The organism is Planococcus wigleyi, assembly GCF_014836985.1.
Classification (GTDB): Bacteria; Bacillota; Bacilli; order Bacillales_A; family Planococcaceae; genus Planococcus; species Planococcus notacanthi.
Genome location: NZ_JACSPU010000001.1, coordinates 1,010,156 through 1,065,867 on the forward strand (window position 1 = coordinate 1,010,156; position 55,712 = coordinate 1,065,867).

At 45.1% G+C, this 55,712-nt stretch carries 66 protein-coding genes (2 of these 66 running past the window's edge); 49 read left to right on the top strand and 17 right to left on the bottom strand.

Translation table 11 applies throughout. The annotated features are described in order from the left end of the window. Window positions 1-196, top strand: partial view of a hypothetical protein gene (locus H9630_RS04790; RefSeq protein ID WP_191714319.1) — the 3' end only. Its footprint begins 308 nt before the window's first position; only the last 196 of its 504 coding nucleotides appear in the window; the start codon falls outside the window, past its left edge; its stop codon occupies window positions 194-196. 208 nt (window positions 197-404) lie between these two features. Here the strand turns inward: H9630_RS04790 and H9630_RS04795 are convergent, their stop codons facing one another. Continuing rightward, window positions 405-1,049, bottom strand: a complete 645-nt coding sequence (locus H9630_RS04795) for an SDR family oxidoreductase (protein ID WP_191714320.1) — start codon at window positions 1,047-1,049, stop codon at window positions 405-407. A 195-nt stretch (window positions 1,050-1,244) separates the two neighbouring features. Here H9630_RS04795 and H9630_RS04800 point away from each other — a divergent pair, with 195 nt between their 5' ends. The 3 genes from H9630_RS04800 to H9630_RS04810 are packed head-to-tail and all read left to right on the top strand — an operon-like array spanning window position 1,245 to window position 2,996. Then, entirely contained in the window at window positions 1,245-1,451 is a 207-nt protein-coding gene (locus tag H9630_RS04800) for a hypothetical protein (RefSeq protein ID WP_191714321.1), read from the top strand. Between the two features lie 21 nt (window positions 1,452-1,472). Then, window positions 1,473-2,483, top strand: coding sequence for a S66 family peptidase (locus H9630_RS04805; protein WP_191714322.1), 1,011 nt, complete (start codon window positions 1,473-1,475; stop codon window positions 2,481-2,483). 15 nt (window positions 2,484-2,498) lie between these two features. Beyond that, window positions 2,499-2,996: a GNAT family N-acetyltransferase gene (locus H9630_RS04810; protein ID WP_191714323.1), complete on the top strand. Its 498-nt coding sequence runs from the start codon at window positions 2,499-2,501 to the stop codon at window positions 2,994-2,996. A 161-nt stretch (window positions 2,997-3,157) separates the two neighbouring features. On the opposite strand, the gene H9630_RS04815 is transcribed toward H9630_RS04810, so the two are convergent. After that, a complete protein-coding gene (locus H9630_RS04815; protein ID WP_191714324.1) occupies window positions 3,158-4,168 on the bottom strand; it encodes a PQQ-dependent sugar dehydrogenase in 1,011 nt (336 codons plus the stop codon). A gap of 75 nt (window positions 4,169-4,243) precedes the next feature. Here H9630_RS04815 and H9630_RS18865 point away from each other — a divergent pair, with 75 nt between their 5' ends. Beyond that, complete coding sequence (locus H9630_RS18865) at window positions 4,244-4,366, top strand: hypothetical protein (protein WP_263615926.1); 123 nt, start codon at window positions 4,244-4,246, stop codon at window positions 4,364-4,366. 91 nt (window positions 4,367-4,457) lie between these two features. Here H9630_RS18865 and H9630_RS04820 read toward each other — a convergent pair whose 3' ends face one another. The 4 genes from H9630_RS04820 to H9630_RS04835 form a co-directional block, all read right to left on the bottom strand. Further along, window positions 4,458-4,775 (bottom strand): hypothetical protein, encoded by a 318-nt coding sequence (locus H9630_RS04820; RefSeq protein WP_225218339.1) that lies wholly within the window; start codon window positions 4,773-4,775, stop codon window positions 4,458-4,460. Between the two features lie 17 nt (window positions 4,776-4,792). Further along, window positions 4,793-5,002, bottom strand: coding sequence for a hypothetical protein (locus H9630_RS04825; RefSeq protein WP_191714325.1), 210 nt, complete (start codon window positions 5,000-5,002; stop codon window positions 4,793-4,795). Between the two features lie 117 nt (window positions 5,003-5,119). Further along, window positions 5,120-5,509, bottom strand: a complete 390-nt coding sequence (locus H9630_RS04830; RefSeq protein ID WP_191714326.1) for a ribonuclease HI family protein — start codon at window positions 5,507-5,509, stop codon at window positions 5,120-5,122. An 8-nt stretch (window positions 5,510-5,517) separates the two neighbouring features. After that, window positions 5,518-6,201, bottom strand: a complete 684-nt coding sequence (locus tag H9630_RS04835) for a queuosine precursor transporter (RefSeq protein ID WP_191714327.1) — start codon at window positions 6,199-6,201, stop codon at window positions 5,518-5,520. A gap of 148 nt (window positions 6,202-6,349) precedes the next feature. On the opposite strand from H9630_RS04835, the gene H9630_RS04840 reads away from it, so the two are divergent. Further along, complete coding sequence (locus H9630_RS04840) at window positions 6,350-6,547, top strand: zinc-finger domain-containing protein (protein WP_006829962.1); 198 nt, start codon at window positions 6,350-6,352, stop codon at window positions 6,545-6,547. A 74-nt stretch (window positions 6,548-6,621) separates the two neighbouring features. Here H9630_RS04840 and H9630_RS04845 read toward each other — a convergent pair whose 3' ends face one another. Further along, a complete protein-coding gene (locus H9630_RS04845) occupies window positions 6,622-6,831 on the bottom strand; it encodes a cold-shock protein (RefSeq protein ID WP_191714328.1) in 210 nt (69 codons plus the stop codon). Window positions 6,832-6,996: 165 nt separating this feature from the next. On the opposite strand from H9630_RS04845, the gene H9630_RS04850 reads away from it, so the two are divergent. From H9630_RS04850 to nadR, 9 genes are all read left to right on the top strand, one after another. Beyond that, window positions 6,997-7,632 carry an HD domain-containing protein gene (locus H9630_RS04850; RefSeq protein ID WP_191714329.1) on the top strand — a complete coding sequence of 212 codons (636 nt, stop codon included), beginning with the start codon at window positions 6,997-6,999 and terminating at the stop codon, window positions 7,630-7,632. Beyond that, window positions 7,629-9,515: an ABC-F family ATP-binding cassette domain-containing protein gene (locus H9630_RS04855; protein WP_191714330.1), complete on the top strand. Its 1,887-nt coding sequence runs from the start codon at window positions 7,629-7,631 to the stop codon at window positions 9,513-9,515. The genes H9630_RS04850 and H9630_RS04855 overlap by 4 nt, the downstream gene beginning before the upstream one ends. 26 nt (window positions 9,516-9,541) lie before the next feature. After that, on the top strand, window positions 9,542-10,672 hold the full coding sequence (locus H9630_RS04860; RefSeq protein WP_191714331.1) for a conserved virulence factor C family protein: 1,131 nt from the start codon (window positions 9,542-9,544) through the stop codon (window positions 10,670-10,672). Window positions 10,673-10,821: 149 nt separating this feature from the next. Beyond that, the gene (locus H9630_RS04865; RefSeq protein ID WP_191714332.1) at window positions 10,822-11,136 is read left to right on the top strand and encodes a hypothetical protein; all 315 of its coding nucleotides are present in this window, start codon (window positions 10,822-10,824) and stop codon (window positions 11,134-11,136) included. A 272-nt stretch (window positions 11,137-11,408) separates the two neighbouring features. Then, on the top strand, window positions 11,409-11,663 hold the full coding sequence (locus H9630_RS04870) for a hypothetical protein (RefSeq protein WP_191714333.1): 255 nt from the start codon (window positions 11,409-11,411) through the stop codon (window positions 11,661-11,663). A 233-nt stretch (window positions 11,664-11,896) separates the two neighbouring features. Then, window positions 11,897-12,103 carry a hypothetical protein gene (locus tag H9630_RS04875; protein WP_191714334.1) on the top strand — a complete coding sequence of 69 codons (207 nt, stop codon included), beginning with the start codon at window positions 11,897-11,899 and terminating at the stop codon, window positions 12,101-12,103. Window positions 12,104-12,222: 119 nt separating this feature from the next. Next, window positions 12,223-12,465, top strand: a complete 243-nt coding sequence (locus H9630_RS04880; RefSeq protein WP_191714335.1) for a hypothetical protein — start codon at window positions 12,223-12,225, stop codon at window positions 12,463-12,465. A gap of 152 nt (window positions 12,466-12,617) precedes the next feature. Continuing rightward, window positions 12,618-13,355 (top strand): nicotinamide riboside transporter PnuC, encoded by a 738-nt coding sequence (gene pnuC, locus H9630_RS04885; RefSeq protein ID WP_191714336.1) that lies wholly within the window; start codon window positions 12,618-12,620, stop codon window positions 13,353-13,355. Between the two features lie 3 nt (window positions 13,356-13,358). Then, a complete protein-coding gene (nadR, locus tag H9630_RS04890) occupies window positions 13,359-14,408 on the top strand; it encodes a multifunctional transcriptional regulator/nicotinamide-nucleotide adenylyltransferase/ribosylnicotinamide kinase NadR (RefSeq protein WP_318247978.1) in 1,050 nt (349 codons plus the stop codon). A gap of 396 nt (window positions 14,409-14,804) precedes the next feature. Here the strand turns inward: nadR and H9630_RS04895 are convergent, their stop codons facing one another. After that, window positions 14,805-15,041: a hypothetical protein gene (locus H9630_RS04895; protein WP_191714337.1), complete on the bottom strand. Its 237-nt coding sequence runs from the start codon at window positions 15,039-15,041 to the stop codon at window positions 14,805-14,807. A gap of 1,026 nt (window positions 15,042-16,067) precedes the next feature. On the opposite strand from H9630_RS04895, the gene H9630_RS04900 reads away from it, so the two are divergent. From H9630_RS04900 to H9630_RS04975, 16 genes are all read left to right on the top strand, one after another. Then, complete coding sequence (locus tag H9630_RS04900; protein WP_191714338.1) at window positions 16,068-16,505, top strand: BrxA/BrxB family bacilliredoxin; 438 nt, start codon at window positions 16,068-16,070, stop codon at window positions 16,503-16,505. Continuing rightward, window positions 16,502-17,284, top strand: coding sequence for a class I SAM-dependent methyltransferase (locus tag H9630_RS04905; RefSeq protein WP_191714339.1), 783 nt, complete (start codon window positions 16,502-16,504; stop codon window positions 17,282-17,284). Before H9630_RS04900 ends, H9630_RS04905 begins: the two co-directional genes overlap by 4 nt. A 270-nt stretch (window positions 17,285-17,554) precedes the next feature. Continuing rightward, window positions 17,555-18,148: a YpjP family protein gene (locus H9630_RS04910; RefSeq protein WP_191714340.1), complete on the top strand. Its 594-nt coding sequence runs from the start codon at window positions 17,555-17,557 to the stop codon at window positions 18,146-18,148. Window positions 18,149-18,267: 119 nt separating this feature from the next. Beyond that, the gene (locus tag H9630_RS04915) at window positions 18,268-19,212 is read left to right on the top strand and encodes a thymidylate synthase (protein WP_191714341.1); all 945 of its coding nucleotides are present in this window, start codon (window positions 18,268-18,270) and stop codon (window positions 19,210-19,212) included. A 367-nt stretch (window positions 19,213-19,579) separates the two neighbouring features. Further along, window positions 19,580-20,077: a dihydrofolate reductase gene (locus tag H9630_RS04920; RefSeq protein ID WP_191714342.1), complete on the top strand. Its 498-nt coding sequence runs from the start codon at window positions 19,580-19,582 to the stop codon at window positions 20,075-20,077. Further along, on the top strand, window positions 20,070-20,810 hold the full coding sequence (locus H9630_RS04925; RefSeq protein ID WP_191714343.1) for a lysophospholipid acyltransferase family protein: 741 nt from the start codon (window positions 20,070-20,072) through the stop codon (window positions 20,808-20,810). The genes H9630_RS04920 and H9630_RS04925 overlap by 8 nt, the downstream gene beginning before the upstream one ends. 87 nt (window positions 20,811-20,897) lie before the next feature. Continuing rightward, window positions 20,898-21,737 carry a DegV family protein gene (locus H9630_RS04930; RefSeq protein ID WP_191714344.1) on the top strand — a complete coding sequence of 280 codons (840 nt, stop codon included), beginning with the start codon at window positions 20,898-20,900 and terminating at the stop codon, window positions 21,735-21,737. A 39-nt stretch (window positions 21,738-21,776) separates the two neighbouring features. Beyond that, on the top strand, window positions 21,777-22,577 hold the full coding sequence (locus tag H9630_RS04935; protein WP_191714345.1) for a GDSL-type esterase/lipase family protein: 801 nt from the start codon (window positions 21,777-21,779) through the stop codon (window positions 22,575-22,577). 12 nt (window positions 22,578-22,589) lie between these two features. Beyond that, a complete protein-coding gene (locus tag H9630_RS04940; protein ID WP_191714346.1) occupies window positions 22,590-23,165 on the top strand; it encodes a YpmS family protein in 576 nt (191 codons plus the stop codon). A 16-nt stretch (window positions 23,166-23,181) separates the two neighbouring features. After that, the gene (msrA, locus tag H9630_RS04945; protein WP_191714347.1) at window positions 23,182-23,712 is read left to right on the top strand and encodes a peptide-methionine (S)-S-oxide reductase MsrA; all 531 of its coding nucleotides are present in this window, start codon (window positions 23,182-23,184) and stop codon (window positions 23,710-23,712) included. After that, window positions 23,709-24,134 (top strand): peptide-methionine (R)-S-oxide reductase MsrB, encoded by a 426-nt coding sequence (gene msrB, locus H9630_RS04950; protein ID WP_191714348.1) that lies wholly within the window; start codon window positions 23,709-23,711, stop codon window positions 24,132-24,134. The genes msrA (H9630_RS04945) and msrB overlap by 4 nt, the downstream gene beginning before the upstream one ends. Window positions 24,135-24,192: 58 nt before the next feature. Continuing rightward, on the top strand, window positions 24,193-24,408 hold the full coding sequence (locus H9630_RS04955) for a YozE family protein (protein WP_191714349.1): 216 nt from the start codon (window positions 24,193-24,195) through the stop codon (window positions 24,406-24,408). 70 nt (window positions 24,409-24,478) lie between these two features. Then, window positions 24,479-25,183: a purine-nucleoside phosphorylase gene (gene deoD, locus H9630_RS04960; RefSeq protein ID WP_191714350.1), complete on the top strand. Its 705-nt coding sequence runs from the start codon at window positions 24,479-24,481 to the stop codon at window positions 25,181-25,183. Between the two features lie 421 nt (window positions 25,184-25,604). After that, the gene (locus tag H9630_RS04965; RefSeq protein WP_191714351.1) at window positions 25,605-27,119 is read left to right on the top strand and encodes a lmo1851 family serine protease; all 1,515 of its coding nucleotides are present in this window, start codon (window positions 25,605-25,607) and stop codon (window positions 27,117-27,119) included. 57 nt (window positions 27,120-27,176) lie between these two features. Then, window positions 27,177-28,058 (top strand): CobW family GTP-binding protein, encoded by an 882-nt coding sequence (locus tag H9630_RS04970; RefSeq protein ID WP_191714352.1) that lies wholly within the window; start codon window positions 27,177-27,179, stop codon window positions 28,056-28,058. Continuing rightward, the gene (locus H9630_RS04975) at window positions 28,055-28,300 is read left to right on the top strand and encodes a hypothetical protein (protein ID WP_191714353.1); all 246 of its coding nucleotides are present in this window, start codon (window positions 28,055-28,057) and stop codon (window positions 28,298-28,300) included. The genes H9630_RS04970 and H9630_RS04975 overlap by 4 nt, the downstream gene beginning before the upstream one ends. 87 nt (window positions 28,301-28,387) lie before the next feature. On the opposite strand, the gene H9630_RS04980 is transcribed toward H9630_RS04975, so the two are convergent. Continuing rightward, on the bottom strand, window positions 28,388-29,758 hold the full coding sequence (locus H9630_RS04980) for an MATE family efflux transporter (protein WP_191714354.1): 1,371 nt from the start codon (window positions 29,756-29,758) through the stop codon (window positions 28,388-28,390). A 220-nt stretch (window positions 29,759-29,978) separates the two neighbouring features. On the opposite strand from H9630_RS04980, the gene H9630_RS04985 reads away from it, so the two are divergent. From H9630_RS04985 to H9630_RS05025, 9 genes are all read left to right on the top strand, one after another. Next, window positions 29,979-31,055 (top strand): undecaprenyldiphospho-muramoylpentapeptide beta-N-acetylglucosaminyltransferase, encoded by a 1,077-nt coding sequence (locus H9630_RS04985; protein WP_191714355.1) that lies wholly within the window; start codon window positions 29,979-29,981, stop codon window positions 31,053-31,055. Window positions 31,056-31,083: 28 nt separating this feature from the next. Continuing rightward, entirely contained in the window at window positions 31,084-32,037 is a 954-nt protein-coding gene (gene dapF / locus H9630_RS04990; RefSeq protein ID WP_191714356.1) for a diaminopimelate epimerase, read from the top strand. An 18-nt stretch (window positions 32,038-32,055) separates the two neighbouring features. Then, entirely contained in the window at window positions 32,056-33,702 is a 1,647-nt protein-coding gene (locus H9630_RS04995; RefSeq protein WP_191714357.1) for a sensor domain-containing diguanylate cyclase, read from the top strand. A 243-nt stretch (window positions 33,703-33,945) separates the two neighbouring features. Continuing rightward, window positions 33,946-36,756, top strand: a complete 2,811-nt coding sequence (locus H9630_RS05000) for a 2-oxoglutarate dehydrogenase E1 component (RefSeq protein WP_191714358.1) — start codon at window positions 33,946-33,948, stop codon at window positions 36,754-36,756. A gap of 24 nt (window positions 36,757-36,780) precedes the next feature. Beyond that, window positions 36,781-38,043 (top strand): 2-oxoglutarate dehydrogenase complex dihydrolipoyllysine-residue succinyltransferase, encoded by a 1,263-nt coding sequence (gene odhB, locus H9630_RS05005; RefSeq protein ID WP_191714359.1) that lies wholly within the window; start codon window positions 36,781-36,783, stop codon window positions 38,041-38,043. Window positions 38,044-38,132: 89 nt separating this feature from the next. Then, window positions 38,133-38,723 carry a DedA family protein gene (locus H9630_RS05010; RefSeq protein WP_191714360.1) on the top strand — a complete coding sequence of 197 codons (591 nt, stop codon included), beginning with the start codon at window positions 38,133-38,135 and terminating at the stop codon, window positions 38,721-38,723. 137 nt (window positions 38,724-38,860) lie between these two features. Then, on the top strand, window positions 38,861-39,058 hold the full coding sequence (locus tag H9630_RS05015; protein WP_191714361.1) for a DUF6501 family protein: 198 nt from the start codon (window positions 38,861-38,863) through the stop codon (window positions 39,056-39,058). A 170-nt stretch (window positions 39,059-39,228) separates the two neighbouring features. Beyond that, the gene (locus tag H9630_RS05020) at window positions 39,229-40,086 is read left to right on the top strand and encodes an AAA family ATPase (protein ID WP_191714362.1); all 858 of its coding nucleotides are present in this window, start codon (window positions 39,229-39,231) and stop codon (window positions 40,084-40,086) included. A 9-nt stretch (window positions 40,087-40,095) separates the two neighbouring features. Continuing rightward, complete coding sequence (locus H9630_RS05025; protein WP_191714363.1) at window positions 40,096-41,949, top strand: vWA domain-containing protein; 1,854 nt, start codon at window positions 40,096-40,098, stop codon at window positions 41,947-41,949. Window positions 41,950-42,160: 211 nt separating this feature from the next. Here H9630_RS05025 and H9630_RS05030 read toward each other — a convergent pair whose 3' ends face one another. Beyond that, window positions 42,161-43,339 carry a toxic anion resistance protein gene (locus H9630_RS05030; RefSeq protein WP_191714364.1) on the bottom strand — a complete coding sequence of 393 codons (1,179 nt, stop codon included), beginning with the start codon at window positions 43,337-43,339 and terminating at the stop codon, window positions 42,161-42,163. Next, a complete protein-coding gene (locus H9630_RS05035) occupies window positions 43,311-44,024 on the bottom strand; it encodes a 5-bromo-4-chloroindolyl phosphate hydrolysis family protein (RefSeq protein WP_191714365.1) in 714 nt (237 codons plus the stop codon). Before H9630_RS05035 ends, H9630_RS05030 begins: the two co-directional genes overlap by 29 nt. A 202-nt stretch (window positions 44,025-44,226) precedes the next feature. On the opposite strand from H9630_RS05035, the gene H9630_RS05040 reads away from it, so the two are divergent. From H9630_RS05040 to H9630_RS05055, 4 genes are all read left to right on the top strand, one after another. Beyond that, on the top strand, window positions 44,227-44,523 hold the full coding sequence (locus H9630_RS05040; RefSeq protein ID WP_191714366.1) for a DUF1033 family protein: 297 nt from the start codon (window positions 44,227-44,229) through the stop codon (window positions 44,521-44,523). Window positions 44,524-44,707: 184 nt separating this feature from the next. Next, entirely contained in the window at window positions 44,708-44,908 is a 201-nt protein-coding gene (locus H9630_RS05045; protein ID WP_008428384.1) for a cold-shock protein, read from the top strand. Window positions 44,909-45,129: 221 nt separating this feature from the next. Next, window positions 45,130-45,336 carry a cold-shock protein gene (locus tag H9630_RS05050; RefSeq protein ID WP_191714367.1) on the top strand — a complete coding sequence of 69 codons (207 nt, stop codon included), beginning with the start codon at window positions 45,130-45,132 and terminating at the stop codon, window positions 45,334-45,336. A gap of 55 nt (window positions 45,337-45,391) precedes the next feature. Then, window positions 45,392-45,868 carry a YkvA family protein gene (locus tag H9630_RS05055; RefSeq protein ID WP_191714368.1) on the top strand — a complete coding sequence of 159 codons (477 nt, stop codon included), beginning with the start codon at window positions 45,392-45,394 and terminating at the stop codon, window positions 45,866-45,868. A gap of 114 nt (window positions 45,869-45,982) precedes the next feature. Here H9630_RS05055 and H9630_RS05060 read toward each other — a convergent pair whose 3' ends face one another. Then, entirely contained in the window at window positions 45,983-47,590 is a 1,608-nt protein-coding gene (locus tag H9630_RS05060) for an ABC-F family ATP-binding cassette domain-containing protein (protein WP_191714369.1), read from the bottom strand. Between the two features lie 107 nt (window positions 47,591-47,697). Beyond that, window positions 47,698-47,931: a hypothetical protein gene (locus tag H9630_RS05065; RefSeq protein ID WP_191714370.1), complete on the bottom strand. Its 234-nt coding sequence runs from the start codon at window positions 47,929-47,931 to the stop codon at window positions 47,698-47,700. A gap of 359 nt (window positions 47,932-48,290) precedes the next feature. Between H9630_RS05065 and H9630_RS05070 the strand changes: the two genes are divergently transcribed. Further along, window positions 48,291-49,475: an MFS transporter gene (locus H9630_RS05070; RefSeq protein WP_191714371.1), complete on the top strand. Its 1,185-nt coding sequence runs from the start codon at window positions 48,291-48,293 to the stop codon at window positions 49,473-49,475. Here H9630_RS05070 and H9630_RS05075 read toward each other — a convergent pair. Beyond that, window positions 49,465-49,776 (bottom strand): hypothetical protein, encoded by a 312-nt coding sequence (locus H9630_RS05075; RefSeq protein ID WP_191714372.1) that lies wholly within the window; start codon window positions 49,774-49,776, stop codon window positions 49,465-49,467. The genes H9630_RS05070 and H9630_RS05075 overlap by 11 nt on opposite strands. Before the next feature lie 83 nt (window positions 49,777-49,859). After that, window positions 49,860-50,390, bottom strand: coding sequence for a peptide-methionine (S)-S-oxide reductase MsrA (msrA, locus tag H9630_RS05080; RefSeq protein WP_191714373.1), 531 nt, complete (start codon window positions 50,388-50,390; stop codon window positions 49,860-49,862). 375 nt (window positions 50,391-50,765) lie between these two features. On the opposite strand from msrA (H9630_RS05080), the gene H9630_RS05085 reads away from it, so the two are divergent. The 4 genes from H9630_RS05085 (at window position 50,766) to H9630_RS05100 (ending at window position 54,419) form a co-directional block, all read left to right on the top strand. Continuing rightward, window positions 50,766-51,734, top strand: coding sequence for an LCP family protein (locus H9630_RS05085; protein ID WP_191714374.1), 969 nt, complete (start codon window positions 50,766-50,768; stop codon window positions 51,732-51,734). A gap of 58 nt (window positions 51,735-51,792) precedes the next feature. After that, window positions 51,793-52,980 (top strand): AI-2E family transporter, encoded by a 1,188-nt coding sequence (locus tag H9630_RS05090; RefSeq protein WP_191714375.1) that lies wholly within the window; start codon window positions 51,793-51,795, stop codon window positions 52,978-52,980. Between the two features lie 64 nt (window positions 52,981-53,044). Then, window positions 53,045-53,464: a sporulation protein gene (locus H9630_RS05095; protein WP_191714376.1), complete on the top strand. Its 420-nt coding sequence runs from the start codon at window positions 53,045-53,047 to the stop codon at window positions 53,462-53,464. Between the two features lie 595 nt (window positions 53,465-54,059). Next, window positions 54,060-54,419, top strand: a complete 360-nt coding sequence (locus H9630_RS05100) for a hypothetical protein (RefSeq protein WP_191714377.1) — start codon at window positions 54,060-54,062, stop codon at window positions 54,417-54,419. Between the two features lie 154 nt (window positions 54,420-54,573). On the opposite strand, the gene H9630_RS05105 is transcribed toward H9630_RS05100, so the two are convergent. Together H9630_RS05105 and H9630_RS05110 are read right to left on the bottom strand one after the other, a co-directional pair. Further along, the gene (locus H9630_RS05105) at window positions 54,574-55,038 is read right to left on the bottom strand and encodes a hypothetical protein (RefSeq protein ID WP_191714378.1); all 465 of its coding nucleotides are present in this window, start codon (window positions 55,036-55,038) and stop codon (window positions 54,574-54,576) included. A 219-nt stretch (window positions 55,039-55,257) separates the two neighbouring features. Beyond that, window positions 55,258-55,712, bottom strand: partial view of a DinB family protein gene (locus tag H9630_RS05110; protein WP_191714379.1) — the 3' portion only. 49 nt of this gene lie beyond the right edge of the window; only the last 455 of its 504 coding nucleotides appear in the window; its start codon lies off the right edge, out of view; its stop codon occupies window positions 55,258-55,260.

Below are 55,712 nucleotides of genomic sequence, written 5' to 3' on the forward strand. Positions count from 1 at the left end.
ACATCCACTTTGTTCTCCGACAACAGATCATACCTATATAGCAGAGGAATTTTTTGCTGATAAAGAAACAATCACTTTACAGAATGTCGAGGTTGACGAAAATGGGTCGGAATATGGGATTTTTGTTGCTCTTTTGGCAGTAATAGTTGTGATTGTATTAACACTTCTTTTGATAAAAAAAAGAAAAAAGAAATAATTTATTGAGTTGCTGCTTTAATTGGAAACCAGAATTTTGATTTCTAAATAAGAAAGAGAAATACAGAAAAAGCTAATTTATAAATAGAGATGCACAATCAAAATTTTGATTGTTCATCTCTTTCAGGGTGACACTGCGTTTTTGTAAACCAAAACCAAATGATTATGAATGTGTTATTCAAATGGTTCTTCATTAGAGAAAGGGTAACTCATAACCGGTTTAATGCATCCTCGATGTCCTGCTCTCCAGAAATGATTTCAAATGTTTTATTGTAAGTATGTTCATTCGCCAAAGCATGCAAAAGGACACTGGCGACATCTTCCCGGGGAATTTCACCGGAATCCAAGTTCTCAGTCGCTAGAATTTTGCCGGTTCCCGGATCGTTTGTCAAAAGGCCGGGACGGATGATGGTATAGACCAACCCGCTGGCGCGCAGAATGTTATCCGCGTGGTGTTTGGCTACATAATAATGGGCCATATCTTCTTTCCACATTTCCCGTTTATCAGCATTGATGGCGCTGATCATCAGAAATCGCTCTGTGCCTGTTTGTTCAGCAGCTTCAATTGTTTTTGCAGCGCCGTCCAAATCGATCAGCAAAGTTTTGTCCGCGCCGGTTCCGCCGCCGCTGCCGGCAGTGAATACGACAGCGTCGCAATCTTTCATAGCGTCTGCAATCTCCTCAACACTGCCTTCTAAGCTCGTTAATACGGATTCAACACCGAGACTATTGAAAAAACTGATTTGCTCTTCTTTGCGGATCATTGCTTTGGGCGTGTGTTCTTCACTGTCCGCCAGCATTTTTACAAAATGCCTACCGATTTGTCCGTTTGCCCCGACTACCAACACTTTCATCCTGATCAACCCCTCTGCAATTTTCTTCTCTTTTCCATCATATATACCCTAACAGATCTATTTCAAGCAAATGGGGCTTTTATTAAATCTGAAAAATGCCAATATGAAGAAAAGGGGACTTTCTTCTCAAGTTAAGTTTAGTATAATGGGAGATATCTCAATGATTTTACTGCTACTGATTTTAGGAGGAAGACAATGAACCCGACCACAGAATCAAAGACGATAAAGATGAAGGAGACTGCTCGCAAAAGAGAAACACCACCGGATTTCTCCCAGTTTAAAGGGGAGAGATTGGACAAAGAACCGAGCCGTTTTCTCGAAATAATGGGACATGCGGTATGGTTTTGCGTAGGTGCTGCTGTTTTAATGGCAATGATTTTTTCCTTGTTTTATTTCGTTTAACTTGAAAAGGGGGACTATTGGATGATTCGTTATCCTGCTACTACTTTCAAAACAATCGGCATTACAGCACCATCATCAGGGGTGGGGAAAGAACAGCATCATCTGCTGGAGCAGGCCATTGCCCGCCAACAACAAAATGGCTTCGATATAAAAACCGGGAAGACGGCCTGGACACAAGAGTTTGCCAAATCGGCTCCTGCCAAAAAGCGGGCGGCTGAATTCATGGACATGATGAATGATCCGGGAATCGATTTCATTTTCCCGCCATGGGGCGGTGAATTGCTGATTGAAATGCTGGAGTATGTAGACTTCTCCCAAATCCAGCCGAAATGGGTGCTCGGGTACTCGGATCTCAGTGTCTTGCTGCTGGCCATTACTTTAAAAACGGGAATAGCCACAGCGCACGGAACGAACATCGTGGATCTGCGGGGCGAAAAAAGTGACGAAACGACGCGGCAGTGGCTGACAGTTCTTCAAACCGAGGCGGGGAAATCCGTTTCTCAGCATTCTTCGGCGCTTTATCAGAAGGAATGGAATCATTCGAATCCATCGCCAGTCGTCTATCACCTGACGGAACCGACCGAATGGAAAACGGTTTCCGGCAACGAGGAAAACTTTGCAGGCCGCCTGTTGGGCGGGTGTATCGATGTCGTCCGGCACATCATCGGCACGCCATACGGGGGAGTACCAGCTTTTCGGGAACAGCATATTCCGGGAGAACAGGTTGTCTGGTTCCTGGAGAATTGTGAAATGTCCGTTGCGGACTTGAAACGTTCGCTGACACAAATGAAATATGCCGGCTGGTTCGACAATTGTGCGGGCATTTTATTTGGAAGAAGTGCAGCGAATGAGCCGGTCGAAGGCTATACCGCCGAAAAAATGTACCAGGATCTTGCAGAAGACCTCAATCTGCCGATTGCCTATGATATCGATTTAGGCCATATGCCCCCGCAAATCACTTTTGTTAACGGCGCTTATGCAGAAATCCGAGTCGCCGACGGCAAAGGAACAGTGGAGCAGGAATTCAGGTGAAAAGGATGTCTGTACATGGAGATAAGAAAGCTCAATGCCAATGACGCACAACTTTATTACGATTTACGGATTGAAGCATTAACAAACAGCCCGGATGTTTTCGCTACTAGGCTGGAAGATGCAGTGAAAAGACCGGTAGAACAGACGGCAGAGAGCTTGGCCTTGGAACATGCCGTCACTTTTGGTGCATTTGCAGATGGGGATTTATGCGGTAACGTCACTTTACTGCGCAACACCGCGCCTAAGATGGACCACCGGGCATCGGTCGTGGCGGTCTATGTAACGCCTTCAGCAAGAGGCAAAGGCATAGCGCGGCGATTGATGCAGCAACTCCTTGATTATGCGGCTGGTTGGCAAGGGCTGGAGCGGCTGGACCTGATGGTTGCTAGTGAAAATCTGCAGGCGATCGAATTGTACGAGAAGCTTGGCTTTGAAAAATACGGAACAGAAATCCGTGCCATGAAAATCGGCGAGAAGTACATCGATGAAGACATGATGGTAAAGTTTATCTGATTGATTTTGGAGCTTGCTGTCAAGCCTGTCCATTTTTGTGATAAATCCGGCTGTATTTAAAGCATTCATTCGAAATAGAGCTGCTGGACACCAATCAGCACCGCCAATAAGTGCTGGAGAGATGAAAGAAGGGTATCGGCACAACGCCGATACCCTTCTTGCTATTCATTCAATTTGTAAAGCTTGTCATCGCCGTCTGCCGGAGTGCCGCGCCCATCGGTATTATTGGAAATGAAGTAAAGCGAGTCGCCATCCGAAAAGACATCCCGCACACGCCCGAAGCCTTCAATCGAATCCGTCACTTCGGCACTTTCCGGATCCAGCACGTTAATCGCGGTTCCGCGGAGGGCTGCTACGTAAAGAGAACCGTTGTGGATGTCGATGCCGCTCGGAGCCCATGTCTCATCGGAACCCGTTGTGAAGAACGGCGACACCATGCCTTCTTCAGACGCGTCACCTTCAATGGCCGGCCAACCGTAATTATGGCCTTCTTCGATGATATTGATTTCATCATTCGCTGATTGGCCATGTTCAGAAGCATACATGGTATCTCCGTCCCAAGTGATTCCCTGCGGATTGCGATGGCCGTGCGAATAAATCTCGAATTCATCCAAGTTGTTCAATTTCAATAGTTTGCCGTTGACGGAAGCAAGGTCCTGGGCAAGGTCAGGTGTGGAAGCATCGCCGACCGTTGCGAAAAGAGTGCCATTTTCATCCAGCTCGAGTCTGCCGCCATGATGGACATTGCCTGTCGGAATTCCTTCTAAAAGCACTTCGTTTTCCCGCCACTGTCCATTGTCCAACTGCATGGTGACGATTTTATTGTAGTCATTGCCATCGCGTTCGTAGACATAATAACCATACGCTTCCTGGCTTTCATCAAAATCCTGTTTTAACACAAAGCCCAGAAATCCGGCTTCGGCTGCGCTGGAAAGAGAGTCCGAAAAGCTGACTTTCTGCCGTGTAAGTGCGCCTTCTTCATCTATATAGGCAACAGTGCCTGCACGTTCTGAAATATAAAATTCATCACCGGTTTTATTGATTGCCCAAGGTGCCTCAAGTCCTGTCGCTATTTCATCGAAAGGAGCCGTCGCTTCTTCCGGATTGGGTGCGGCATTGTTGCAGCCTGCCAGCAGCAATAGGATAATTGAGGGAGTCCATATTTTTTTCACAAAGAAAACCTCCTTTTTTCCATGATAAATGAAGAGCCAGCTGATAGGAAATAATTAAGCGAAGAAGGTGAATCCATGCCATTGTTGAAAGACGTCAAAGAACAAGAAGAAATCCGAAAGAAACAAAACCTGATCCGCATCATCACCTGGGTCATCGTCGCCATCGTTTTGGTGCTGGTCTGGTATTTCACGAAATAGTCTTCCGCCATAACAAATCCAGCGTATTTCTAAAGATTTTTTAAACAAAAAAACCTTAAACAGCTCAAGGCTGTTCAAGGTCAGTGCCAGCTTAGGCTGGCTTTTTTTTCGTCTGCAGCAATTCGATGATCACCAATCCGAGTGCAATACCCAATAGGATGTTGATGATTAACGGATCCAAATACTGGTCACGGAAAATCGTTGCCACAGTCAGTATGTAAAAAGCCGCTTGTGTGATTTTGGCAATGGGTGGAATGGCATCTTTCGGATAGCGGATGCGCGCCAGTTGGAACACAAGAAATGCCACCAGCAGCACCAAATAATACGGCCATGACAAGACCTCAACCACGTTGTTGATCACCGCGAAAACCAGCAGCGGAATAAAATAAAACAAAACCGATTTCACCATTCAAGCCTCTTTTCCACTTATTTTTTCGTGTTGTCCTGCTGTTTGCGTGCTACAAGCAAGTACAGGTTGTAGATGGAGAATATCACGGCAACCGTGACGATCAGGACCGAAATCATCGGATAGACAGAGACTCCGTTTTGCATCATTTCAATGATTCGTGTATAGACGATCCACGGACCGATGACCAAAATGAAAATATCGAGTGCAGTGCCAAGTTTAGTTCTCATAAAGTTCCTCCAATAAAAGATGATAGGTTAATCTTATCAGACTTTGCCGGCTGAGTATGCATAGAAACCAAAGCAGCCGCCCTCAAAAATGAGAACGGCCGCCACAAGATGGACAGATTATTTATGAGCGCGAAGTTCCGTACGGGCAAGGGCGTCCGCTGCCCGGTTCTGTGAGTCCGGAATCCATTTGATAAAGCAGAAATCGAAGTAGTCGCCGATTTCCAATGCTTGTGCCAACAATGGCTTGAACTTCGGATTTTTGATCGAGCCTCTTTCAAAAGCATCCACCGTCACCTGTGAATCGGACTTGATGGAGACCATGCCCGAAGTCAGGCCCTTCGCCAGTTCCAATCCTTTTACCAGTGCAGTGAATTCTGCCGTATGATTGTCCATTTCACCCACATATTCGCTCCAGTGGATCAAATGGCCTTCACCTCTAATGAAAACACCAACTGCGCTGACTTGCGGAGAACCTGCAGTCGCCGCATCCACAAAAACTTCCAGCATAGAATCACCTACTTTTCATCAATGGGTTTGATTGCTTTCGCAAGGTAGCCGAACGGCGTTGACATAATAGAGACGACAAATTTAAGGACGTACGTCGAAATGAAAATTTGAAGCCAGACATCGAACGGGAACACGCCCCAGAAAGCAATGGAAGTGAAAATTAAGGTATCCAGCAACTGACTGGTCAAAGTCGATCCATTGTTGCGGATCCAAAATTGGCTGTCTTTCGGGAACATTCTGCGCAGCGCGCTGAAAATGATGACATCCAAATGCTGGCTGGTGAGATAGGCCACCATGCTGCCGATGGCAATTTGCGGAATCAGTCCGAATACGGTTTCCAGTGAACCTTGTGCAAAATCACTTTCAGCCGGTATGAACTTGATGCCGAATTGCATGACGAGCACCATGATAAGCAGGGAAGAAAAACCGAGCCACACTGCTTTTTTGGCTTCTTTCTTGCCGTACTTTTCGTTCAGGATATCGGTTGCCAGGAAAGTCGAGGCATACAGGCTGTTGCCCAATGTAGCCGTCAAACCGATGATTTCAATGGTTTTGGTCACTTGGATATTGGCCAGCACCGTGGAAATAGCCACCCAGGCGAACAATCCTGTCTTTCCGAAAAATTTATACATGATCAATAAAAGTACAAAGTTGAACAAGGCAAAGCCCAGTCCCCAAAATTCATTAAACAAAAAAACTTCCTCCTTAGTTTTGGTAAAGCGGGAATTTGCGAACCGCTTGGTACCGTAAAAAATGTCCTCAGTCAGTATAACTATTGTTGGAATAAAAGACAAATGCGTAGTAGAATGAGGAAATGACGATTTTCTAAGAGGTGACAAAGTGAAAAAAGTTTCGATTATCAATGAAATTGACGAAATGCTGACTACATATTGTGAAGGCTGCTTTGTGAAAACCCAACTTCGCAAAGATGAAGGGAAGACTGCTGCCCACCGTTTTTGCATCAGCAATTGCACGGTCGGAACGCAGCTGCAGTTTCTCGGAAACGAACTCAATAAAGTCGGTACCGGCGATAAATAAAAATAGGGGATTCGATTCTTTCCCAAAAATAAAAAGCAGGGACGGAAAATTCCGTCCCTGCTTTTGTTTATTTTTTATTCTGATTCGATTTGAATAACATTTGCAGCCTGTGGTCCGCGGTTGCCGTCAATAATTTCAAATGACACGGGCTTGCCTTCCGTCAATGTCCGAAACCCATCGCCCTGAATGCCTGTAAAATGGACAAATACATCATCACCATCATTATACTCAATAAAACCGTAACCTTTTTCTGAGTTAAACCATTTCACTGTACCCTGGTGCATGCGAGTTCCCCCTATTATTGAGTATGCCATGGACCCATAGACGCCATGTTATGGATGGCTATACTATACATGAAGCCTATGGAAACGTCAATAATCGTTGGGAATACAGGCATTTTGAGGAGCTTTCAGGTTATAATAGAAGAAACAAGCGATTGGAGCGGAAGCATGGAACTGGAAAAAATAGAGCGATGCCAGAACGAAGTAAAGAAAATCTATGATTTGTTTGATGCGAGCCATGACTGGCAGCATATTGAGCGCGTCATGAAAAATGCCAAAACGATTCTGGAACAGGAGTCAGCAGATGCCTTCATTGTTGAACTGGCAGTGCTGCTGCACGATGTATCGGATCCGAAATACAAAAAACCTGAGGAAGATTTGGAAAGTGATATCCTGGATCGTCTGGAACTTCGGGACGATCAGCGCCATCACATTCAGGAAGTGATCGGTTCAGTGTCCTTTAAAGGCGGCAACGGCAAGCCGGCATCGAGCATTGAAGCGAAAATCGTCCAGGATGCGGACCGTTTGGATGCCATTGGGGCAATCGGCATTGCGCGTGCGTTTGCGTATGGCGGCGCAAAAGGACGGAAGTTGTACGATTGGCACGAAAAAGCACGCACCGAAATGACGGAACAGGAATACCGGAATGCACCAACCAGCAGCGTCACGCATTTCTATGAAAAGCTATTGCTGCTGAAAGATCAAATGACTACGGAAACTGGTAAGCAGATGGCTGAAGAACGCCATGAATTTATGCTATCCTTTTTAAAGCAACTTCAAACAGAAACGGATGGGAATAAATGAGCCACTTAAATATTTCGAAATTAACCAAAACAGTAGGAGCCAAAACATTATTCAAAGACGTCGAATTTTCATTGTATCCAGGAGAACGTGCCGGCTTGATCGGCGTCAACGGAACAGGGAAATCGACTTTGATGTCCATTTTGGCAGGAACGATGGACGCTGATAGCGTTGTTATGGACCATCCGAAAAAATACCGGATTACGTATTTGATGCAGGAACCTGAATTCGACGAGTCATTGACAGTACTCGAAACGGTGTTCTCAGGAGACTCACCGCTATTGGCTTTAAACCGTGCCTATGAGAATGCTTTGAAAAATATGATGATTGATCCAAGTTCCACACAATTGCAGGATGAATTGATGGAGATCCAGGAAAAAATGGAACAGGACAACGCATGGGACATCAATGCTCTGGCAAAAACAGCCTTGTCGAAACTGGGGATCGATATGTACGACCAAGTCGTCAGCGAATTGTCAGGCGGACAGCGGAAACGCGTGGCGCTTGCTAAAGCGTTGATCGAACCGGCTGACTTGATCCTGCTGGACGAGCCGACCAACCATTTGGACGCAGTTTCAACAGAATGGCTGCAGGAAACATTGCTGCGCATGGATTCAGCGATGCTTTTCGTTACGCATGACCGCTACTTCCTGGATGCTGTCTCGACCCATATATTCGAGATTGCTGACCAAACTATGTATACACATAAAGGGAACTACGGCGATTACCTGGAAAACAAAGCCATACGCGACGAAATGAACGCATCGTCCCAGCAAAAACTCGAAAACCGTTTCCGTTCAGAATTGAAATGGATTCGCCGCGGAGCGAAAGCGCGTTCCACCAAGCAAAAGGCGCGTATTCAGCGTTTTGATGAAATCAAAGAAAGCGTCCAAAAAGAAAACGACAATACGTCTCTTGAACTGTCGATGCAAAGCCAACGCCTCGGCAAGAAAATCATTGAAGGCAAGAATATGGGCGTCGCTTATGGCGACAAGCAGATTTTCAGCGGCTTTGATTTCCTTCTGCAGGGTGGAGACCGCATCGGAATCGTCGGGCCAAACGGCGCCGGCAAATCCACTTTGATGAAAATGCTGGCTGGAGAATTGGAACCGACTACTGGCCAGATGGAATACGGCAGCACCGTTAAAATTGCTCACTTTACGCAGCATTTGCCTGAAATGGACGAATCGCAGCGGATGATTGAATACATTCAGGAGACATCAAGTGATTTTGAAGCGGAAAAAGGAGTCCGCCTGTCCGCAACTCAAATGCTTGAACGCTTCTTGTTCCCGTCGAACGGCCATGGCACGCAAATCGGCAAATTGTCCGGGGGCGAGCGCAAACGCTTGTACTTATTGAAGCTATTGATGGAACAACCAAATATCCTGTTCCTCGATGAGCCGACTAACGACCTGGACATCCAGACGCTTTCTGTTCTGGAAGATTTCCTCGAAAACTTCCCGGGTGTCGTCATCACCATTTCGCATGATCGCTTTTTCCTTGACCGCATTGCGCGGAAACTATGGACGACTGGCACTGGCCAAATAGAAGAATACCAAGGTTTGTATTCCGAATTCATTAAAGAAAAAAACAATCCGGTGGCTCTGGCTGAGCAGGAGCTTGTTGAAAAGATTGGAGCTGACCCTGTAGAGCCGGCGAAGCCGAAAAAGAAGATGAGCTACAAAGAACAACAGGAGTACGATGGCATCCTGGACAAGATAGCAGAAGCGGAAGAAAAAATCGAAAAACGCGAAGAAGAAATGGCGGCGGCAGGAGCAGATTACGACAAATTGGCGAAACTGACTCAGGAAGTCAATGAACTGACAGCCGAATACGATACATTGATTGAACGCTGGACCTATCTTCAGGAAATTGCGGAAGCATGATCTACTAATTGCAGGAGGGATTTTTTGTGAAAATCATTACCATTGAACCGACACCAAGCCCGAATACGATGAAAGTGATCATCGATCAGGAATTGCCGTTTGGCAAAAGCCATAATTACCATAAAGACAATTTGGAAGGCGCTCCAAAAGAAGTTCAGGAGCTGCTGAAGATTGACGGGGTAAAAGGTGTTTATCACGTGGCTGACTTTTTGGCAGTCGAACGCATTTCAAAGTTTGACTGGGAATCGATTTTGGCACAAGTCCGCAATGTCTTCGGTGAAGATCGTGAACATTCGAGCGAAGAAATCGAGTTGGATGAGCATTACGGCGAGGTTTATGTGCATGTTCAGGAGTTCAAAGGAATTCCCCTTCAAGTAAAAGTCTTTGATAACAGCTCTGAAGAACGCTTTGGCATGCCTGAACGCTTTATCACTGCGATGAAGCTGGTCATGGACCCGACAGAGGAAAATTACCTGCTTCAGCGCAAATGGGCTGATTACGGTGTCCGTTACGGCGATAAAGGTGAAATCGGGAAGAGCATGGTGGAAGAACTAGAAGCCGCTTATCCACAGGAGCGTTTAGATGCGTTGACTGCAAAAGAAGACACGGAACAGGCCGAATCGGCACCGCGTGGACGGAGAATTACAGTTGACGAATTCAATGCCCCTGACTGGGAGACCCGTTTCCAGCTGCTTGATCAGATGATTGAAGCGGATATCGACGACCTGCAGTTGCTGTCTTTGGCATTGGATGATGAAAAAATGTCCATTCGCCGCCAGGCTGCCATCTTCCTAGGTGATATCGATGATAAAGCTGTAGTGCCTTACGTTGAACGCGCCATGAAAGACAAGAGCTGGGCTGTTCGCAGAACGGCTGGCGACACCATCAGTGATTTAGGTTTTGAAGAATTTGAACCAATCATGATGGAGACGTTAAGAGATAAAAACAAACTGGTTCGCTGGAGAGCTGCCATGTTCCTTTACGAAACAGGCACAGAAGCCGCGTTGCCGGCCCTGAAACAGGCAGAGGACGACCCTGAGTTTGAAGTGAAGCTTCAGATCAAGATGGCCATTGCACGAATCGAACAAGGCGAAGATGCCAAAGGTTCAGTTTGGAAACAAATGACTGAAGCCAGACAGGCAATGAAAGAAGAATAAAGTGAATGGCCGGTGACTGAAAAGTCGCCGGCCTTTTTTTGATTTTCAGCTTGCTGGATAAAATTAATGTTTCCAAGAGTCCATTAAGAGGTAAAGTGCTGTTAACCGACAGAAAAAAGGGAGTCATCATTTACTAGGAGGAATTGAAAATGGAAAACAGCGTCTATTCAATGGAGATTTTATATAGCGGAAAGTATGAATCGTGGGAGTTTGAAGACCGCCATAAACGCGATGAATTTTATCGGAAAGTGGTCAAGCAATTCGATGGCCAGAAAGTGAAAGGACAGGAAGAGGATGTGGAAGATACGCAAATTGTCCAGTTGTCTTCCAACAACGTGGAAATCAAAGAAGATGGAAAATACGATCAGGATACATCCTATGAATGGTTTGAGTACGATATCTTCAGCCAGATGCTTGATTTCATCAATAAGGAATATGACAAGCTAGATAAGTTGAAGAAATAATGCAATATAGTCGATATTCCGCAAAACAGCTGCGCTTGCCGGGGGCTCGCGCTGAACTAACTCGGGCTAAATGCCCGAGTGGATTTCAGCACTTCGCTTGATCCCCAAGGCGTCTTCGCTGTTTTGCTCCATATCTTTAGAGATTTCTCTCCAGGCAGGCGCGGCTCCTGAATGGACGGGAGCTTTGTTCATAGTGCCAGAGATTTTATATGCTATCTCTCTAGTTCGACTTATATAGGATAAATTTTAAAAAAGAGGGAAGGTGGAAGAACATGAGACTGAACAAAGAACAACTGGAAATCATTGCGAAAACATTAAATGACAAAGGTGTCAGCAAGGTTTGTTCTGCTTGCGGAACAAAAGATCCGGTCATCGTCGATGAATTGCTGTTTCTGGGTAAATCAACGTCCGGAAAATTTCCGGTGATCGTCACAGGATGCGGCCATTGCGGCATGACGCAGAACTTCGCAGTCAATAGGTTGGTGCCAGAGCTATTCAACAATATTCTTCCTGAACAGCAAAATTGAACAAGAAACTGAATGCTGCCTGAGAAGGCAGCATTTTTATGTTGAGAACAACTGGTATAGGTGTCTTGACTATTATTTGTTTAATCATTAATGGGTATTTAAAACTACTTTATACGACTAAATAGACAAAAACGGTACTTTAAGAGAAAAATATTAATAAATATTAGGTCCATGTATACGTTTAAAGATGATAAGTTTATGATATCTTTTAAGTATACATAGGAGGGTTTCAGTTGAATCTTACAGTCAATGGCATTGTATTAAATGAAAAAAGAAGCTCGTTGATCATTAAAGAGCTTTTACGGGAAACGAGTGCAGAGCATCCCCAGGATGTGGAAGAATATTTAAAAGAATACACGGTAGAAGAAAACGGGACTACCCTTACTCTTCGCCCACCTACTGCTGAAGGCATCCAAATCTCATTATTCAAGTCATCCTGAGGGATGGCTCTTTAATTTGACTACTATAGAGTAAATGGAAAGTAGGAGAACCGCCGCTTTAAAGGTTCTTTTCAAAGTTTCTTAAATGCTGTATATTGGTTAGAGAAAAGAGTGATGATATGGGCAGTGCAGTATTTCCAGCGAAGAAGAAAAAAATAGAAGCAATGATCAAAAAATATGGCGAAGACATGACGTGGCATGTGTTCAAAACGAATTTTAAAGAAGATTATCCAGAAGATTGGGCACTGATTAATGCCGCTTTTGAAAGCTACCAAAAAAACACCAAACGAGGCAAGAATCATCCGATGCCGCATCCGGATAAATACTTGAAGAATTTATATGCCAGTTTTTCAACTAAATAATTTCCCGAAAGAGCGTCCTTATGGGCGCTCTTTTTCTTTTGAAAACTAGTTGGCGGAGTGAGAAAAAATGGTATAGTTGGGGTAATAAGTAACGGAGTCAGGAGGAGAACTGGTAGGCAAATGAAACGATATAAAATCTGGGAGGATTAGCCATGGCCATCAACGCTGCTGAATCAAAAACACAACGATTTTTGAAAGATTGGAGTTTATTCGAAAAGAGTTGGCTTCTCATTTTCACTGCCATTAATATCTATTTGTTTTTTGCTTGGGACGACACGCTCCTTGGGCTTATCAGTTCTTTAAGCGGTATGTTGTGCGTCTTGCTGGTTGCAAAAGGGAAGATCAGCAATTATTACTTCGGGATCATCCAAACCTCTACATACGCGTACATTTCTTTTACCTACGGGTTATACGGGGAAGCGATGCTCAACGGACTTTTCTATTTCCCGATCCAATTTATCGGGCTCTATTTATGGCATCGCAACACCATCAGGAACAAAGACAGTGTGCAGGGTGAAGACGTCATCGTCAAAACCATGAAAATGAGTTCTTGGCTTTATACCGTAATTGCGATTATTGTAGGAACGGTTTTATATGCGATTTTGCTCCAGGCGATCGGCGGACGGTCTGTCGGACTGGATTCTGCAACGAATGTGTTGTCTGTTACAGCCCAGATTTTGATGCTGAAGCGATTTGCGGAGCAATGGCTGTTCTGGATTTTGGTCAACATTCTTTCTATCGCCTTGTGGGTCATCACTCTCGATTCAACTGGCGGCAACGACTATACATTGGTGGTAATGTGGACCGCATTTTTGTTTAACTCGATGTATGGTTATTACAACTGGAGAAAGATGGCCAAAAAGCAAGGGCTGGAAGAAGGAGCTGTTTAACGAGTGATAGCAAAAGTTGGAATGTATGGCGGCAAGTTTTTGATTATCCATCAAGGGCATGTCAGTGCCATGATCCGTGCCAGTACAATGGTAGAGGAATTGCACATCATCTTGACGCATGACGAGGACTATGAGCGGGAATTTTATTTCAAGGGGACGACCATGAAGCCCATTCCCTTTCATCAGCGGCTTCGCTGGTGGAACGAACTCACAAAAGACCTGCCGCATGTTAAAGTGCATGCTGTTGCAGAAAAACAGACAGGCGAATTCTACGACTGGGAGAAGGGTGCTGTCGGCATCAAAGCAGCAATTGGAAAAGAAATCGATGTGGTCTTCAGTTCTGAACATGCCTATGGCGACCATTTCGAAAAGCTTTATCCAGGTGCGAAGCACGTCGTCCTGGATGCGGAGCGCCGGACCTATCCGATCTCGGCCACGCAGATACGCGAAGAAGGCGCGATGAAACATTGGGCGATTATCCCGCATGTGGTTCAGCCTTATTTTGTCCGGACCGTTGTCATAGTGGGAACCGAAAGCGCCGGCAAGTCGACCTTGGTCAAGAACCTGGCAAACCTGTACAACACCAGCTATGTGGAAGAATACGGGCGCAAATTCTATGACCATATCGGTGCCGAAATCGCCATCGAATCCGATTTCCCGAAAATCGCATTTGAGCATAAATACCACGAAACAGAACAGGCCAAACGCGCCAACAAACTGCTCTTTATCGACACAGAAGCGAACGTCACCCAGTATTTCTCGTGGGCATATCTGGGTTATGAGCAACCGGTCTTAGACCAAGTCGCAGCCCTGCAAAATTATGACCTGTGGCTTTTCCTTGAGCCGGATGTGAAATGGGTGGATGACGGCACCCGGTTGTTCGGCGAACAGACGATTCGGGAGCGCAACAACGATTATTTAAAAGCCATACTGGATCGCCAAAATATCACCTACTATTCCATTAGCGGGAATTATCACGAACGTCTGGAACAGGCGATCGAGCTGGTTGATGAAGTTTTGGAGGAGAAGCTTTATGGGGAAATAAATGAATAAAGTCTATTGGATACAGGTTGAGGGTGAGAGCTCTTGGCTTGTGTCTTTTTTTGTGGAGAGGGATATGGAGACCATACAAAAGATATATAAGAAAAAATGGCCAAAATAGTTCAACGTGTATGAAGTTGAGCTGAAAATCATTCTTTAGGTAAACTTAAATACTGGTGTACATACGATAAATCCATCTTGGTATGGCCATCAAAGTATTCCATATTGCTAGAAATGCAGCTTCAACAATAATTAGAAGGCCAATTTCCTTAACCAAGCCTATAAAGCAATTTTCTTTTCTCTGCTTTTTCATCTCATAATCGACCTCTTATTCTTAAGGATTTTTTAAGTAGAGTTTCCAAACTTTTTTTAAAAAAAGAAAACAAAAAACCTCCCGATTAAGAGAAGTCAATTATCATCAAGCACATGAATTTTTTCATTAATAAATTCAGCTGCTTCGTCAATGGAGGTAAAGTGCTTTGTTATTTCCTGTTCATTGGAAGTGATTTCAAGAATGAATGTTTCTTGAATGCAGATAACTGTTAGCGTCTCATCGCTTCCTTTAACTGCAAAGGTATGAGTGATGTTGGAGTTGTTGAAATTACAAATGATCTGCAACAGTTCTTTGATGTTTTCTAACTTCATGAAAATCAGGCTCTTCCTTTTCAGACGTAGTTTTAGACGGAGGAAATGAATCTCGTTGCCCGGGTCCACTTCTTGGTATGCCCAATACTGAGCAAAAGAAAACCCCTGAAAAAATCAGGAGCTGACTGGAAGTAGGTTAGCACTAAGATAGTTGTCGATAAACAAAGCAGTCTCGTCCATAGATGCATTTTCCCACAATTGATTTGTTGCAGCATCGGTAACAGAAAACATTTGAATTGCTGCTATGAATTGAACTGATAAGCTTCTTGTTTTGTCCTCAGAAGCAAAAGTCTGAGTGATATTAACCGATGAATAGTCGTGCATCGTTTGTAGAAAACTTTTGATGCTATTGAGTCTCAAATAGACCACGCCTTTCCTAATGGAAAGTGACTAAGAAAAGTCTTAAGAATCCATAAAATCATACAAGTAACTATAACACAGGATGGAAACTTACGTCCTTGATGTTCAATGCTGTTGTTGTATTGCTTTGGATTACCATTCCTATTTTATTTCTGAGCAGCTACCGTGTTTTTTGAAAAAGAAACGCGTACAGGCTTCTGGAGTTGTGCGGAAGTTCAATACAATGCAGAAAACAAAATTTGGATAGGCCATATATCTAACAAACGTGCACAATTGACGAGCGCCCCTATAAATTTGAATCCATGCAGGCCGGCAGTGATAGAAAAAGTCCGAAATCGAAAAACTAAATTGCGATGATGACGAAGGTCCAATCTGATCATGGTCGATAGGTCAGTCGCTGAGAGTAATTATCCTGAAAGAAGTCGATCCTCATTTCAAGGATTTTTTGTTCGGCTAAAATCAAAATTTTCAGTTCCTGGTAGGTGGTTGCGGCAACTCGAAAAGAATCCAGATTAAATCTCGAGACTTCACGGCATAAAAGCCTGGTTTTCTTATTAAGAAAACTCAGGCGAGTCTACAAAAAAAACCTCCAAAACCCCACACTATGAAATCCCAAGCCATCTGGGTTACACTAAAGATATAATCCAAATGAAATGAGGCGAAAGCATGAACGCATATGATGAGTACATGAAAGGCATAGTTGTGCCTATGCGCCAGGAATTGACGGGTGCAGGATTTAAAGAGTTACTGACGGCAGAAGAGGTAAACGAACACATGAGCAGTTCTGAAGGAACAAGTCTTGTTGTGATCAACTCGGTTTGTGGTTGTGCAGCAGGCTTGGCGCGTCCAGCGGTTCTGGAAGCATTGAATACGGCAGAAGCGAAACCGGAACACTTGGTGACGGTATTTGCCGGCCAGGATAAAGAAGCGACTGCGCAAATGCGCAATTATTTCGAGGAAGTTCCTCCGTCATCTCCATCGATTGCGGTGCTGAAAGACGGTCAATTGGCATATTTCATTCCGCGTGAACAGATTGAGGGTTATCCAATGGAACAGATCCGCGACCATTTGGCGCAGGTTCTTGCACAGGTGGCTGCTCAGTGAAGACGGTAGTCACAACTGCGTACCGGCCGACTACAGCCACGTTGGAGTGGGCCGAACGCGTTTCAGCAGACCTTTCGCTTTTGCAAGTCCCGCGCAATAAACGTTCCATCGACAGAATGCATGCGGATGAAAAAGCGGATCTTGTGGTCTGTTTGAAGGAGCGGCTCGAGTTTTACCCGAGGGGTAAAAGCGAGCCGTTCTTTTTTCATCCGAATTCGGCAGCGTTCCGGACAAAGCGTCCGCTTGAACAGGATCCGTTGATCGACGTATCCGGCCTTCAGAGTGGTGATTCTTTTTTGGATTGTACTTTGGGCCTGGCGTCTGATTCAATTGTGGCTTCCCAGCGTGTCGGAGAGGAAGGTAAGGTGTATGGCTGCGAAAGCCATCCGATCCTCGCTTACGTCGTTCGGCAAGGGCTCGGGCAATACAATGGTATGCCGCATCTGGATGAGGCGATGAAGCGGATCGAGGTGGTTTCTTCTGATGCTGTATCGTTCTTGCAGACGCTTGACTCTGATTCCATCGATGTGATTTACATGGACCCGATGTTCACAGAGGAAATTACGGAAGCGTCCAACTTCACGCCATTACGTGGACCGGCTGACCAAGGCCAGTTGACGGAACTATGGATCGCAGAAGCAAAACGTGTAGCGCGTAAATCCGTTGTACTGAAAGCGCATTTCCGTTCGGAGGATTTTGAGCGCTTCGGTTTTACCCGCCGCGTACGACCCAATACGAAATTCCATTACGGCGTCATCCTGTGCCAAACACAAAAATAAGCAATAAAAAAACTTCCTGGCTTACAGGAAGTTTTTTTATTGCTTATTAATCCGTAATTGAAAGTGAAGTCAAGTATATAAGCATGAATAGAAGACCTAATCCGATCAATAATGATGCATCCACAAAAATTCCTCCTTTTCAAAAAAACAAGGCATTGTATATAACTTTATTGTACAATGAATCTCAAGAAGATGAAACCTTTACACAGGAAATTCGTATAAATAAGCAAACGCGTTACTAAAATGTTCATATATGAAAAGGTGATGTTGATGAAAAATTGGTGGAAAAAGTCGCTGATGATTACAGTTGCCGTATTGACATTGGGCGCAATCTCCCCGAACCACTTGATCTGGGAGTCCCTTTTGGACGAAAAAGGCCAACCGAAATCACATGCAGCGCAAAGCGATAACAAACAATATGTCTATGATTGGATCGACCCGAGCGAATTTTACGATACCGGCGACTCCTTCATCCACTCAGTGCACCAGTCTGCCGAAGAACAGTCCTACATAAAATTCGGTTCACGCATTGGGCCAGTCATTCAAGGAGAATTCCAAACTTCTGTGCTGCCGAACATCCAACGGGCCATCGATCTTCATTTGGCGAACTTGGACTCAGGCAAACTGAAGAAATTGGCGATTTCCGAAAAACCGTCAGGCGATTACTCCGAAAAGATTTTCCATGTCTACGATACCGAAACCAATAAAGACGAAATCCGTTTCCATGTAAGAACCGAGAAAAAACCGCAAGTCGGTTATTCCTTCAATTTTCATTATCATTTGGCCGAGGATAACTTCCAAAAACATATAACTTTGGGCGACATTTACTGGTCTAAAAATACTCCGCCGAAATGGCTTTCCTAAACCGTTCACTTTGTGACGGTTTTTTGTTTGGATTTTTATAGTTTCATAATTATTTGTATGAAAAGTGTCTTGATACGCAGTTTTTGTTATGATTAGACTTAACAATGGAGGCGATTTACATGAAACAATATTTAGATTTATGCGAACATATTTTACATAACGGAGCACAAAAAGAAGATCGGACCGGAACCGGGACTTTGAGTGTTTTCGGCCATCAAATGAGATTTGATTTAAATGAAGGATTCCCATTAATGACTACGAAGAAAACAGCATTCCGCTTGATAGTCTCAGAGCTTCTTTGGTTCATCAAAGGCGACACCAATGTTCGGGCGTTGCTTGAAGACAATAACCACATTTGGGACGAGTGGGCGTTTGCGCAATGGGTGGCAAGCGATGAATACGCCGGCCCCGATATGACCGACTTCGGCCGCCGTGCCCAAAAAGATCCTGAGTTTGCAGAACTGTATAAGATCGAGATGCAGGGCTTTCAGCGTAAAGTAATCGAAAATCCAGTGTTTGCAGGAAAATACGGCGACTTAGGTCCGGTTTACGGCAAGCAATGGAGATCGTGGGCCACCACAGAAGGAGGCACCATTGACCAATTGAAGAACGTCATCGAATCCATCAAGAAAAACCCGGATTCCCGCCGTCATCTTGTCACTGCCTGGAACCCGGAATTCATCGATGACATGGCTTTGCCGCCATGCCACATCATGTTCCAATTTTACGTAGCCGACGGCAAATTGTCTTGCCAGCTGTATCAGCGAAGTGCAGATGTCTTTTTAGGCGTGCCATTCAATATTGCATCCTATGCCTTACTGACGCATCTCATTGCGCGGGAATGCAATTTAGAAGTCGGTGACTTTGTCCATACAACAGGCGACACGCATCTTTACTCTAACCACTTGGAACAAGTGAAGGAACAGCTGACGCGCGAACCAAAACCGCTGCCGACTTTAAAAATCAATGAAGAAGTCGAATCGATTTTCGACCTGACCTTATCGGACATTACAATAGAAGGCTACGATCCACACCCACGGATCAAAGCGCCGGTTGCTGTATAACGAGTTATGCAAATAAACTAATTTGCGCTAGCTTCGTCGCAAAGACACTGGCTGAACTTACTCGGGCAAGACGCTCGAGTAGATTCCTCTTTCCTTTCTGCTCCCTAAGAAGTCTGCGCTGTTTTGCTTCATATCTTAATGGGCAAGCAGTAATTAGAACTTTCATTTATTAGCAAGGATCTGACTATTAGAAGAAAGAGCGGAAGGGGGCGACTCCTGAGGGAACAGCACGAGGTGGAGCCACTGGACTGAGCAAAGCGAGGGAAGCGGCAGAAGCCGTGCCCGCGGAAAGCGTCCGCCTGGAGCGATTTCTTCAACAACTACTAAAGTTCAACACCCGCCAAGCGCGGTTTAGGAGGAAAAATAAATGATTTCATTGATGGTAGCGCATGATCCGAACCGGGTCATCGGTATAGATAACGAATTGCCTTGGCATATCCCGGCCGATTTGGCTTATTTTAAAGAACACACAATTGGTAAAGGAATCGTCATGGGCCGCAATACGTTCGAATCTATTGGCAGACCGCTTCCGAAACGCCGCAACATTGTCGTGACACGGAGCGACGATTACCAGGCAGAAGGTGTGGATGTGGTCCATAACCTGCAGGATGCCGTGAAATTGGCAAGAGAAACCCATGAAGAAGTGATGATCATCGGAGGCGAGCAGATTTTCAACTCGATTTTGGATGAAGCAGACCGCCTGTATATCACATTGGTCCATCAGGAATTTGAAGGCGATACCTACTTCCCTGAATACGGCCGTGAATGGAAACTCGTTTCCGAGTCGGAACAGCAAATTTCGAATGATGTGCCTTTTTCGTACCAGGTGTACGAACGGCGCAAAAAGAAAAAGAACTATGCTTAATTCCATTCGCACATTCTCATTTCTTTTCGGCTATTTGCCTCTCAGTACAGTGAATTTGAAGAAATTCATCAAACAGAAGCCGCAGTTGAGTGTACAGGAATACGATGAATTGATTCACACAGAACCTCAAAAATGGGCAACGGGCATCATGAAACGGACACAGAGCAACATTACGATCACAGGATTGGAAAAGTTGCCTGAAGGGCCTGTCCTGTTTGTCAGCAATCACGAAGGAAATTTCGACATTCCGGTCCTGCTGTCAAAGATTCCGAAGCCCTTCGGTTTTATTTCCAAAAAAGAAGTCAAGAAACTGCCGATCATCCCTTTGTATATGGAACAGATGAATTGTGTCTTTTTGGATCGCACCGATCGCCGGAGCGCCTTAAAATCAATCACCGATACCGTGGGGAAGCTGAAGGAAGGCCACTCGATTTTGATTTTTCCTGAAGGCACCAGAAGCAAAGGTGAAGGGATGGGCGAATTCAAGTCCGGCTTTATGCGTATCGCGAAAGATGCCGGTGTACCGATTCAGCCGATTGCGATTCTCGGAACTTCCGAGATCATGGAGAAAAACAACAATAAAGTGTTGCCGGCAGATGTAGCAGTACAGCTTCTGGACCCTATTCCAGCTGACGTCATCGAACAGTTGAATGCAAAAGAAGCAATCCATCTGGTTCGATCAAAAATTGAAGAAGCCATTGCCGGGCTGTCTCGTCAAAAAACCAATAAATGACGGCAAATAGAACTGCGCAAGACATCCTATCAGTTGTGTAAGGCCCGGCAATTCCTTAAACTAAGTGAATAAGAAGGAAGTGATTTCATGTCAAAGATTCATATCGTCACGGATTCGACCGCTGATCTAAAACCAGAGGTCATTGAAAAATATAATTTGCATGTGGTCCCGCTGACCATCCAAATCGGGGGCAAAACCTATTTGGACCGCGTTGACCTTGAACCGGAATCTTTCCTCGAATTGATGAAGAATTCCGATGAAATGCCAAAAAGCTCACAGCCGGCTCCGGGTGTATTCAAAGAGCTATATGATAAATTGGGAGAAGATGGCGACCAGATTCTGTCCATCCATATGACTGGGGGGATGAGCGGTACAGTGGAGTCGGCAAAAACAGCGGCACAGCTGACCGACTCGGATGTGACCGTAATCGATTCGCGTTACATTTCTCATGCGTTGACATTCCAGGTATTCGAGGCTGCCGATATGGCAAAAGCCGGCAGGTCAATGGAAGAGATTGTGGAGCGGATAGAAAAAATCCGTCTGAATACAAAATTATTCGTAGTCGTTGATACTCTTGATAATCTCGTCAAAGGGGGACGCATCGGTAAAGGGCGTGCCTTGCTCGGTTCATTGATGAAGATCAAACCGATTGCTTCATTGGACGATGGTTCTTATACACCGGTGGCGAAAGTCAGAAGCCACAAACAGGTGGTCGAGTATCTATTCAACGATTTTAAAGAGCGGACTGCCGGGAAAATCGTAAAAGGTGTCGGGCTTGCCCACGCTGGTGGACTTGCCATGGCTGAACCGTTGCGTGAAAAAATTAAAGAAACGGGTTTTACGGATATTAAATTCGATTTTACAACACCGGTCATCTCGACCCATACAGGAGTCGGAGCCATTGGTTTTATGTACTACACGGATTAAAGAAAGCTGTAAGGCCATTTTCAAAAAGGAGAGACGAATTTGAAGCGCATCCTGTTGATTATCGTCGTTTTGTCTTTAGTTATAGTAGCGGGATGCAGTCCAACTTTTATCTTCAATAACGAAGAAGCGGAACCGCGCAACGAACCGTCTATCGGCCGGTATACGGTACCGCCGAATTTCATCCCCCAGGCATTGGTCATCACTGCACTTGGGGATTCCTTGTCTCAAGGTGTGGGAGATGAAGAAAATCTGGGTGGCTACACGGGAAGAGTAGCCGCTGAAATCCGGACATGGCCGGGCGTTGAAGGAGTCGCAGTTGAAAATACGGCAAAACGTGGACGCCGCAGCGACCAATTGCTGGCGATGTTCCAGCAGGGAGAACTGACCGGCCCGGTAGCCGAAGCGGATTACCTGTCTCTGACCATCGGCGGCAATGATGTGATGCGGATCGTCAAACGCGATTTGTTTTCACTGAATATGCAAGCTTTTGAAGATGAACTCATTTTGTATGAAAACCGGTTTGAAAATATCTTTACCGCTATCCGCAGCATCAACCCGACTGTTCCCATCATTGTCATGGGTATCTATAACCCTTTCTCGCTCATAACGGATGAAGTGGAGGAATTCGATCAAATTATCGCTTCCTATAACGAGGCCATGCAGGAAAGCGCTGAAGCGGATCCACAGGCCTGTTTTGTGCCTGTCAGTGATTTGTTTGAAGGGAATAAAAATCTGGTTTACCATACTGATTTCTTTCATCCGAACAGCAAAGGCTATGATTTGATGAGTGAGCGCATCCTGGAACGGATGGAAGAATGCGGGTTGAGCTACAAAGAGTAAGGGGTAATGAAAATGAAAAAATGGCGTTTTGCGTTTTTTATTTTGCTGGCAGTGAATGTACTGGCGCTGGTGGGCGTTGTTCTCTATATGACGACGCCTCCGAAGGACTATACGTCCTATCAGGCATTGAAAAATGCACCGGCAGCCGGCAATACGGTAGTCGTCAATACGACAAAAGCTGACTTTGAAGGAATTGCCAACACATATATACAGGATGCGATGAAAGACCAGCCGATTCCGTTGGCGTTGTCCGTTAACGACGATGTCAGCTTATCGACGGAGTTGACTATTTTTTCGGTGACATTGCCGATTTTGATGAAATTCGAGCCGCTTGTTCAAGAAGATGGCAATTTATTGCTCGAACAGAAATCTGTGGAAGTCGGTATGCTGGATATTCCGCCTGAATCTGCGTTAAAGTTGCTAAGAGACTCAGTTGAACTTCCGGATTTCATGGAAGTGATGCCTGCTGAAGAGGAAGTGCTGCTGAAGCTGACGGAAATTCCGTTGGATGACGGCATCTCGGTCCGGGCGGCATCGTTCAACCTGCAAGAGGATGATATCCGCTTGTTGGTGACAATTGAACCATAAGGAACGGAGTGAGCACATGAAGACAGAAAAAGCGACATTTGCAGGGGGCTGTTTTTGGTGTATGGTCAAGCCCTTTGATTCTTTGGACGGCATTGAAGAAGTAGTGAGTGGCTATACGGGCGGCGAATTGCCGAATCCGACGTATGAACAAGTATGCTCCAACGCAACCGGACATGTGGAAGCCGTACAAATTACGTTCCAGCCGGACATTTTCCCATATGAAAAGTTATTGGAAGTGTTCTGGACGCAAATTGATCCGACAGATGCAGGCGGCCAATTTTTTGACCGCGGCGAATCCTACCAAACAGCGATTTTCTATCATTCTGAAGAACAGCGGATCGCTGCAGAAAAATCCAAGCAGGAGCTGGACAATTCAGGCAGATTCGAAAAACCTGTAGCCACGCCTATTTTGGAAGCGAAACCGTTTTATTTGGCAGAAGCATACCATCAGGATTATTATAAGAAAAACCCTGCCCATTACAACCGTTATTCGGTTGGTTCGGGTCGGACAGCGTTTATTGAAAAGAACTGGGGTGGACAAGCATGAAAGAAGAACTAAAAGCGAAATTAACACCGATGCAATATCATGTAACCCAGGAAAGCGGCACCGAGCCTCCTTTCCAGGGAGAATACGACCAGCATTTCGAAGACGGCATCTACGTGGATATCGTTTCCGGCAAACCGCTGTTCAGCTCTAAAGACAAGTTTGACGCCCATTGCGGTTGGCCGAGTTTTGCTAAGCCGCTTGAAGACACAGAAGTGAAAGAAAACCTGGATACCAGCCATGGCATGAGAAGAACGGAAGTTCGTTCAGCTACAGCTGATTCACATTTGGGCCACTTGTTCCCGGATGGCCCTTCGTCTCTTGGCGGATTGCGCTACTGCATCAACTCTGCAGCTCTCCGTTTTGTTCCGAAAGAACAATTGGATGCTGAAGGCTTATCCGAATACAAGAAACTGTTTGAATAACGGGTTGCCCGGACAACTGTCCGGGTTTTTTTTGCCCTAAATAAGGAAGGAGAACTTCATGGACCGTTCATTCTATCAATTTGCATTAAAATACCGCGGAAAACTGATGGCTGATGATTTTTCGCGTTTTGCGGAGTCGATGTTCTTGGATCATTCGTTTCCCAAGAATTCCAGAGACTTTGACCACTTGTCAAAGTACATTGAAGAAAAAGCGCATCCGGTCATGAAAGCATCCACCTTCGATGAAATGTGGGAAGAATATACAGCGAGTTAAGGCTCGTCATTGCACTATAAGGAAAAAAACAGTATGATTAAATCGACTATATTAAAGTGAGGTTTTTTAGATGAGTGTTCATATTAACGCAAAAAAAGGCGATATTGCCGATACGATTTTACTGCCGGGTGACCCGCTTCGCGCAAAATACATAGCGGAAACGTTTTTGGAAGATGTAACTTTATACAATGAAGTCCGTAATATGTTCGGCTATACAGGAACATACAAAGGCAAACGCATCTCTGTTCAAGGAACAGGAATGGGTGTACCATCGATTTCAATCTACGTGACTGAATTGATGCAGGAATATGACGTACAGAAATTGATCCGCGTTGGTACATGTGGGTCTATTCATAAAGACGTTAAAGTACGCGACGTTATTTTGGCTCAAAGTGCCTCAACTGACTCAAAAATGAACGAAATCATTTTCAAAGGCGTCAACTATGCACCAACAGCAAATTTCGATCTTTTGCTGAAAGCATATAATGCAGGCCAGGAAAAAGGATTGAACTTACGTGTCGGGAACGTCTTTACTGAAGATGTTTTCTACAACGAATTTGCAGAACATGAAAAATGGGCTCAATACGGTGTACTTGCACTAGAAATGGAATCTTCAGCTCTTTATACATTGGCAGCGAAATTCGGCCGCCAGGCGCTATCGATACTGACAGTGAGCGATCACTTGTTGACAGGTGAAGTGACAACTTCTGAGGAACGCCAAACAACGTTCAACGACATGATCGTTGTCGCGTTGGATGCTGCAATTCAGGAGTAGTATATAAGAAAAGCGCAAGCGCCCATTTGAGGAACGTAAGCTTAAAGGCGCGACTTCCTGTCGCAACGCTTACATGATCCGCATCCTGCGGACCTCTGCCGGGCATAAGACAGACCAGCAGAGTGGCGTTCTTTGCCACGGCAGCTGGGTTGGCTTATGACCCAAAGAGCTGGGCACTGGAGTCTGGACAAAGAAAAGCGCAAGCGCCCGTTTAGCTCTGACAGGTGTAAGGCGATTTGGCGAAGCGGCATGTTTTCAGCCGCACAGCCAGAGCGACTTACATCCCGAAGAGCTGGGCACTGGAGTCTGGACAATCAGAAAAGCGCAAGCGCCTTTATAAAAGGAAAAAGACTGTCTTGACAGTCTTTTTCTTTACATTTCCTCCTGTTCTAAAGGCAATTATGAAAGTGGTGAAATATAGATGGATGACAAACGTCCGGGGGAAGAGCAGGAACAAATTCCGCCAACAGAGGAATCGCCGTCACACGTTATTAAAATGAAGACATTCAGCTTTATTATGCTGGTATTCCTTTTAATCATTGCAACGGCAGGCTTGACCGTTTTTGCGTTGACCTTTGGTGACGATAAAGCCGTGGAAGTCAATTCGCCGGAGCGTCGTGAATTCGACAAGCTCTACACAGCCTATGATGAAATACAGAATAATTATTTCGAAGATGTGGATAGAAATGTCCTGATCAACGGGGCAATCAACGGAATGGTTGATTCGCTTGAAGATCCTTACTCCGATTACATGAATGAAGAAGAAGCTTCACAGTTCCTGGAAGGGATTTCGTCCAGTTTCCAGGGTATTGGTGCAGAAGTACAAGAGCGAGGCGGCTATGTAACAGTCGTATCACCGATTAAAAACTCACCTGCTGAAAAAGCAGGCATTCTGCCGAATGACCAGATTTTAGCGGTTGATGGAGAAAGCATTCAAGGCTTCACTACCACTGAAGCTGTTATGTTGATCCGTGGTGAAAAAGGAACGGAAGTTACATTGACCATTCAACGCGGTGAAAACACAGAGCCGATTGAAATTACAATCGTCCGTGATGAAATACCGATTGAAACCGTTTATGCGGAAATGGTCGGCGATAACGTGGCCCATATCCAAATCACGAGTTTCTCTGAAAACACGTACCAGGAGTTGCTTGATGCCATTGATGAAATGGAAGCTGAAGGAATGGAAGCGGCCGTAATGGACGTTCGCCAGAATCCGGGCGGCTTATTGGATGTAGCGCTTAAAATATCCGATTTGTTTATTGAAGACGGGAAACCGTTGTTCGAAGTCCAGGCAAAAGGTGCTGAACCTGAAGTTTATATGTCTTCACCGGGTACGAAACTCGAAGTGCCTGTCACTTTATTGATTGATGGGGGCAGCGCCTCGGCATCTGAGATTTTGGCCGGAGCGATGAACGAGTCGGCTGATATCAAATTGGTTGGTGAGAAGACATTCGGCAAAGGAACGGTCCAAACAGCCAATGACCTTCAAGATGGCTCGAACTTGAAATTTACGACGGCTAAATGGCTGACACCTGACGGCAACTGGATTCATGAAAAAGGAATCGAACCGGATGTGAAAGTTGCTTATCCGGCATATGCCTCTCTTCCGGTCCTGGATACTTCTCAGGAGCTAAAAGACGGTGTGATTTCAGAACAAGTGAAAACTGCTGAGCAGATGCTCGAAGCACTTGGCTACGAAGTTGGAGATGTGGATGGTGTATTTGAAGAGCAAATGACGGAAGCTGTTGAAACTTTCCAGGAAGAAAACGAACTGGAAGTGAACGGTATTCTTACTGGAGACAGTACATTTGCGGTGATGGATGCGTTGCGCAAGAAAATCGAAAGCGATGATCCGCAATTGCAGGAAGCCAAAAAGATTCTGATGGAAGAAGCGGGAATTGAAGCTTCTGCAGCAGAAGAAACTGAAGAGTAATTCTCGAGGTCCGCTTAGGCGGGCCTTTTCTTAATCAGTAACCGAAAGGATGAGACGATGAAAGACGTATATTTGTTTAGTGGATTTTTGGGAAGCGGAAAGACGACGCTTTTGAAAGGCATGATCACCCAAATGAAAGATAAAGGACTGAAACCTGCAGTCTTCATGAATGAACTCGGCAAAATGAACATGGATTCTGATTCAGTGGAAAACGGCGTGCCGCTGAAGGAAATTCTCGACGGCTGCATTTGCTGCTCGGGTTCCGAAAAATCAGAAGCGCAGATCCAGACGCTATTGGCAGAAGAAGATTTTGATGTCTTGTTGATTGAAACGACAGGGGCGGCGCACCCAGTGGAAGCGCTTGACGCTATTTTTTCTCCGTTGTTTGCCGACCAATTAAACTTTAAAGGAATCGTTACGGTAGCGGACAGCAAACGCTGGATGGACCGCAACAGCTTGTCGCCACAGATCCGTTCGCTGTTTTTGGAACAAATCCGCCATGCCGACTTGATTTTGGCCAATAAAATGGATTTATTGACGGACGGCGAACAAGGAACGGTCGTCTACGAAATCCAGTCATTGAACCCGACAGCGCAGATCATTCAGACCGTGCATGCCAAAGTGCCTTTTTCTGCACTGGACAAAATGACGCCTTCAAGATCAGAAGACGTCACCAAAACCCCTGTTTCAAAGTTAAACCTAAACGCCAAAGTGCTGCAGTTTGATGCACCTGTGCAACGGGAGAAATTTGAAGACTGGCTGCGCGCGTTGCCGGATACGGTATTCCGCATCAAAGGCTATGTGCCGTTGGAAGGCGATAAGTATCCGCATGCGTTTCAGTTTGCTTATGGGATGGCCCAATGGCTTCCTGAGTACATCAAGATGCAGAATCAGATTGTTGTGATCGGTGAAGGGTTGGAAGGAGTCGAGCTTCCATGATTGGATCGTACCGGAAACTGTGGCCGCAGCGTGCATCTGCTGAAAACATCACAACACAGGAAGAGCTTGAAAAGTACATCCTGATCGAACTCAACGACGAATTGACGCATCCGCGTGTCCGGAAATCCAAACAGCAGAAATTGGAACTGGCGTTGGAACGGATCGAACAGTCGGATCTGTCGGAATCAGAAAAATACGGCTTAGCTGCTTTGTACAAAAGGCTGGCCGCTGAAAAAGAGTAAAGCTGTTTTGGAAAAGGACAAAACGAAAGCAGGAAGAGAAAATCTTTAATTTTCTCTTCCTGCTTTTTTGATGTGTATTCATAAGGTTCATCGATTTTGAATCATCGGCGACCGGGCGGCGATTTTTTTCTGGATCAACAGCAGACGGATGGACAACGTGATGGCACCTGCTGTGAGGCCGGCAATCAGGCCGATCCAATAACCGAAAGCACCGAAATCAGTGAAATTGGCAAGCAGGTATCCGACAGGCAAGCCGATTACCCAATAAGAGACCAATGCCATAACGAACGTGATGTTGACGTCTTTGTAGCCGCGAAGAGCTCCTTGCACCGGAGCCTGTATGGCATCTGATAATTGGAACAGTGCGGCAAACAACAAGAATTGGACAGCCAGTTCGACAACTACTGGGTCTGAGGAATACAAGGCCGCAATGTCGCTGCGCAAGAAAAACAGAAGACAGGCGGACACGAAACTTAAGGTGACGGCAGTGCCTACGCTCAGCCAACTGTACTGTTTGGCATCATGGAAACGCTTGGCTCCGACTTCGTAGCCGACCAATATGGTGGCGCCCATGGAAATGCTGAGCGGCAGCATATATAACAGGGAAGCAAAATTCAAAGCGATTTGGTGGGCTGCAATGGTGACGGTGCCGTAAACGGCCAGCATGAACGTCACCGCAGAGAAAATACTGGTTTCCACAAAAATCGAAATGCCGATCGGGACACCGATGCGGCTGATTTCATTCCAGCGGCTAAAGGATAATTTGGGCCATTTGCGGAAAATGCCATAAGAGTTGAATGGATTTCGTGTATGGATAATCCATATCGCAATCGCTAAAATCAGCCAGTAGGTGATAGCCGATGCCAGTCCGGCACCAGCTCCACCAAGCTCTGGAAAGCCGAACTTGCCGAAAATCAGCAAGTAGTTGAAGAAAATATTGATGGGTGCGGACAATAGTGAAATGACCATTGTGACTCGAGTAGCTCCAAGTGCATCGATATACGAACGCAATGCATTGTAGACGAATAACGGTATCAGCCCTATAGACATCGCAAAAATATAGCGGCTCGCCACATCAGCAACAACCGGTTCAAGGTCCATAAATGTCAACAAGTAGTCGAGTCCGAAATAAAAGAAGGCGAAGACGATCACAGCCAGCAGAATGGCCAAATAAATCCCTTGCTGCACGGCTTCTTTTACCTGTTCTTTTTTCTTAGCGCCCATCAATTGTGCTACAATTGGAGTGATGGACATCAGGATTCCTGCAAGCCCGATATAGACGGGCACCCAAAAGGAAGACCCGATGGACACGCCGGCAAGATCTTCTGTACCATAGCGGGCAGTCATGTAAATATCGAAAAAAGTCACCATATACATCGCAATTTGAGTCACGAGAATCGGAAAAACAATTTTTACTAACAATAATAATTTCTCTTTCATGGTTCTGGTTTGGTGCATATTTCTTTCCTCCCGCAATCAACTTCTGTAAATAAAAAAATGAACGATTACATTTAATGCCGATCAAGCATTGCTTGGTTATCGGCATTGATGGCCAATTCAAGAACAAGTTAATCTACCCGATTACAATTTAGCAAATAAAATCCAGTATAGCATAAATGGGTCTTCTAAAAAGCCTTACCTGCTATACCAAATTATATAGATGAGAGTAGGACACGCAATGGACAACAAAACGATTTTATTGACCGGGGGCGGAACAGCAGGTCACGTCTCCCTAAACCAGGCATTGATTCCGGAACTGAAGAATTTAGGCTTCAACGTCGAATACATCGGTTCCAAAGATGGGATTGAAAATGAACTCATCCGGGATTCGTTTCCATCAGTTCCATACCATGCCATTTCCAGCGGCAAGTTAAGACGCTATTTTTCAACGAAAAATTTCTCGGATCCATTCCGTGTGGGTGCAGGCTTGACACAAGCACTCAATATCATCCGCAAAACCAAACCGGTCGCCATTTTTTCAAAAGGCGGATTCGTATCGGTTCCTGTGGTTATGGCAGGCCGCATGATGTCGGTGCCGGTCATCATCCATGAGTCCGATGTGACTCCCGGACTCGCCAATAAATTGGCATTGCCTTTTGCCGACCACATTTTCACGGTCTTTAAAGAAACGTTGGCGCACGTGCCAAGCACTAAATCGACATGTACAGGATCTGTGATCCGCAGTGAATTGATGGAAGGTTCTGCTGAAAAAGGGCAGGAAATCTGCCCATTCAATAATGATTTGCCCGTATTGATGGTTATGGGCGGAAGCCAAGGCTCAGCCATGATCAACTCGGCTGTCCGCAATAACCTGGAGCGACTGCTGGAGCAATTCAACATCATCCATTTGTGCGGAAAAGGCAACAGCATGCCCGAACTGGATGTTCATTTGAATTACCGCCAATTTGAATACGTTACCCATGAATTGCCGCATCTATTGCATATGACCGATTTTGTTGTGTCCCGGGCAGGATCGAATTCCATATTCGAATTCCTGGCATTGAAAAAGCCGATGCTGCTTGTGCCGCTGTCTATCCAAAAAAGCCGCGGCGATCAGATACTGAATGCCAATCTATTCGAAAAACAGGGCTTTGCCCATGTCGTGGAAGAAGAAGAGCTTTCTGCCGACCGTTTTATGGAAGAACTGGAGCGCCTGCAACAAGATAAAGACCAGCTGATCGAAACGATGACACAAACTGAATCTCCAATTACCGCTGCTGAAATGGCCAAATTGGTCACTTCGTACGCTAAATAATTCCCATTACTTTCAAGAGGTGACGAAAATGGAAATGACATTGATAAAAGTTCATGGTTCAATGAATACCTTCTATATGTTTGAATCGGCTGAGCGTGAAGATTTTGCGCAAATAGCTGTCCGGCTGTCGGAATTAGATCCGGAAATCGACGGAATTCTGGTGATTTTGCCTTCTTCTGTTGCGCATGCGAAAATGCGCGTCTTTAATAATGATGGTTCAGAAGCTTCCATGTGCGGCAATGGCCTTCGCTGTGTCGCCCGTTATGTTTGTGAACGCGACGGGGTGCAGGAGGCGGTCGTAGAGACGATGAAAGCTTCACTGCGCGTGAAAAAAGAAGAAACTTTGAACGAAGGCATCGAAACCTATGCCGTGGAAATATCACCCGTTTCTTTTTCATTGAGCAGTCTGCCGATGAAGCTGGCTAACCATACCGAGTGGATAGCGAAACCTTTGCCATTCGTATCGGAAGAGATTCCGTTTTCTGCAGTAGCGGTACCTAATCCGCATTTGATCGGCATCGTGCCGCCTGAATTGCAGAAAGATACCAGCCACCAGCAGAAGTGGGCGCAGTATTTCAACGGCCCCAATGATTATTTTTCTGATGGCGTCAACGTCAGTTACGTAACGCCTATGGATGATGGTATTTTTGTCCGGACCTATGAACGCGGAGTCGGCTTCACCAATGCCTGCGGAACAGCGATGACAGCTTCGGCGCTGATCAGCTGCATGGCAGGCCTGGTGCCGTATGGCGATGTGGCTGTTTACAATCCTGGAGGAATGGTCAAATGTGCGGTGGCTGTCGAAGGAGATGACATCCGCCTTCAATTGACAGGCAATGCGACTTATTTGTCGACAGCCAAATTCGACTGGCAAGGAGCCGGAACTGACAGTCGAATCCTTTCAAGCGAATCTTTAGAAGAACAGCGACGTTATAATGAATTTATTGAAGAGGTATCAACTGTCTCTAAACAATTCGTATGATGGAAAGCGGTGAAACGGATGCCCAACCCTTTTACAATAGAACAGCTGGATCTGCTCTACAGAAAATCAAAAGATCCGGTCTATTTTATGAAACAGATCGATGAGACGTTTGAGTATGTCTACGTCAATCCGGTATGTTTCAATATTTTCAAGAAAGAATTGGTGGGCACGACGCTGGAAGACAGCATGCCGCCTGAGCTGACAAGGGAGATCAAAAAACAGTACCTGATCGCATTGAAAGCGGGCAAGAACCATATATACCGCGATTACAGTTTATTCAGCGACCTTGAGACCGCGATGGAAACCGAATTGACGCCCATTGATTTCAAAGGGCAGCGATTTGTGCTGGCGGTAACGAGAAATGTAGCAGCTCAGAAGAAAATAGAAGAGGATTATTTATTCTACGAGTCACTGGTTCAAAACTCTGTGGATCCCATGATTATGATATCGGCCGAGTATATGGTCATTGACTTGAATCCGGCTTATGAAAAAGCATTTGGAGTGAAGAAGGATGAATGGGTCAACCGTTATTACGATGAGCTGTCTGATGACCATAAGGAGCTGTTCAGACCCGGCAAACTTTTGCTGGAACAGTTTAAACCGGGCGCAAAAAGCACTTCGCTGATTATGAAACGACGAAAGCAGGATGGTACGGTAGCGAAGTTTTCAGCCAGCTATTCACCCATCAATGAAAATGGCATCATTCGGGCATTTCATGTCGTATTAAGGGAATTGACCAGTGAACTGCTTTTGAGGAATGAACTCAAAAAAACCGAGAATATTCTGGAGAGCTACAAGGATGCACTTAATTACGCAGCACTTGTCGCGATGTGGAGTGTATCTGGTAACATAGAATTCGTTAATGAAAATTTTAGTGAACTCACAGGATACCAGCCGGAAGAATTGATCGGCGTCAACATCTCTACCATAGGAAAAGCGGTCATATCGACGGAAGAATATGAAAAAATCCGCGCGGTTGTCTGGAAAGGGCAAATTTGGCGCGGGCAGATCCGCAGCCTGAAGAAAAATGGCGTTCTGTTCTGGGTAGATGCCACAATCATTCCGTTGATTGATGTGGAGGGACAAATTTATCAAGTCATGTCGATTCTTTTTGACGTGACGGAACGCAAACAGCTGGAAGAGCAACTCCGTTATATGGCCTATCATGACGGCTTGACGAAATTGCCGAACCGGCGAATGATGGTTCAGCAATTTGAAAAGCTGAAACAAGAAGCGGCTGAAAAAGGAGAATACATTGCCCTTCTGTACATTGATGGAGACGATTTTAAATCCATCAATGACCAATATGGCCATGACGTCGGCGACGATTTCATCTACCATTTCGGCCAGGCGATAAAAAACAGCATCCGCAAAGAAGATTTGGTTGCACGTGTCGGAGGCGATGAATTTCTGGTCGCACTGTTCGGCCTGGCACCGGAAAAAAGCCAAGTGCTGATTGAAAAAGTCATCAGCCGCATCAATCACGCACTTTCAGAAGGCTGGAAAATCAATGGCCATTGGTTCACCCCGACTTCATCGGCCGGCATTTCCATTTTTCCGATGCACGGCAATAATTTTGAAGAATTGGTCAAAAAAGCAGATGCCGCCCTCTACTTAGCGAAAAGCAGCGGAAAAGGGAGTTTCTTCCTGTACTCATCCCTTTAACGGCAAGGTTCGGATGCAAAAAGGAACCTATAAAATGGATAAAAACGATTTAAATCAGACTGTGTGAAAATTTTCACGAAAAGCCTTGTTTTTTATTGGGGAAGTAGTAAGATTGATAGGGAATTTTAAACTTTTCTTGCTAAAACGCCTTCTGCTTTATGTCTAGTGGGATGCGTGATAATATAGACAAGACATATACAAATTAAGTGACTGCCGTCAAACAAATAGTTGGAGGTTTTTTTAATGTCTAGCAATTATTCAGATGCAAAATCCCCATGGAGTTCCATTACTGGTCCTAACTTAGGGTACATAATGGAAATGTATGACCTGTATCAAGAATCACCGGAATTACTTGATCCAGAATACGTTGAGCTTTTCAAACAGTATGGGCCACCTGTTGAAGCAACCACAGGTCAACAAACTGCAGTTGCAGAAACTGTTGAACCTAATAATTTCCAAAAAGTCTTGGCTGCTGTTCAATTGGCTGAAGCAATCCGCGCTCATGGCCATCTGGCATCGGATATCTATCCGCTGAAAGATCAGCCCAAAGATACTTCACGTCTGGAGCCTTCTACATACGGCTTGACTGAACAGGATTTAAAAGAAGTACCGGTATCATTACTTCTGACTAATGCACCAAACGGCATTGCAAACGGTCTGGAAGCGGTTAATTATTTGAAATCGCTTTATACGGATAAAGTCGCTTTTGAATTTTCCCATGTAATCCAGCCGCAGGAACGCAGCTGGCTGCAAGAAAAAATTGAAGCTGGGGAAGTCAAACCCAAGTTGGATGCAGACAAAAAGAAACAAGTCTTGGACTTGTTGACGCGTGTAGAAGGCTTCGAGAAGTTTGTACATCGCACGTTTGTCGGCCAAAAACGCTTTTCTATTGAGGGCGTGGATTCACTTGTTGTGTTGATGGATGAACTGGTCCGACTTTCTGAGTCTGCGGGCACTCAAGACATCATGATCGGAATGGCGCATCGCGGCCGTTTAAATGTGCTTACGCATATCTTGAACAAACCGTATGAAATGATGTTTGCCGGTTTTGCGCATGTTGGAGATGACGCATTCCTTCCAGAAGACGGCTCACTTCAAATCACCAAAGGCTGGTTCGGGGATGTAAAATACCATATGGGCGCAGCCTTTAAATCGGAAAAAGGGACAAGTATCAAACTTGCCTATAATCCCTCACACCTTGAAATCGTCAGCCCGATCGTTGCAGGACAGACACGTGCGGCGCAAGAGCTTACGGATAAACCTGGTGTAGCAGCTATGGATCCTAATAAATCCTACTCGATTCTTGTTCACGGGGATGCGGCATTCCCTGGCCAAGGCATCGTGACTGAAACTTTGAACTTCAGCCGTGTTAAAGGCTACCAGACAGGTGGATCAATCCACATCATCGCCAATAACCTGATCGGCTTTACGACAGAGCAGTTTGATTCAAGATCGACGCATTATTCTTCAGATCCTGCAAAAGGCTATGAAGTTCCTGTTATCCACGTCAATGCAGATGAGCCAGAAGCGGTTGTCGCTGTGGCACGGTTGGCGTTTGAATACCGTGAGAAATTCGGCAAAGACATTCTGATTGATTTGATCGGTTACCGCCGTTATGGCCATAACGAAATGGATGAGCCGTTGGTGACAAACCCAACGATGTACCATGGCATCCACCAGCACGATACAGTCCGTGAACTTTACGGAAAACAGCTGTCAGCAGAAAACGTATTAGCTGAAGACGATGTTAAACAGCTTGATGCAGATATACAGAAAGAAATGCAGGAAGCTTACGATAGAGTCAAAGAAAATAAATCTGCGGATTTCCCGAAAGTCGAGATTCCTGACGGCGTCTTGAATGGCTATCCTGAAGTTCCGACAGGCATCGACAAAGATGTTCTGACGAAGATGAACGAAGAATTGCTGTCTTGGCCAAGTGATTTCTCTGCATTCGGCAAGTTGGCGCGCATTCTGAAACGCCGTGAAGATCCGTTCAACGGCAAAGGCAAGATTGACTGGGCACATGCTGAAACGCTTGCATTCGGTACGATCCTGCAAGAAGGCAATCCGATTCGTTTGACTGGCCAGGATGCGCAGCGCGGAACATTCGCTCATCGCCATCTTGTACTGCATGATGAAAAGAACGGCAATGAACTTGTGCCGTTGCATCACATCTCAGATGCTAAAGCATCGTTTGTCGTCTACAACAGCCCGCTTAGTGAAGCATCTGTACTTGGCTTCGAATATGGCTACAATGTTGAAAACGACAAAGCGCTTGTCATCTGGGAAGCCCAATACGGCGATTTCGCCAACATGGCACAGATGATGTTCGATCAGTTCATTTCAGCGGGACGCGCAAAATGGGGACAAAAATCCGGATTGGTCATGCTATTGCCGCACGGCTATGAAGGACAAGGACCTGAGCACTCGAGTGCCCGCTTGGAAAGACACCTTCAAATGGCTGCTGAAAACAACTGGACGGTTGCAAACCTTTCAAGTGCAGCAAACTATTTCCACATTTTACGCCGTCAGGCTAAAATGCTTGGAGAAGAGTCGATTCGCCCATTAATCATCGTTTCACCGAAATCGTTGCTTCGCCACCCTCTAGTTGGTGCGGATGTAGCTGATTTGACAGAAGGCAACTTCCAGACAATCATCGAACAACCGAACATGGGCAAAGATGCTAAAAAAGTGAAACGCATTCTGTTTGCGAGCGGGAAAATGGCGATTGATTTAGCAGAACGGGTAAAAGATGGAAAAGGCTACGAGTGGGCGCATATTGTCCGCGTCGAGCAGCTGTATCCATTCCCATCCGAAAAAATCAAAGCCATCGTTGACCGTTACCCGAATGCCAAGGAATTGGCTTGGGTACAGGAAGAGCCTCAAAACATGGGTTCATGGACATTTGCGGATCCATACCTGCGTGAAGCGGCAGACGGCAAAGAAGTGAAATATTACGGACGTATTCAGCGCCAAAGCCCTGCAGAAGGCGATGGAGAAGCGCATAAAGTTGAACAAGCACGCATCATTGATGAAGCATTAGCTAAATTGTAAGGATAATCTAAGGAGGAATTTTTTGTGGCAGAGATCAAAGTACCAGAATTAGCAGAATCGATTACAGAAGGAACAATCGCTCAGTGGCTTAAACAGCCAGGCGAAACAGTTGAAAAAGGAGAATTCATCGTTGAATTGGAAACGGATAAAGTCAACGTTGAAGTTATTTCCGAAGAAGCTGGAGTCGTTCAAGAACATTTAGCGCAAGAAGGCGATACAGTTGAAGTTGGACAAGTAATCGCAATCGTCGGCGAAGGTTCTGGCGAAGCTGCAGCACCTAAAGCTGAAGAAGCTCCACAAAAATCCGAAGAACCAGCTAAAACAGAAGCTCCTGCAACTCAAGAGCCTGTTGAAAAAGATCCAGCGGCTGAAGAGCAATCTTCTTCTGACCGGACAATCGCAAGCCCTGCTGCACGCAAATTAGCACGCGAAAAAGGAATCGACTTGGCTGCTATCACGCCAGTTGACCCAATGGGCCGTGTACGCGTTCAGGACGTAGAAGCTCACGGATCAAAACCGGCTGCAAGCGCTCCTGCTGCAAAAGCGGAAGCACCAAAAGCTGCAGCTCCTTCTTCTGATGAAGAAAATGGCCGCATCATCCGTGAAAAAATGACAAGACGCCGTCAAACGATTGCAAAACGTCTGCTTGAAGTAAGACAATCAACTGCCATGTTGACTACATTCAACGAAATTGACATGACAAACGTTATGGCATTGCGCAGCCGCAAAAAAGACCAATTCCTTAAAAACAACGACGTGAAACTTGGCTTCATGTCATTCTTCACTAAAGCTGTTACAGCTGCATTGAAAAAATACCCATATGTCAATGCTGAATTGGACGGGACAGATGTCCTTCTGAAACAGTTCTATGATGTCGGGATTGCTGTTTCAACTGAAGAAGGCCTTGTTGTACCGATCGTTCGCGACACGGACAAAAAGAACTTCGCTGAAATTGAAGCAACTATCGGTGAACTTGCGACTAAAGCACGCGATAAAAAGCTTTCAATTGCTGATATGTCAGGTGGTTCATTCACGATCACTAATGGTGGGGTATTCGGATCATTGATGTCTACACCAATTTTGAACGGAACACAGGTTGGTATTCTTGGAATGCACACAATCCAAAAACGTCCTGTTGCTATCGGCGACGAAGTCCAAATCCGTCCGATGATGTACGTTGCACTTTCTTACGATCACCGTGTCATTGACGGAAGCGATTCTGTAGGCTTCTTGAAAATGGTTAAAGATATGATCGAAAACCCTGAAGATTTGTTGCTTGAATCTTAAGAATTGATCACTCTGATAGTCCTGCATTGCAGGACTATCTTTTTTTTGTCATCATAAGGATAAGAACAGCCTAAAGGCGGTAGAAGTCCATGGATATCTCATTTTTTATTGAATTAGTGAAGGAATACGGTTATTTCAGCATGTTCGTCTTTAATTGGCTGTTGCTGTTCGGACTGCCGATTCCCAATGAAGTGGCTGCGGCATTTTCAGGCGTGTTGACGGAAATCAGTTATTTTAAGCCGGTCTATGCTTTTCTCTCCGCTTATTTGGGATTGGTCACCAGTAATACGTTTGCCTACTTTATCGGCCGCAGTTTGGGGCACCGGCTGTTGAACCGGTTGAACAAGACGCGCCTGAATGGCCCAATCAGCCGCTTTAGTGCCTTTCTTGAAAAGCATGGGGAATGGGCGATCGCTTTCAGTTTTTTCCTGCCGGGAATCCGTTGGGCTATGCCATATGTCGTCGGAGCCAACCGCTTTCCTTTTATGCGCTATTTGATGTTTGCTTATACAGCCGGCTTTGTCTGGATGTTCATCTACTTTAATATTGGCAGGATGTTCCCTTATGCTTATCAGACCATTCTTGAACACCTCCAGGGTTTTCTGGTTTTGGTATCGGTCCTTATTGTAGCAGCGGCCCTGCTGCGCTATTTGTATAGCGCAAAGTTTACGAAAAAGTGAAACGTCTCGAAAATTAAGGTGTTTTATCTTTTAGGTATATCGGTGGTGCAGGAACAATAGATTTTCAGGAGCCGGTTTGAAATTAACCGGGGTTTTCCTTATACTGAAGGATAGACAGATAGAAAAGGATGAGGACGATGATTCACAACGAATGGCTGGAAAAAGAAACAATCAAAACGGTCACATGCAAACATACCGACGCAGCTAAGTTTTTGGTTTCCAATGTGCTGACTGTAGGCAAAGAATACAAAGTGAAAAACGAAACCGAAGAATTCATTTTTGTCGTGGATAACACGGGCAAAATTGGCGGATTCTACAAAACGTATTTCGAGTGATCAAAAGAAATCTTCAGCAATAGAGAGAATTTTTTCCATTGCTGCCCGTTAATGCGGGACAACCGAATAGCGGCGACTTTTGCCGGTACAATTGGCTGCTGCCAGCCATAAAGAATGTCAAAAAGCCGATGGATTCACATCGGCTTTTTCTGTGGAAAGAAGGAATAAGAATGTCATTGATTGAACAGGATATCACGAAGCGTAAAGAACGGAGACATGAAGATTACACTAAATTAATCGGAAAGCCGGGTTATATTGCTCCCGATAACCATCTCTGGCAGGATATTCTGTCAGCAGTGGTATTGCGCAAGCCTGTATTGCTGAAAGGGCCGACCGGAGCAGGCAAGACCAAGCTGGCTGAAAGCATATCGGCTCTTTTCGGACAGCCGATGCAAAGCATCAACTGCTCGGTTGACCTCGATGCTGAAGCGCTATTGGGCTTTAAGACTTTGGTGCAGCGGGATGGCCAAAGCATCATCGAGTTTGTAGAAGGGCCTGTCGTAACTGCCATGAAAAAAGGCCATTTCCTATATATTGATGAAATCAATATGGCCAAAGCCGAAACGCTGCCGATTCTGCACAGCGCGCTGGATCATCGCCGCATGATGACCAATCCGTTTACCGGAGAAGTGATTGAAGCCCATCCGGATTTCGGCGTCATTTCAGCGATCAATGAAGGCTATATCGGCACGGCACCGATGAATGAAGCGTTGAAGAACCGCTTTATTGCGTATCCGATTCCTTATTTGACCGGCCAGCAACTTGCAGAGCTTTGGAACCGTGAATTTCCGGATGCAGACGCAACTCTGAAGTCGTTTATGCTGAATCTGGCGGAAGACTTGATGAAGCAAGTGAAGAATGGTTTGTTGTCGGAAGAAGCCGCTTCGATCCGCAGTTTGCTGGATGCTACGGCACTGGCCCAATACATGGATCCGCTGCGCGCCGTGCGATACGCGATTGCCGAAAAGTTGGAAGATGAAAGTGAACGCGATTTGTTCATGGACTTGGCTCATACTTGGAAAAAGTAGGTGGAAAAGATGGCATCAGTCAATCGCTTTATCCAATTCAATAACGAAACCATCGATACGAAAATGCTTCATCAAATGGAGTTGCTTGCCGGTGCGTTGGCGGATGCCCCTTATTTGAAGGTGACGACACGCAAATTGGTGGAACTGCGGCCATCTGAATCCGCCATGTCCATCAGTGTGTTTTGGCGGCATCGCACAAAACGGATCGAGCGCAACGGTTACTTGTCGGATATCTATTTGATGGCAGCAGGCTATTGGCGCGATTTCAGCTTCGCTGCATGGCGCCGTTTCAAACAAGTGGATACCGCTTTGCCGAGTTTAAGGGAACAATTATTATTGTGTGCAGAAGAGTTTCGGCTGTCCGAGAAGATAAAAGCGGCACGTCCCGGAACGGCTGCAGCTTTCGATACGAGGGAAGCTGTTTACACCGATTACCACGAAGATCAATTCCAGCAGAATCTGAAAAAAGGCTTTACAAGCGATTTGTTGATCAATGCGGCTTATTTGAGTTTGCGCGGTGTCGAAGTGAATGCTGGAGAGCGTTTCAATGCTTTATCATTCATCTGGACCGAGTTATTTGATGCAAGAACGACGATGGACTCCATAAAAGTAGTGAATCGGATTATGGACCGGATTGAATTTCTGCTGGAGTCGGATGCTTTGCATACGTACTACACATTTGGCGAGGCAGCCGATAAAGCTCCGCCGTTTCATTATCACGAAGGCATTGATGCCGAAGAGTCAGATGAACCTGAAGAAATTGAGACCATTGAGGAATGGTTCCAAGCCTGGCACAGGGAAACTGAAAAGAGCGAGGCGCCAGCAATGGAGTTTGAGCTCGAACGTGGAGATTCCCAATTGGCAGAAGGCGGCAGGGAAGAAGAAGGCACAGCAGACGTCCAACAGACCGCCAAAGGAGATTCAAGCGGAGAACATTTGGAAGACAGTGATGCAGAAGATCGGCAGATGGCAAGCAAGCCGAAAAAAGCGGAAGGTCGATTCGGATCTGCCAATGATCAGGTCGTATACCACGAGTCCAGGTTGCTGGCAGAAAGAGACCATCGCCTGGAGATCGAAGCCTGGCGAAACAAACAAGCACCGTATGTGCGGGCTTTGCTGAAAGAATTGAAAAAGCGCATGACGCAAAGGCAGGAAGGCGTCCGCAGCAATTTGAACGCAGGCCGGCTGTCGAAAAAACTGATGCCGTTGGTGATTGAAGAACGGCCAAAACCTTTCTACCGGAAAACAGCGCCTTCCAAAGAACTGGATGCAGTTTTCTGTCTGTTGATTGATGGCTCGGCTTCCATGATCGACAAGCTGGATGAGACCAAGCAGGCTGTCCTGCTTTTCCACGATGTGTTAAGAGGCTTGGATGTGCCTCATGAAATCGTCCTGTTCTATGAAGATGCGTACGAGGCAAGTGATGCTGAACAGCCGAATTATTTTCAATGGATGCATAAATTCGAAGACCGGGGCAGAGATCATGCACAGGAAATTGCCTCGTTGGATGCGCATGAAGACAATCGGGACGGTTTTGCCATACGCTGGATGAACAGCCGGCTGAAACGGCGGACCGAAAAACACCGCTTTTTACTGGTCTTTTCCGATGGGGAGCCATCTGCCTACAACTACGCTGAAAACGGCGTAGTGGATACGGCAAACGCTGTTTCGGAGGCGAAAAAGCAAGGCATTGAAGTGCTGCATCTGTTTTTGAGCGGCGATTCCATTACAGAAGAACAAGCGGCGTTTTACCGGATGATGTATGGCAATAAATCCGTCAGTGCTGATTCTCTCGAACAATTTGTCGAACAGACGCTGCGCCTGTTGAAAAGGAGTTTGCATCTGGTGATCCAGGCGGGATAATTTTTCATTGTTTCCGGCTAATACGGGCCTTTTCGAAGATTGACTTCCAATATAAGGATTTACTTTCCGACAAGCATAAAATACTTTCCAAAATAGCCGGAATACTTTCCGCTGGCATTCAAATACTTGCTGAATCTGTTGAAATACTTTCCATACAAATAAAACACAGAAAAAAATCCCCGGAAGCGATGGAGCTTCCGGGGATTTGCTGTTATTGATTGTTTTCATTGCCATCGTGGATCGCCAGAAGGCGCTGTTTCAAGTCTTCTTCCATGCGGCCGATTTCGAGCTCGGCGGCTTTGCGGTTTCTGCGGCCTTCCGCTTGGATCTTCAATGTTTCTTCGATGGTTTCGAGCAGGTTTTCCTGCGTTTTCTTCAACGTATCGATTTCAACGATGCCACGCTCATTTTCACGGGCAGTTTCAATCGAATTCATCTTCAGCATCTCAGAGTTTTTCAAAAGCAGGTCATTGGTGGTAGACGTAACTTGTTTTTGCGCTTCGACAGCTTTCATCTGTTTATTCAAGGTCAACGCAATGGCGATTTGGTTTTTCCATAATGGAATCGACGTCATGATGGATGACTGGATCTTTTCCGCCAAGGTTTGGTTGGTCTGTTGAATCATGCGGATCTGCGGTGCGCTTTGGATGGTGATTTGGCGCGACAGCTGCAGGTCATACAGCCGTTTTTCCAGACGGTCGACATATTGCATCATGTCGTTGACTTCTTGATAAACCATTTGATCCTGAGAACTCTCTGCTTTTTTGCGGAGGGCAGGGATCGTTTCGCTCATGATTTCATCGCGCTTCAATTCAGCAGCAGCGATATAGACATTCAATGCCTGGAAATACGTTTTGTTCTGGTCATAGAGTTGCTCAAGCATCTGGACATCATCAAGCAGTCCGCGTTTGGAATGGTCGAGCTGGATGCTGATGCGGTCGACTTGTGTGCTGAGCTTCTGGTATTTGGTCATCATTTCCTGGACTGAATACTTGGCTTTCGAAAAAAGCTTGCGGATGCCTGATTTTTTCCCTTGCGTCAATTCTTCAGGATTCAGTTCTTCCAGTTTCTTCATTAGATCGTGGAGCACGTCACCGACAGGGCCGATGTCTTTACGCTGCACATGATCGAGCATTTTATGCGAAAACTGGCTCAGTTGATTTTGGGCATTGGCACCGTATGTGAGAATCGCTTCGTTATTGCCGACGGGAATTTGCTTGGCGAGCTCCCGTGCTTTCGCTTGCTCTTCTTTCGTTAAGCGGTCCATTAAAGCGACAGGGCGCCCTTCTGCCTGTTCAGCTACAGACTGCTCCTGCTTTTCCAATTGCATGCCAAAAGGCGATTCCAATAAATCATCCAATTCACTTCGAGTTGATGGTTTCTCTGTCATCTTCCACGTCTCCCTCGTGTTCAGGCTCTGGCTGAACGAGTAATTTCTGTTGCTTGTTATTGTGCTTATCGACAGCCAATTGGGCGTAATCCAATTCCATACGGAGTCTTTCGACATCGCTGGATAGAACTTGCTTCAGATCTTGTTCCATCACTTTATTGAGCGACAACAGCATTTCCCGGGTGTCCTGCAAAGCGACGCGCATGTCGCGGTCTTTGACAGGCTGCCCAACCAATAATGTGTATTTCTCCGTCAATTCAATCGCTGAATCCAGATGGGAATAGAAGAACGGCTCAGCCAAGTAGAATTTTCTGGGGTTTTGTTGCACCACTGTAATGATTTTATTCGCAATCTTTGTCATATCCATCAATTGCTTGAAAGATGAAATGGAACGGACTTTATAATAATTGCTTTGAAGCTGTTTGATTTTATCTTTGCCTTCTTTTATCTGGTTTCTGACATTTTTAAATTCACTGCGGGTCATCCCGAGATTTTTGGAGTCTGATGAAAGTTGAACTTGCTTGATGGTCGTGTTGCTGGCAAGATAGGTTCCAGCTGCCACAGCTCCAGATGCGATCAATCCGATCTCTGCACCCAAATAAAGGACCGGAAACATCACAGTCATGAGAGGCAGGCTGACGGATTGCCTTTTGATGAAATTTTCAATCGGCTTTAAGGGCTTCATGCAATGGACCTCCTTTATTGCTACTTAACTATACGTCCTGGACACCGAAAAGTTTCGTTTCGATGCTTGCTTTACCTTATATTTTACGTGAAACTGCATGTCAATACAAACTTTCGAATCTCTTGAAAATATCATGCAAAACGCTTTACAAGCTGTAAAATATTTGGCAAAATGCTAATTAGGAAGAAATGGGGCTGGAACTATGCATGAAATCGTCTACACTCGAGCAGATTATGAACCTTGGTGGATGTTTGATGACTGGAAAGAAAAAATCGTCTCTCTTCAACAATTCTCTTCTGACGAGGAAGCACAGCGTTATTTGGAAGAACAGAAGCAGGCTTTCAGTCTGCAATTTGCCAATCATGAAAAACGGGATTTAGCTTTTGATGCTTACTGGAATGAGGAAGAAATGGAATATTGCGAAAAGTGCGAAGAGGATCTGCAGATTTTTCATAGTCTTATATGGCTAGTGGATGGGGTTCCAAAGATAAGTTTTTAGATTTATTTGACTTTTGTAGTCAATTTGCTATACTGATAGTAACAACATGAAATCTTGACCAATTACCGCTATTCACGCATTCCCAAAAGTGATCAGCAAGTGATGGTACTTTTGGGAATATGTGAATTTTTTTATTTGAAAAGATTCCATATTGAAAATTTTTTTACCACAGGAGGTAATTTACATGCAAGAAGGAACAGTAAAATGGTTTAACTCAGAAAAAGGCTTCGGGTTTATCGAAGTTGAAGGCGGAGACGATGTATTCGTACACTTCTCAGCTATCCAAGGCGAAGGCTTTAAAACACTTGACGAAGGACAACGCGTTGAATTCGAAGTTGAAGAAGGAAACCGCGGACCACAAGCTACTAACGTAACTAAAGTCTAATGTCCAAGAACCACTCTCTCCAGAGTGGTTCTTTTTTTGCATCAATTCAGCGAAAATCCTGTATGCTTTTCCTGCTCCCGGTTCTTTATTTCCTTCTACTCCTTTCTTTAAAGAAGTGAGGGACGTCCATTTGTTGCCGCTTCTTGCCGTGAAGGTTTTTATTCAGACTTGTCAGGGTATAAATAAAAGACTGGATAACGAGAATATGGGAGGTTTTAAGTATGGAAGGCAAAGTAAAATCGTTTGATGAAACCAAAGGTGTAGGCATGATTACTGGAGACAACGGCGAAGATTTCTTTTTCGAAGAGATCAATATCAATGTAGATGGCCTCCGGAAACTGAATCCTGGGCAACCGGTGAAATTCACCGTCTATCAAGGCGTAGCCGATAAAGAGCGTGTAGCGACAAATGTAACATTGGTATTCTGATGGTCAAGCCAAAAGTGATAGTTGCACAGAAGTAAGATGGAGGGGGGACATTCAAATGACGAATGAATACTTAAAAAAACCGATGCCAAGCGAAGAAAAACAACAGGATTTCTACCAGAAGCTCCGGGCGAAAGTCCAGAAATGGGTAGACAATAAACCCGGAGTGGTTGGAACAGTCAGCGGATATGTTCTTTTCGCTCCAGACCTTTTTCACTTGCTGACGAAGATGATGCTGGACGGCCGGATTGATGCGAAGAGCAAAGCGGCAGTTGGTGCCGGTATTATGTATTTTATCGCACCAATTGATTTTATGCCGGAAATTCTTGTAGGGCCAGGCGGATTCCTCGACGATGTTGTCGTGGCCGTATTTGTCATCAATACGCTTTTAAATAAATTCCCGACAGAAGTCATCACCGAGCATTGGGCAGGAGATGAAGATTTATTGGCGCTTGTCAAAAAAGTCTCCAACTCAGGAAATAAATACGTTTCCAAATTGCCTGCAGGCCGTTTAGTGAAACGTTTCACCAAATAAAACCAACAGGCAAAGCCAGGGATGTGAAGACATCCGCGGCTTTGCCTGTTTTTCTGTATTAAAAAAGCAATAGCCCTGCTCGTTTAACCGAGCGGGCTGTTGCGGGTGGTTGGATTAGTTGGTGATGCCTTGTGTATCTTTCCATTCCAAAAATTCATCATAAGTCAATTGCTTGTCGAGGATCGTTCCGTCTTCACGGATTTCAATCACGCGGTTTGCAACTGTCTGGATAAACTGATGGTCATGGGAAGTGAAGACCATGGCGCCTTTGAAGGCGATCATGCCATTGTTCAAAGCCTGGATCGATTCAAGATCCAAGTGGTTAGTCGGTTCATCCAATAACAGGACGTTAGCGTGCGACAGCATCATTTTTGAAAGCATGCAGCGTACTTTTTCGCCACCGGATAAAACAGAAGGTTTCTTTTTCACTTCTTCGCCGGAGAACAGCATTCTGCCGAGGAAGCCGCGAAGGAATGTTTCGCTTTCGTCTTCTGGTGAGTACTGGCGAAGCCAGTCGACCAATGACGTTTCGCTTCCTTCAAAATAGGATGTGTTGTCGATCGGCAAGTAAGCGCGTGAAGTCGTAACTCCCCAGCGAGCCGAACCGGATTCCGGTTGGTCTTCTTCTGCGAGAATACGCAGAAGCGCTGATTTTGCAAGCGGATCACCGATCAAGACGATTTTGTCGTCTTTGTTTAAGTTAAAGCTGATATTGTTCAATAATTTATTGCCGTCAACAGTTTGGCTGACATCTTTGACAGTCAACACATCGTTGCCGATTTCCCGGCCGATGGTGAAGTTGACGAACGGATATTTACGTGAAGAAGGGCGGATATCATCCAGCTCGATTTTATCCAGCATTTTCTTCCGTGACGTCGCTTGCTTCGATTTCGAAGCGTTTGCGGAGAAGCGGGCGATAAAGGCCTGAAGCTCTTTGATCTTCTCCTCTTTCTTCGAGTTTTGGTCCGATGCCAAACGTGTTGCCAATTGGCTTGATTCGTACCAGAAGTCGTAGTTTCCTACATACAATTGAATTTTTCCGAAGTCAAGATCGGCAATATGCGTACATACTTTGTTGAGAAAGTGACGGTCATGCGAGACAACGATGACGGTGTTGTCAAAGTTGATCAGGAATTCTTCCAGCCATTGGATGGCTTTCAAGTCCAGATGGTTGGTAGGTTCATCCAGCAAGAGAACATCGGGTTTGCCGAATAAAGCTTGTGCCAAAAGCACTTTCACTTTATCGGAACCGGAAAGTTCGGACATTTTCTTGTCATGGAGGTCTTCAGAAATGCCAAGGCCCTGCAACAAAATAGCCGCTTCAGATTCAGCTTCCCAACCGTTCAATTCAGCGAATTCGCCTTCGAGCTCGGCTGCACGCATCCCATCTTCATCAGAGAAATCCTCTTTCATGTAGATGGCGTTTTTCTCGGACATGACTTCATATAATTTCTTATGTCCCATAATGACGGTTTCCAGAACCGCGTACTCTTCGTATTCGAAATGGTTTTGCTTTAGAACAGCAAGTCGTTCGCCTGATCCCATATAGACATTTCCGGATTGCGCTTCAAGATCACCTGACAGAATTTTGATGAACGTCGATTTGCCGGCACCATTGGCACCAATCAATCCGTAGCAATTGCCGGGGTTGAATTGAATATTTACATCTTCGAATAGTTTGCGGTCACCAAAGCGAAGACTCACATCATTTACAGCTATCATTTATACGTACCTCCTAAATTTCACAATAAGAAGAGTATACCACGAAATCCACGGAAATCGATAGCAATCGCCCGTGGTCTCGGATAAACTAAAAATATAAGCTTATTTTACCTCGTTTTGCGTTCCAAATAAGCTTCCAACAAGCCAAGTTCCTTGTTAAGCAAATACTCCATCCGAACATATTCGCGCCGCCCGGGAATATGTTCGGGGGTTAGGCCTTTCATCGAATAGATAAAGTAGTAGCCGCCGATTTGGCGGAACAAGACAACGACATGCGGAAACTCATCGAAAATCGCTTTTATGTTATAGCGTTTTGCGTAACTCCAGTTTACGAGCTTCATTGACTACCCGCCTTTCACACCTCCATTTTAAATGATGCAAGGGTGAGAACACAAGTTTGGCGTAAGGCATTAATTTGAAAACCATTTAAACAGTAATATGCCCGTTTAGTATAGGTAGTTGAGCTAAAGGAATAATATTTGAGACACCGCCTCGCGCTGAGAAAAAACGCTAGAGATACAGAGCCAAACAGCGGAGACTCCTTAGACAAAGCTAGCGCTGCGATGCAGGAGCACCGGTTTTTACGTAGCAGGCGAGAGGATTGGGCGCGAGCCCGCTGGGGGAAGAAGGAGTGGAAGGCAGCGGCCTGCTCCATGGAACAAGCTATACATATTTGAGTTAGTTAACAGGAGGAAAAAACGTGGTTGAAAAGCAAAAGAAATCAACATTGGGATTGATGATAGTGGCCATATTGTTCGTTGCCTTGAACCTGCGGCCAGCCATTTCGTCCATCGGCCCGATGCTCGAGCCTATACGTGCAGATTTAAATCTAAGCAATAGCGAAGTCAGTTTGCTGACGGCGATTCCGGTTTTTTGCATGGGGTTATTTGCGCCACTGGCTGTATGGTTTGGTCGGAAGTTCGGCTTAAAGCGTTCAATCGCATTATTATTAATGGCAATCGGACTGTTTACGCTAGTCAGAGGCTTTTGGCCAACTTATCCGGTTCTGCTTGGCACCGCTTTTATCATTGGTTTGGCGATCGCTATTATTGGACCTTTGCTGTCTGCCATGATTAAACGTGATTTTCCATTGCGTACTGCTGCATTGATTGGAGTCTATTCGTTCGGAATGGGACTCGGGGCGACTTTGTCCGCGGGTTTGACCGGTGTCTTTTACACGATTGCTGATTGGCCGCTGGCAATTGCAAGTTGGAGCCTTTTGTCGATAGCTGCTATCATCGTTTGGCTGCAAGTGAAACAGCCGATTGAAGTGAAAGTGGAGAGTATAGCAGGGGACAGCGCTGTCGCTTTATCGCCATGGAAAAATAAACGGGCTTGGTATATGCTGATCTTTTTCGGCTGCCAATCGGCATTATTCTTTTCTATGCTGACCTGGCTAGCGCCGATTGCCATTGAAAAAGGAATGTCGGTCCTGGCAGCCGGTGGTGTACTGACATTAATGACTGCCGTCCAGATTGCAGGAAGCATCAGCATTCCGCAATTTTTCAATCGATTTCCTAATCGTTTCATGTGGACGGTAATTATATTGGCTTCCGGCACAATCGGGATACTGCTGCTGATGTTCGGAAGTCTCGCCACGATTTGGATCGCGGCTGCTTTTATCGGTGTTGCGCTGGGGGGGCTATTCCCGATTGCCTTATTGATGCCTCTTGATGAGACCGTTTCTGCTGATGAAGCCAATCGCTGGACGGCTATGACGCAATCAGGCGGCTATATCATTTCGGCTTTCATGCCGTTGACGATTGGCATCGTTTATGACCAGACAGGCAATCACACGATTACGTTGTTGATGCTGCTTAGTTTTATTGTGCTGATGTTCATTTTTGCTTTCCTGCTCACTAATAAGAAAGAGGCTATTTCTTGATATCCGGGAGGAAGAACTCTTTGATCGCTTTCGGCTGCAGGATAAAAAGCCAGGAAAGATACAGCGAGATCAACGGGAAAATGATGCACCAGGAAGAAACCATAGTGAATGACAGTTTTGAATTCGGAAAAAATGAAGAGAAATACCAAAAATTATAACTTAAGGTCAATAACATCGTAGTAATCGGACCGACATAAATTCTTTTGGTCAAGATAGCGAGCACAATGCCGATTCCTATAACCATTGTCGGTAAAATCACTAATTGCATCACAATCGGGTCGATGGATTCTATAAGCTTCAATCGAGTTCCTCCCTAATTCGAATGTAAATAGGCGATTTGACGGAATAATCCGTCAATAAATGAGGGGAAAAAAAGTTGACGCTTCAAGCGTCAACTTTTTCCCAGGCATTGGACAGAAATGCATCCCGTCCGGATTCTTCACGGTCTTTTTTGTAATGCTCGGCATTTTTCTTATAAAAATCCTGATGGTACTCTTCCGCTCTGTAGAAAGTGACGGCATCCAAGATTTCTGTCACCACAGGTTTGTCAAAACGCCCACTGGCATCAAGGTCCTGCTTTGTTTTTTCAGCCAGCGCCCGCTGCTGATCGTTGTGGACAAAAATAGCAGCCCGGTAGGAGGAGCCGCGATCCTGGAATTGGCCCTCGTTGTCAGTCGGATCGATCTGCTGCCAAAAAATATCCAGCAATTGTTCATACGGGAAGATATCCGGTTGGAACGTGATTTCCACGGCTTCCATATGTCCGGTAGTACCCGATTTCACCTTTTCGTATGTAGGGTTTTCGATATGCCCGCCGATATAGCCGGAAACTACCTGTTCAATGCCGTCAAACTGATCGAACGGTTTGACCATGCACCAAAAGCAGCCGCCTGCGAATGTCGCTTTTTCTGTCATAATTATGTCTCCTCTCGAATTAGTGATAACCTGTTTTATACTTTGCGGATGAGATTTTGGGCTTTTCGGCATCTTGTTGTTTATATAGGAAGAAAAGCTAATTTCTACATCATCTTTTAGTAGGTAAGAAAAATCTTACCACTCCGCTTGATTCACGACAATTAAAATGTTTTATTTACAATGAATTTACCATTGGAAATCAAAAGGTGGGCTTTCAAACGGCAATGGGCATTAGTTTTTTTATGAATTCAATGGTTTCGTATGAGAAAAAGCCTATATTCCTGATTCTTTTCATTTATTTAAAGGAAATCTTGAAACTTAATGCATACCTGCGCGTCATATTGACGTAAAAGTTTAGAAAGGAGTAGATCTGTTATGGAAGAAGAATTACAACCTGTCAGAAGAAAAAGACGCAGAAAAAGAAGAGTACGGCTGCGCGGCATCATCTTCCTGCTAATGGTCGCTCTTATTGCAGTTGGTGCTTATGCATTCATACAATTTAAAAGTGGAGTAAGTTTAGCAGAAGACAATACCGAGCAAGAACCAGTAGCATTTGATGGAGATGAAGCAAACGGTGATTACGAGAATATCCTGGTATTGGGTGTCGATTCCCGTGGAGAAGAATTTTCACGCACAGATACAATGATGCTCGCTACACATGATAAAGTAAATGGGGAAATCAAGCTGACGTCATTCATGCGCGACATATATGCGGACATTCCCGGTTATCAATCCTATAAATTAAATACAGCCTATTATTTAGGAGAAAAACACGGTGAAGGCGGTGTGGATCTGCTGGCGGATACTCTGAGAAACATGTTCGGTGTGGAAATTCATCATTACGCAGTGATTGATTTTGAGAGCTTTGAAAGTCTGGTTGATGTGGCAGCTCCAAACGGCGTAGAAATCGATGTGGAAAAAGCGATGTCGAAACGGATTGGGGTCTCATTGGAGCCAGGTGTCCAGAACCTGAACGGCAAAGAGCTTTTAGGGTATGCGCGTTTCCGCGCAGACGATGAAGGCGACTTTGGCCGTGTGCGCCGCCAACAACAAGTGATTGCGGGCATGAAAGACGAATTGATCAGCATTTCTGCGATTCCGAAATACCCGAAAATGGCAGGAGCTTTGCAAGGCTATGTCCAAACGGATATGCCTCTGACCGATCAAGTGAAATTGGCGACACAGTTGGCAACCGGCGGAAGCGGGGAAGTGGGCCGTCTGACTTTGCCTGTTGAAAACAGCTATAGTTACGGAAATTACTCCCATGCAGGATCGGTTCTCGATATTGATGTAGAACAGAACAAACAGGCCTTAAGTGAATATTTGTCACAACCCTTAGACTAAATTATCAGATGATATGATAATATGAAAGTAGATAGTCTATTAAGAAAAGGGGAAGCTTATGCAGCCAGAGGACAAGCCATCGTTTTTTGCTACAAATTATATTCGCTTTTTAGGCGGAAGAAATACCATATTCACGCTGATTACGCTATTGCTGCTTGGCTTGGTGGTTTTCACTTTCAAAGAGGTTTCGTTTATTTTCCACCCGCTTAGCGTATTCATGAAAACCGTAGTCCTACCGATTGTGTTGGCATTGATCCTCTTCTACTTGCTGCGGCCGGTGTTGCGCATGTTGGAGAATTTTAAAATTCCGCGCATTTGGGGGATTCTCATCATCTTTCTTGGCGTGGTCGGACTGATCACATTATTGATCGTCTTGGTATTTCCATTTTTAAAATCACAATTCCAAACACTCATTGAAGAGTTTCCGACGTATTTTATGCAATTACTGACGGATGTGGATGCCTTTTTAAGAACCTCGTATATCGGTGATTATTACAGTGAATCCAACTTTACAATCGACACCTTGCTTGCAACGTTGCCTGGCAATATTGCAGATACCCTGCAAAATACCGTGACCAGCATCATTACAGGGGTGACTGGTTTAATTTCAACGATTACTGGCGTTATTTTATCGGTGGTCATCGTTCCGTTTATCCTGTTTTATCTGTTGAAGGACGGCGAGAAATTGCCGGAGTATTTCCTCAAACTCTTGCCGCCCAGATTCCGCGACGATACGCGTGAAGTATTCACGGAAGCGGATAAGCAATTGGGGGCTTACATACAAGGGCAGCTGATTGTAGCGTTTTGCATTGGTGTCATGGTTTATATCGGATTCCTGATCATTGGCATGGATTATGCCTTGCTGCTGGGGGTTTTAGCCATGGTGACCAGCATTGTGCCCTATATAGGGCCTGCTATTGCCATCACTCCTGCCGCCATTATTGCACTTGTTACATCCCCTTTCATGCTGGTTAAACTGGCAATAGTCTGGACGGTTGTGCAGTTGGTGGAAGGAAATTTGATTTCTCCACAAGTTATGGGAAAAACATTATTTATCCATCCGGTGACGATCATCTTTGTGCTTTTGACAGCGGGGTCGCTATTCGGTGTTGTCGGCGTCATTTTAGGGATTCCGATGTATGCGTTGCTTCGGGTCTTGATTTCCCATTTTTATAGGCTCTTTAAACGCCGTTACAACAAACATGAAACCAATTTGGAAAATCAATACGATTATACAGAACTATAAGATTGTTTTAAAACAGCATAATAGTGGTATATAAGGATTAACAAAAGTTGGGGGTTTCTACGTTATGAAGTTCAAAGATTTTTTATCATCAATCGGCATCGGGTCTTTAAAAGTCGAAACGGTAGTCGAAATGCCGCATCTCGAAGAAGGCGAAACATTGAACGGGACAGTGTATCTGGACGGTGGAGACGGCGATCAAACAATTGATTTCATTGAGTTGAACGTCATCAAACTAGTCGAAAATACACGGGACGACAGCGATTTCGATTTTTACGAAACGGTCATCGGAAAACAATCGATGGAGTTTGCAGGATCGGTCAAATCAAAAGAAACGGTCATGCAGCAATTTGAAATCATGCCTGATGAACGCTGGATAGTGGATCATCCAAAAGCAAAATTGATTTTGCGTACTGTCGTCCATGTAAAAAATGGCGTCAATGCACAAGATGAAGACGAAATCACATATGGAACATACGAGAGCTGATTTTCAGCTCTCTTTTTTTATGCTTGCAGATGAGGGCGAAACTGAAATTAATTAAATGAATAGATACGATGCTGAGATTAGTGGAAGTTTTTTCAGCAAAGCGGAATTAGTATGCGCCAACGAAAATTTAGAAAACTTTGTTCTATTTCATTAATGATATTGATAATCATTCTCACTTGTGATAAGGTATGTGAGAACACAAATTAAAAATTAAACAAAGGCACAAGCTATCGAAAAAAAGCGAAGCTTGTGCTTGGGTGTTGCAATAGCCAGCTGGTTAACCTGCAGCAACAGGCCGTGACCCTGTATTTGTGGAAGGAACCGGTTAGGAAAAGTGGGAGAATGCTGACATGATCGCTTTCGTCCTTTGTTCGGAATAGTTTTCAGACATTCCGTCTGGACGTGAAATTATCGGTTAGCAGAAGTGTAGAAGAGGCTCAGGCGCAATTATTGTTCAAAGGTGCTCTGCTCAGCATCTGTGGAACAGCAAATGCTGCCAGGAAGCCTCTATTATTTTTTACCAAATTCCTGCTAATGGTGCATTGCAGCTGGAGAACAAAGGAGTCCAGCTTACGGCTGATAGGAGCGGAGGCAGATGAAGAAAGCAATGTTGTTGCTGTGCTTGAGCCTGTTTCTATCCAGTGATGTTCAGGCTCATGTGCCGGGTGGACAACTGGAAAATCGCAATCATGTGGAAGGTGGTGTGCAAACGGCTATTCTGCTCGAGGCTGTGCCGGATGCTTACCCACAAAAAGCACATTTGCCCGCAATTCAATATACAAGGCTCGAAATAAAGCTCGCTGATATGTCGTCAGCCGAAATGAAACGAGAACTGGTGAAGGCAGAATTGGATGAAGAAGCAGGACAAGTCGATTGGAAAACAGCCATCATCGTATTATGCGTCGCTTTTCTGGTTTACTGGATCAACAAGAGCAAGCGGCAGGATATCGATTAGAGCCGAGTGGAGCAAGCAGATACTGATGTCCAGTCCCTACTCGTCAAAATAAAATACATAAAAACCCATTGCCCAAGCTTGCCTTTTGAGGACAAGTGTAAGCAATGGTTTTTTTATAATCAGTTGAAAGTGCAGTGGCTGATTATGGAAGTGGTCACTTCAAAGGGATATCGTAGATCATTTTGGCGCCGAGGGCTTTAATTTCGATGTGGGGGGATGCTTTTTTCAGGCTGGCTATTTGCTCGGTTGCTGCCTTTTGGGCATCTTCGAAGTTCCGATGATTCTCAATGCTTCGGGTAGGCTGAAGTTCAAAGGGAGCAGAAGGCGATTCTTTAATAAATAATAATATTATGTAACCTTCTTGTATAGAAGTATCCATAAATGTATTGGGCTCAATCAATAATTCATTGTCAGGGAAGTAGCTGATTTTATCTTCACAGATGATCGCAATTTTTTTCAAGATCCATATTTTCGAGTAGCCGGAAGAAATGGTGGATTCGACTCGCTCAAGTACGGTTTCCAGATGCTGTTCAAACAACGGAAACAAATGCGGATGGTGAGGGACAAAGGTAAAGTAAATCCGGCTATCTTGTTCATCGAGCAGTTGAAAGCGATTCACAGTAATTCCTCCCCGTCGATTCGAAATATGTAACTGCTTTCATTATAATCGATAGCAGCCTCGGGAACAAATGGCTGTTATCCATAATACATGTAAAAAACTACATAATGTTATATAGAAAAGTTCAAAACACGCAACAACAAAAAAAGTAAAAAGTAAAAAAGAAATAAAAAAAGACGATTCTCCAATTGGGAATCGTCTTTTTAGTCGATCAGTTCATTATAATGGGGAATTTTCTACACCAAGTTTAATCCAATCTTCTTTTGGGGGACCGTAAACACCAAAAGGCTTGAGGCCAGCTTGGCGAATCAGCACCGTCATCTGCCCGCGGTGATGGACCAAATGTTTAATGAATCCCATTAGAATTTGAGCGTTCGTTTCCTGGCGGCCAAAAGCGTTTTGCACTTGCTTTAAGGTTTCATCCGTCCATTGTTCTTGAAGTGCTTTCGAAGCTTTTTGGCTGAGGTGTTTGAATGTCTCAGCAATCTCTTTAGCTGAGGATGGAACGGTTTCGCTGTTTTTGACCTGTTCGATCTCTAATCCGAAATGAGCCAAGTAGTCGGGAATGCCAGTCGTGATGTGCCAGGCGATTCGGCCCAAAGACCGTCCTTCAGGATAGACTTTTTGTTCCAGCGATTGATCTGTTAAACCTTCCAGGACCTGTTGAGTCAATT

Excerpts from the sequence above, each read along its gene's own strand:
- H9630_RS04795 (WP_191714320.1), bottom strand. The coding sequence starts at position 1,049 with ATGAAAGTGTTGGTAGTCGGGGCAAACGGACAAATCGGTAGGCATTTT.
- H9630_RS04800 (WP_191714321.1), top strand. The coding sequence starts at position 1,245 with ATGAACCCGACCACAGAATCAAAGACGATAAAGATGAAGGAGACTGCT.
- H9630_RS04805 (WP_191714322.1), top strand. The coding sequence starts at position 1,473 with ATGATTCGTTATCCTGCTACTACTTTCAAAACAATCGGCATTACAGCA.
- H9630_RS04810 (WP_191714323.1), top strand. The coding sequence starts at position 2,499 with ATGGAGATAAGAAAGCTCAATGCCAATGACGCACAACTTTATTACGAT.
- H9630_RS18865 (WP_263615926.1), top strand. The coding sequence starts at position 4,244 with ATGCCATTGTTGAAAGACGTCAAAGAACAAGAAGAAATCCGAAAGAAA.
- H9630_RS04820 (WP_225218339.1), bottom strand. The coding sequence starts at position 4,775 with ATGGTGAAATCGGTTTTGTTTTATTTTATTCCGCTGCTGGTTTTCGCG.
- H9630_RS04825 (WP_191714325.1), bottom strand. The coding sequence starts at position 5,002 with ATGAGAACTAAACTTGGCACTGCACTCGATATTTTCATTTTGGTCATC.
- H9630_RS04830 (WP_191714326.1), bottom strand. The coding sequence starts at position 5,509 with ATGCTGGAAGTTTTTGTGGATGCGGCGACTGCAGGTTCTCCGCAAGTC.
- H9630_RS04845 (WP_191714328.1), bottom strand. The coding sequence starts at position 6,831 with ATGCACCAGGGTACAGTGAAATGGTTTAACTCAGAAAAAGGTTACGGT.
- H9630_RS04850 (WP_191714329.1), top strand. The coding sequence starts at position 6,997 with ATGGAACTGGAAAAAATAGAGCGATGCCAGAACGAAGTAAAGAAAATC.
- H9630_RS04855 (WP_191714330.1), top strand. The coding sequence starts at position 7,629 with ATGAGCCACTTAAATATTTCGAAATTAACCAAAACAGTAGGAGCCAAA.
- H9630_RS04865 (WP_191714332.1), top strand. The coding sequence starts at position 10,822 with ATGGAAAACAGCGTCTATTCAATGGAGATTTTATATAGCGGAAAGTAT.
- H9630_RS04870 (WP_191714333.1), top strand. The coding sequence starts at position 11,409 with ATGAGACTGAACAAAGAACAACTGGAAATCATTGCGAAAACATTAAAT.
- H9630_RS04880 (WP_191714335.1), top strand. The coding sequence starts at position 12,223 with ATGGGCAGTGCAGTATTTCCAGCGAAGAAGAAAAAAATAGAAGCAATG.
- pnuC (WP_191714336.1), top strand. The coding sequence starts at position 12,618 with ATGGCCATCAACGCTGCTGAATCAAAAACACAACGATTTTTGAAAGAT.
- H9630_RS04895 (WP_191714337.1), bottom strand. The coding sequence starts at position 15,041 with ATGAAGTTAGAAAACATCAAAGAACTGTTGCAGATCATTTGTAATTTC.
- H9630_RS04900 (WP_191714338.1), top strand. The coding sequence starts at position 16,068 with ATGAACGCATATGATGAGTACATGAAAGGCATAGTTGTGCCTATGCGC.
- H9630_RS04910 (WP_191714340.1), top strand. The coding sequence starts at position 17,555 with ATGAAAAATTGGTGGAAAAAGTCGCTGATGATTACAGTTGCCGTATTG.
- H9630_RS04915 (WP_191714341.1), top strand. The coding sequence starts at position 18,268 with ATGAAACAATATTTAGATTTATGCGAACATATTTTACATAACGGAGCA.
- H9630_RS04920 (WP_191714342.1), top strand. The coding sequence starts at position 19,580 with ATGATTTCATTGATGGTAGCGCATGATCCGAACCGGGTCATCGGTATA.
- H9630_RS04925 (WP_191714343.1), top strand. The coding sequence starts at position 20,070 with ATGCTTAATTCCATTCGCACATTCTCATTTCTTTTCGGCTATTTGCCT.
- H9630_RS04930 (WP_191714344.1), top strand. The coding sequence starts at position 20,898 with ATGTCAAAGATTCATATCGTCACGGATTCGACCGCTGATCTAAAACCA.
- H9630_RS04940 (WP_191714346.1), top strand. The coding sequence starts at position 22,590 with ATGAAAAAATGGCGTTTTGCGTTTTTTATTTTGCTGGCAGTGAATGTA.
- msrA (WP_191714347.1), top strand. The coding sequence starts at position 23,182 with ATGAAGACAGAAAAAGCGACATTTGCAGGGGGCTGTTTTTGGTGTATG.
- msrB (WP_191714348.1), top strand. The coding sequence starts at position 23,709 with ATGAAAGAAGAACTAAAAGCGAAATTAACACCGATGCAATATCATGTA.
- H9630_RS04955 (WP_191714349.1), top strand. The coding sequence starts at position 24,193 with ATGGACCGTTCATTCTATCAATTTGCATTAAAATACCGCGGAAAACTG.
- deoD (WP_191714350.1), top strand. The coding sequence starts at position 24,479 with ATGAGTGTTCATATTAACGCAAAAAAAGGCGATATTGCCGATACGATT.
- H9630_RS04965 (WP_191714351.1), top strand. The coding sequence starts at position 25,605 with ATGGATGACAAACGTCCGGGGGAAGAGCAGGAACAAATTCCGCCAACA.
- H9630_RS04970 (WP_191714352.1), top strand. The coding sequence starts at position 27,177 with ATGAAAGACGTATATTTGTTTAGTGGATTTTTGGGAAGCGGAAAGACG.
- H9630_RS04975 (WP_191714353.1), top strand. The coding sequence starts at position 28,055 with ATGATTGGATCGTACCGGAAACTGTGGCCGCAGCGTGCATCTGCTGAA.
- H9630_RS04980 (WP_191714354.1), bottom strand. The coding sequence starts at position 29,758 with ATGCACCAAACCAGAACCATGAAAGAGAAATTATTATTGTTAGTAAAA.
- H9630_RS04985 (WP_191714355.1), top strand. The coding sequence starts at position 29,979 with ATGGACAACAAAACGATTTTATTGACCGGGGGCGGAACAGCAGGTCAC.
- dapF (WP_191714356.1), top strand. The coding sequence starts at position 31,084 with ATGGAAATGACATTGATAAAAGTTCATGGTTCAATGAATACCTTCTAT.
- H9630_RS04995 (WP_191714357.1), top strand. The coding sequence starts at position 32,056 with ATGCCCAACCCTTTTACAATAGAACAGCTGGATCTGCTCTACAGAAAA.
- H9630_RS05000 (WP_191714358.1), top strand. The coding sequence starts at position 33,946 with ATGTCTAGCAATTATTCAGATGCAAAATCCCCATGGAGTTCCATTACT.
- H9630_RS05010 (WP_191714360.1), top strand. The coding sequence starts at position 38,133 with ATGGATATCTCATTTTTTATTGAATTAGTGAAGGAATACGGTTATTTC.
- H9630_RS05015 (WP_191714361.1), top strand. The coding sequence starts at position 38,861 with ATGATTCACAACGAATGGCTGGAAAAAGAAACAATCAAAACGGTCACA.
- H9630_RS05020 (WP_191714362.1), top strand. The coding sequence starts at position 39,229 with ATGTCATTGATTGAACAGGATATCACGAAGCGTAAAGAACGGAGACAT.
- H9630_RS05025 (WP_191714363.1), top strand. The coding sequence starts at position 40,096 with ATGGCATCAGTCAATCGCTTTATCCAATTCAATAACGAAACCATCGAT.
- H9630_RS05030 (WP_191714364.1), bottom strand. The coding sequence starts at position 43,339 with ATGACAGAGAAACCATCAACTCGAAGTGAATTGGATGATTTATTGGAA.
- H9630_RS05035 (WP_191714365.1), bottom strand. The coding sequence starts at position 44,024 with ATGAAGCCCTTAAAGCCGATTGAAAATTTCATCAAAAGGCAATCCGTC.
- H9630_RS05040 (WP_191714366.1), top strand. The coding sequence starts at position 44,227 with ATGCATGAAATCGTCTACACTCGAGCAGATTATGAACCTTGGTGGATG.
- H9630_RS05045 (WP_008428384.1), top strand. The coding sequence starts at position 44,708 with ATGCAAGAAGGAACAGTAAAATGGTTTAACTCAGAAAAAGGCTTCGGG.
- H9630_RS05050 (WP_191714367.1), top strand. The coding sequence starts at position 45,130 with ATGGAAGGCAAAGTAAAATCGTTTGATGAAACCAAAGGTGTAGGCATG.
- H9630_RS05055 (WP_191714368.1), top strand. The coding sequence starts at position 45,392 with ATGACGAATGAATACTTAAAAAAACCGATGCCAAGCGAAGAAAAACAA.
- H9630_RS05060 (WP_191714369.1), bottom strand. The coding sequence starts at position 47,590 with ATGATAGCTGTAAATGATGTGAGTCTTCGCTTTGGTGACCGCAAACTA.
- H9630_RS05065 (WP_191714370.1), bottom strand. The coding sequence starts at position 47,931 with ATGAAGCTCGTAAACTGGAGTTACGCAAAACGCTATAACATAAAAGCG.
- msrA (WP_191714373.1), bottom strand. The coding sequence starts at position 50,390 with ATGACAGAAAAAGCGACATTCGCAGGCGGCTGCTTTTGGTGCATGGTC.
- H9630_RS05085 (WP_191714374.1), top strand. The coding sequence starts at position 50,766 with ATGGAAGAAGAATTACAACCTGTCAGAAGAAAAAGACGCAGAAAAAGA.
- H9630_RS05090 (WP_191714375.1), top strand. The coding sequence starts at position 51,793 with ATGCAGCCAGAGGACAAGCCATCGTTTTTTGCTACAAATTATATTCGC.
- H9630_RS05095 (WP_191714376.1), top strand. The coding sequence starts at position 53,045 with ATGAAGTTCAAAGATTTTTTATCATCAATCGGCATCGGGTCTTTAAAA.
- H9630_RS05100 (WP_191714377.1), top strand. The coding sequence starts at position 54,060 with ATGAAGAAAGCAATGTTGTTGCTGTGCTTGAGCCTGTTTCTATCCAGT.